The following is a 46,278-nucleotide window of genomic DNA, read 5'->3' as shown; positions in this document are numbered from 1 at the left end:
CTTTTGAAACCCCTTCCGGCAACGGAAAGGTCTTTACTGGAGGCAAAAGTCCCTCCTGTAAAGCGTAGAACCTCATGCGTCTATGCAGATCTGAGGAAACTCCATTCAGAAATGGAACGCTTAAAAGCAGCATAGATACAGGCAGATATACAGTGGATTACCTGTAATGTGGGAACATGCCATATCCGGCATGGGAAATGCGCATAACTGCGCACCTAAGTTACAGGCGTATCCGCCGATATTCAGTCTGACGCCTAAAGCGTCTGGAAGCACGTGACTTCAGTCATGTGAGGATAAAGTTTTTAATTCACGATTTGAATATGTATTAGAGTTTTTTTACACGTTTTAGAGGAAACCTGCTAATATTTAAGTGACACGAAACCTTACAGAAATGTAAGGTTTTTTCATATAATGTAACCTGTTTCGATGGCAGAAGCCGTAAAAAATCCTTATACTTACGGTATCAATTAAAAGAAAGGAGCCCCATTTATGGCTTTGCTTGAAGTTACAAATATCAAAAAAATATACAGTACACGTTTCGGGGAAACAAGGTACAGGCGCTTTCAAATGTTACATTTTCTGTAGAGGAAGGTGAGTTTGTCGCGATTATGGGGGAATCTGGTTCCGGTAAGACAACCTTGCTGAATATTCTTGCGTCTCTGGATCGTCCGACATCCGGAGAGGTTCTTCTGGAAGGAAAAAATATCGTATACCTTACAGAAAAAGAAATATCAGCATTCCGAAGGAAAAATCTTGGATTTGTTTTTCAGGATTTTAATCTGCTGGATACCTTCAGCCTGAGAGATAATATTTATCTTCCACTTGTTCTTACAGGAGAAGATTATCGTGAGATGGAACAGAAAATCCGCCCGATTGCGCAGGCTCTTAAGATCACAGAGCTTCTGGATAAATTTCCATATGAAGTTTCCGGTGGTCAGAAACAACGTGCTGCTGTTGCAAGGGCGTTGATCACGAATCCCAAACTGACTCTTGCGGATGAACCGACGGGCGCACTTGATTCAAAGGCGGCATCAGCACTTCTTTCCGTATTTGGTGAAATCAATGCAGAGGGACAGACAATCCTCATGGTCACACACAGTGCACAGGCAGCCAGCCATGCGTCCAGAGTTCTTTTCATCAAAGACGGAGAAGTTTTTCATCAGATATACAAAGGCAGTAAATCGCGTCAGGAAATGTATCAGATGATTGCGGATACGCTTACGATACTTACGACAGGTGGTGAGCAGCATGCATAAGGGAATTTTTTCCGGACTTGCAAAACAGAATATCCGAAACAACAAAAGCACATATATTCCATACATAATCACCTGTATTTTCTGTATTGCAATGATTTATATGATGGAATTTCTGCGTGACTGCCCGACACTGGATCAGGCAGTGCGTCAGGCGGATGAAGTGCGTATGATCGTGTTTACAGGAGAGATAGTCGTAGAGATCTTCTGTATTATTTTTCTGATCTACAGTAATAGTTTTCTGATGAAGAGAAGGCAGAAAGAGATAGGTCTTTATAATATTCTTGGACTGGAAAGAAATCACATTGGAATCGTAATGTTTCTTGAAACGATCATTACCTCAATAGGTTCATTTGCCGGCGGTATTGCAGCCGGAATTATTGGAAGTAAGCTGGCACTTCTTTTGCTGTTAAAGCTGCTTCATATCCCTTCAGTGCTTGGATTTTATATTTCAGTAAAGGGGATTTTTACCTGTCTGTTCATGTTTGGCATCGTATTTTTGATGATTCTGTTTCTTAACCTTGCGAAAATTCATTTAAGCCGTCCGGTAGAATTACTTCGCGGTAATAATACCGGAGAAAAAGAACCGGCAGCAAAATGGCTTATGGCATTGATTGGTTTTATCTGCCTTGGCGCAGGTTATTACCTTGCGGTTACGACTGAATCTCCAATCAAGGCAATTACGATATTTCTTCTTGCTGTTATTCTTGTTATGGCAGGGACTTATCTGCTTTTTACCGCAGGAAGTATTGTGATTCTGAAGTTTCTCCGACGCAGAAAGAGTTTTTATTACAGGACTGGAAATTTTATCAGCATATCGGGAATGCTTTATCGAATGAAGCAGAACGCAATCGGTCTGGCAAGTATCTGTATACTAAGTACAGGTGTTCTGCTTATGATTTCCATGACAGTTTCCATTTATTTCGGAATGAATGATATTATGCTGAATCGCTATCCGTATGATGTTGATATGTCTGTTACCAGCATAAGCGAAGATGAATGTCAGACCGCAATAGAGGCTTTTGAAAAAGCTATTGCGGATAATAAAGTTCCGGTAGAAAAGTCTGTGGAGGAAATCTATCTGGATATCGTATGCAGCAAAAACGGTGATCAGATTCTGATAAAACCAGCAAATACTATTCGAAATTCTGATTCGGTACTGGTACTTTCTCTTTTGAATCAGGCAGAATATGAAAGACTTACAGGAATTTCTGCAAATCTTAAGGATGGTGAAATTTTTGCATGGTATCCTTCAGCTGTGCAGAAAGATTCAGTTACTGTTGATGAGACAGAATTTACAGTGAAAAAATGGCTGGATAAGAATCCCCTGACCTGTGGCGAAGATGCAGTCAGTGATAATGCAGTGCTGGTTGTTACAGATGAAGATTTTAAGAAATTTGATGAGATGCGTACAGAAATGTATAAAGGCGTTTCTTCTGCTCCTGCGGGAGAGGATCTGACACTTCATCTTGGTCTGGATATTACCGGTTCGGAGACAGATAAGATTGATTTTGGAACCCCGGTAATGGAGGTTGTTAAAGACTTGAAGAAAAACGGAGGCCTGTCAGAAAACTCATGGATAACTTCCGGAATCCGCCAGCAGGAATATGAGTCCTATTATGCGGATAATGGTTCTCTTTTGTTTATCGGAATCCTTCTCGGTTCTCTTTTCCTTATGGGAACAGCTATGATTATTTATTATAAACAGATTTCTGAAGGATATGAAGATCAGAAACGATTTGAGATCATGCAGAAGGTTGGATTAAGCCGCCGGGAGGTCAGAAGTTCTGTCCGCAGACAGATTCTGATGGTATTTTTTCTCCCGCTGTTAATGGCAATGCTTCATATTACCATGGCATTTCCAATGATCCGAAGAATGCTCCTGCTCTTTGGAATGACAAATACGAAGCTGTTTATTGGATGTACGGCGGGAACAGTTCTGATTTTTGCTGTTGTGTATGGGTTGATTTATCTTATGACGGCGCGTTCTTACTATCATATTGTAGAACGCAAATAAATATCAGGGTCAGAAGATTCTTAGATTATTCGTGTTTATACGATGAGATTTTGGAAACTTCTGACCCTGATATGTTTATTTATATTTTATGATTAGATAGAATTTTTCAGTCAAAAAGAATGAGCGTATTAGAGTGTGTTTGAAAAATCATTCAGCATTCCTTTTTTTCTTAACCAGAGCATAAATCCAACACAGAGAATCAACTGTAATATAGAGGACATCGGTGTTGCCAGCCCGATATGGAACAGAGAGATATTCGGCTGGATACTCATAATGTAAGATACCGGCACTCTGACGCAGAATGCACCAAGAATTCCCTGTATCATAACTGAAGTAAACAGTAACGTTATCTGCACTTCAGCCTTATATTTCCACTGTCAGTCTGGATCACCAGATTTCCGCCCGTTCCTTTTTGTGTGTAAGAAAGATCACAGTCATCCTGGTCTTCCACCATCTTACCGGTCAGCGCATCATCTACATTGATATCTCCCATATCAGTATTCACCTGTATGTTCCATGTGCGCATCACGTCTTCTTTACCAATAAAACAAAGATCACCCATATCCGTTTTCACTTTCAGATTATTGAAATCGCAATTTTTAAAAAATACATCTCCTGAATCCGTCTGAACGGCTCCATTTTCGATTTCGCATCCATTCAGCAATATATTGCTCATATCCGATTTAATATCTGCAAGCTTCCATTTCTGACCTTCCGGCACGTAAATTGTTACCACATTTTCATCTGTAGTAAGTGTTCCTTCACCCAAAAGACCCGACAAAAATCCGATATCAACATGATAATAAGTCTTCCCATCATTGTTATTTTCCTGAATCCTTAATTTACCATCCTTTACCTGATAACTGATCGGATCCTTTTTCTGATCGGATGCCCGATAAGAAATATAACAGTACTGATCATCTGAACTGACTACTTGCAAATTCATATCTGTCATGGAGATGTCTGCTGAGTCGAAATCATCAAGCTTTGTTTTCTCAAGAACCATCTCATTATCGCTTTTTTTTGCAGCTCCATCCATTTTGTTTAAATCTGCTGATTTCACATATTTACTTCCACCGCTCGCAACACCGATGCCCGTCAAAGCTGCACCACATACACAGCATCCGACTCCTACTGCAAGCCATGCCTTTGCCCATCTTTTCATCGTTCTAACCTCTCTCTCTTTCTGCCTGTGATCCGGCGTACCAGCTTCGCAATCAGCATGCTGCTCCATTTACATAGATATACGCACAACAGTACACCAAGGATGCCAGCGCCCACAGCCAACAGCCCACTTCCTGTAAGCATTGCAAAACCGCTCATAGAAAACGGAACTGCCAGTATACCGCGGATAAGGATTTTCCCGCCAATAAGCACCAGACATGCCGTAAATAAAACTACACATAACAAAATTGCAAATACACACACAACTAATGCAAGAACGACTGCAGCAAACGCTGCCAGAAGCGGAGCTCCTACCGGTGCTGCAAATAATACCAATAGCGCTATCCATACCACATGTTTTCCGGAACCTTTCTGTTCTGCTCTGGTCTGTCCATCTGTTTCATAATTCTGATGATCTTCTATTTTCTTATTCAGAAGATTCGCCATCAGTTCTCTGGCAGCCTCCTTCGGCGTACCAAGTTCTTTCATCAGTTCTTCTGCTCCTTCCTCATCTGTCTCCTGAAAATACTCGGTAAAATATTCCATTGCATCTTCATAGTCCTGTCTCGGAAGCTTCCGCAGATATTTATGCAGCTGGTTTAAATATTCCTCTTTGCTCAACCTCTTATCCTCCCTTCAATAATCCCATCTACAGTGTCTTTGTAGATTTGCCATTCATTGCTCAGATATGCAATCTGTGCCTTGCCTTCTTCTGTAAGGGAATAGTATTTTCTCTTTCTTCCCTGATACTCCTGCGAATAGGTAGTCAGATATCCTGCAATTTGTAACTTCTTCAATATGGGATAGAGCGTAGATTCTTTAATGTCAGCAGCCTTCTTCACTGTCTGACTGATCTCATAGCCATAAGAATCCCTGCTTTCTACCACTGACAGTATCATATATTCAATCAATAATGCTGATACCGGAAAATACATAGAATCACCTCCTGGTATATATGTAAAATATTTATATATATAAATTTTACATATACTATACTTCGATGCTACCACAATGTCAATACATATATAAAATTTTTATATATATTTTTCGGAGCTCAATCGTTATGGTATCTCTGGACAATCTGCAATGGATTTCTGATATCAAACTATTCATTTGACTATCTTTTGGAGTGTGTTTGAACATATCGGTATTTCGTGGAGTCTGACTCCAATATGCATGACCTCATGTGGTCATAAAAATATGCGCATCAGCCGTAAAACTGATGCGCACATAAAAATTATTTTACTGTAACTGTAATCACTTTATATACACCATTCTGTGCATATACCCATATCTTACAGTTTCCCTTTCTCATAGCTTTGATTACACCATCAGATGTCACAGTTACTACTTTTGTATTACTGCTTTCATAGTAGAGCCTTGTTAAACTTATCAATATTATACTGTTCCATATTTACCAGAGCCAGATCCAGAGTGTCATCCTGTACCAGATTGCAGGCATGGACAGAGCCATATTCCTTCAGAACAACAGCAATTTCCGAATATCGCCGGTGAAATGCGGTGAGAAGCTCAGGGAAAAAGACGGTGCTCAGCATAGGCGGGATCCCAATACGAAGAGGAGGCTTCACTCTCGCCATACTGGAGTAATCTGCTTGAAGCTCGTTGCAGTATTGAAGAATGTAAGTGGCTTTGTTATAAAGCTCTTCGCCTTCTTCAGTAAGGATCAGTCTGTTTCCTTTTCTATAAAAAAGGCTGATGCCGAATTCAATTTCCAGGTCGCGGATAGCAACGGACACAGTGGGCTGCTTTTTTCTGTATACGAAATTCAAATAAATAGTAACTTTAATACTTTGCGTACAAATGATTATGCCACTGCTGAATCTCTTTTCTCTGCCTTGAAATAAAAAAATTATCCTGCAGGTATCTTTCTTGTCCTTCGCACACTGCTGAACTGTCTTGATTGCATTATTTTATGGAATTGCTATAGGCATTGAATTTTGGCAGGGAAAGATTATCTGAAAACTGAAAAATGAGTATAAAAAATAAATATAGGGCTGTTGCAATGACGGAAAATAAGGTATGATATCTGCAGAAGCATGATACATGTTTCCATAACTCGGGTGAAGTAAATGAAAAAGGCAATAATCTGTTGAGATATCTTCACCGGACAGACACAAAATCATTTGGAGAAAGTTATATGAAAAAGTTTAAGTTAAATGTACAGAGACATATCTGCATTTTATTATGCCTTATTTTATATATTACTGTGCTTCCCCTTCCTGTATCAGCAGAGGAAGCAAAATCCAAAACAGTCAGAGTAGGCTGGTATGAGGGAACTTATAATACCACAGAAGCAGACGGTCAGAGGAGAGGCTACAGCTACGAATACCAGCAGGCAGTAGCTGCGCATACCGGATGGAAATATGAATATGTGGAGGGAAGCTGGGCAGAACTGATGAGTATGCTGAAAAATGGACAGATCGATCTGCTGGGAGGCATTTCCTATACAGAGGAACGTTCCACTTCCATGCTTTTTTCAGAATTGCCTATGGGAGAGGATAAATATTACCTGTATGTGGATACTTCTAATACAGATATCTCCACTTCAGATCTGACTACATTAAATGGAAAAAGAATCGGTATGCTGCCGAATGCACTTCCTGCCGAAATGTTCCATGAGTGGGAGAAAAGTCATGGAGTGAACACGCAGCAGGTTGATATTACCGGTGCAGATGATATTCGTCAGAAATTGAAAAATCATGAAATTGACGGATTTGTTTTAAATGAATCTCCACAGTGGGAAAGAGACGATATTTCACCAGCTATTCTGATTGGTGGCTCCTATAACTATTTTGCAGTCAGCAAAAAACGCCCGGATCTGAAAGAAGAGCTGGATCAGGTAATGCAGAAGATAGAGAGGGAGAATCCTTTTTATAAAGACGATCTTTATAAAAGGTATCTCTCCGCAAATTCCCTTGAAACTCTTACGGATGAGGAGCAGAACTGGCTGGAACAGCATGGGGCGGTCCGGATTGGATATCTGAAAAATGATGTGGGTATCAGCCTTGTGGATACGGAGTCAGAGAAACCGGTAGGAATTATTAACGATTATATTAGTCTGGCTTCTGGCTGTCTGGGAGAAAAAAACATAGAATTTCAGTTGACAGGCTTTGATTCTCAGGAGGAAGAACTGCAGGCATTAAAGGATAGCAGGATTGATATGATTTTTCATATGAATCAGAATCCATATGAAGCTGAGCAAAACGATGTTATATTGTCAAATACTGTTTTTGAAGTCAATGTTGCAGTACTCACCGGTGTTAAGAAGTTTGATGAAAATAAAGAGAATACAGTAGCAGTGAGCAGGAATAACCTGCTGGGGAAGTGGTATATTTCTTTTAACTATCCTTTCTGGAAAATAAAGGAATATGACTCATCTGCTGAGGCCGATAAAGCAGTTCAAAGTGGAGAGGCAGACTGCTTTGTTGCGAAGGCAGGACAGTCATTAAAGACACTGGAGGACAGCAAAATGCGCAGTATTTTTCTTACGAAATCCGGCGCTTCCTGCTTTGCGGTCACCAGGGAAAACACAACATTAATGAATATCCTGAACAAAACCATTCAGACTCTGCCTGATTCCAGACTTTCCAGTCAGTTTTGCGTATATGAAAACGCACCTGGCAAGGTTACTCTGGCAGAATACATAAAGGATAATCTGTGGGTAGTTTCCATTTGGTTTGTAAGTGTGGTCTTGATTATTGTGTGGATTATAGTTTATCTGCTGATACAAGCGAGAAAAGCCCAGATTCAGGCAGAAAAGGCCAATGCCGCCAAATCAGATTTCCTTTTCAATATGTCTCACGATATCCGGACACCCATGAATGCCCTGCTGGGATACAGTGAGCTGATAAAAAGGGAACTGACTGATCCGAAACTTCTGGATTATCAGGAGAAGATGGAACAGTCCGGAAATCTGCTTCTGTCTATTATCAATAATGTGCTGGACATGGCCCGGATTGAAAGCGGTAAGGTGGAACTGGATGAAGATTATGTGAAAATCAGAGATATTTATCAGGGAATTTACAAAATTTTCCAGGCGGAAGCGGAGAAAAAATGTATTCACCTTAAGATGGAATACGATGTCAAGCATGAGCACGTAATCTGCGATGAGACGAAGAACAAGGAAATTTTCCTCAATCTGATCAGTAATGCGGTAAAATATACAGCTTCAGGGGGAAGAGTTACCATAAGGATCACAGAGCTTGACTGTGACAGGAAAGACTATGTGCGGATACGGACTCAGGTAATTGATACAGGTATCGGAATGAGCGAAGAATTCCTTCCATCTCTCTTTGAGGCTTTTGCCAGGGAACGAAATACAACAGACGGAAAGATTGCGGGAACAGGTCTGGGAATGCCGATCATAAAGAAGTATATTGATATGATGTACGGAACTATTGAAGTAGAAAGTAAGCAGGGAGAAGGAAGTAAATTTACAGTTACCCTGGAATACAGGATTGCTGATAAGAGTTACTATGAACGGGCTACGGAAAAATTTTCAGATATGGATGAAACCAGGATCAGCGGAAAACATATTTTGCTTGCAGAGGATAATGATCTGAATGCAGAAATCGCAGAGTTTATCCTGGAGGATATGGGACTTATAGTTGACCGTGTTGAGGATGGAGTTCAATGTGTGTCAAGGATAGAACAGAAACCGGCAGGCACCTATGACCTGATCCTTATGGATATCCAGATGCCGAACATGGACGGCTACAGGGCAACTGAGATGATCCGCGGACTGTCAGATAAAGACAAAGCCACTATTCCAATCATAGCCATGACAGCCAATGCCTTTGAGGAAGACAGAAAAAAGGCACTGGCAAAAGGAATGAACGGACATATTGCAAAGCCTGTTGATGCAGAAAAAGTTGAGAAGACTATTTGTTCGGTTTTAGGCAGCCAGAGTGAACAGTAACGCGACACGTTAAAGTACAGAACAGGTATTCGCTTGCTCTGTACTTTTTTTATATGGGATGATATACTGAAAATATAACCATATTAAACATATTTCAATTTTTGATAAGTGAAATTTGATTAAAACAGGAGAATATTATGGATCATTTTGAATTGCATTCCGAGTACAAGCCAACTGGAGATCAGCCTCAGGCAATTGAACGTCTGGTCAGAGGCTTTAAAGAAGGCAACCAGTTCGAAACTTTACTGGGTGTCACCGGTTCCGGCAAGACATTTACCATGGCGAACGTCATCGCCCAGCTAAACAAACCAACCCTCATCCTCGCCCACAACAAAACTCTCGCGGCGCAGCTTTACGGTGAGATGAAAGAATTCTTCCCTGAGAACGCAGTGGAATATTTTGTCTCCTATTATGACTACTATCAGCCGGAGGCTTATGTCCCGTCTTCAGACACCTATATTGCCAAAGACTCCTCCATCAATGACGAGATTGACAAACTCCGTCTCTCTGCCACAGCCGCGATGTCAGAGCGGAAAGACGTAGTGGTCATTTCCTCCGTTTCTTGTATCTACGGATTGGGTTCCCCTCAGGAATTCTTTGACATGATGATCTCTCTGCGTCCGGGAATGACCAAAGACCGGGATGAGGTAATCCGGGAACTGATCGACATTCAGTACACCAGAAATGAGATGGACTTCCACCGAAGCACCTTCCGTGTCCGTGGAGATACTTTGGAAATTTTTCCTGCCAACAGCTCCGATACAGCTGTGAGAGTAGAATTTTTCGGAGATGAGATCGACCGTATTTCAGAAATTGATGTACTGACAGGAGAAATCAAATGCCAGCGTTCTCATATCAGCATCTTCCCTGCATCCCACTATGTAGTGCCAGCAGAACAGATCCAGAGAGCAGCTGTAGCAATAGAAGAAGAATTAAAAGAACGTGTAGAGTATTTCAAAAGCGAAGACAAGCTTCTGGAAGCCCAGCGAATCTCAGAACGCACCAATTTCGACATTGAAATGATGAAAGAAACCGGATTCTGTTCAGGAATCGAAAATTATTCCAGACATCTGTCAGGATTAAAGCCCGGACAGCCGCCATACACACTGCTGGACTATTTTGGAGATGACTTCTTACTTATTATAGATGAATCTCATATCACAGTACCTCAGGTAGGAGGAATGTACGCCGGTGACCAGAGCAGGAAGCAGACACTGGTAGACTACGGATTCCGGCTTCCTTCAGCCAAAGATAACCGCCCCTTAAGCTTCGAGGAATTCGAATCCAAACTGGATCAGGTCATGTTTGTATCTGCCACTCCGGGACAATATGAGTATGATCATGAACTTCTCCGTGCAGAACAGATCATCCGTCCAACCGGACTTCTGGATCCGAAAGTAGAAGTCCGCCCTATTGAAGGCCAGATCGATGATCTGATCGGAGAAGTAAACAAAGAAGTGTCAAAGAAACACAAAATCCTGATTACCACTCTCACCAAACGAATGGCAGAAGACCTGACAGAATATATGAAAGAAGTAGGAATCAGAGTCCGTTATCTCCATTCCGATATCGATACCTTAGAACGTGCCCGCATTATCCGTGATATGCGTCTGGATGTCTTTGATGTACTGGTAGGAATCAACCTCCTTCGAGAAGGCCTGGACATCCCGGAGATCACCTTGGTAGCAATCCTGGATGCAGACAAAGAAGGTTTCCTCCGTTCCGAAACCTCCCTCATCCAGACCATCGGACGAGCTGCCCGAAACAGTGAAGGCCATGTAATCATGTACGCAGACAACATGACCGATTCCATGCACAAAGCCATCACCGAAACCAACCGCCGCCGAACCATCCAGGAAGCCTATAACAAAGAACACGGAATTACTCCGACTACTATCAAAAAAGCAGTCCGCGACCTTATAGCCGTATCCAAAGCAGTAGCTGAAACCGAAGTCCGACTCCAGAAAGACCCAGAGTCCATGACCCGCAAAGAACTCACCAAACTCATCGCCCAGGTAGAAAAACAAATGCGTGCCGCAGCCGCAGACCTCAACTTTGAACAGGCCGCCGAACTCCGCGATAAAATGATCGACCTGAAAAAGAACCTGGATACTTTAGACAAATAATGTTTCTTAATCCAGCCCATCAGAGTGTGAAATCCTGCGTCAGATATCTTCATTGCCTTTTGCACTCTGCTGAACTGCCTTAAATGCATTATTTACGAGGATTGCTATAGAAGAGGCGATTCGCCTCCAAGGCGAGAGCCCCGCCTATATGATCGTCCTGAACAGCCAGCGGGGAGAAATTATTAATATTGTGTGCATTTGCAGGATGCTTAGAGATACTTAGTCTGCAGAAATCTGCGTTATGAGCCGGCTGCATCACCTGTCTGAGCGGAGTCTGCGACGGAGCGAGTTTGATAAGCCGGCTCATGCCTTTAGCAGATTTCTGCAGACTTAGTATCTCTTAGCGTCCGAAACCGCACGCAATATTAATAATTTCTCCCCGCGTCCCTTTCTATAACATAATCTTAATAACCCCTATTGTTCATAAAATAACAAAAAATTCACAAAATAATATTGACAAACCAAATCAAGAGTGCTATCTTATGAGCATAAGGTGTTAGCACTCCTAAAACATGAGTGCTAACAAACCAAAAACAAAGGCAGTAAAGGAGTGGAACTTCATGGATCAGGAATTAGATGATCGTAAAAAGAAAATACTAAAAGCCATCATCAAAACCTACATGGAAACAGGCGAACCGGTGGGTTCCCGGACCATTTCCAAGTTTGCAGATTTAAATGTAAGCTCTGCCACCATCCGGAATGAGATGTCAGACCTGACAGATATGGGATATATCGTACAGCCCCACACCTCAGCCGGAAGAATTCCTTCTGATAAAGGTTATCGCCTCTACGTAGACGAGCTGATGAGAGAAAAGGAATCAGAGGTTCAGGAAATCAAAGATCTCATGATCGAGAAAACCGACAAACTGGATAAGATGTTGAAACAGGTAGCGAAGGTACTTGCCTCCAATACCAACTATGCAACAATGATCTCTGTTCCACAGTACAGCGGAAGCAAGATTAAATTCATCCAGCTTTCCCGTGTGACACCCCTTCAGCTTGTGGCAGTAGTAGTGAGTGATAACAATGTCATCCGAAACCAGATCATCAATCTGGATGAGGAGATGGACGATCAGACAATCCTGAAATTAAATCTTCTTCTTAACACCAACTTAAATGGGGTGCCCATTCAGGATATCAACCTGGGAATGATTGCCCGCCTGAAAGAACAGGCAGGTGTACATGGCTCTGTGGTTGGCACAGTCCTTGATGCAGTGGCAGACACCATCCAGGTAGACGAAGACGATATGCAGATATATACTTCAGGAGCAACCAACATTTTCAAGTATCCGGAGCTTGCAGACACAAGCAAAGCGAGCGAGCTGATTTCAGCATTTGAAGAGAAGCAGGATCTGGTAGACCTGGTGAAAGAGAGAATGTCTGATACAGAGAACACAGGAATTCAGGTGTACATTGGTGATGAGATGCCGGTGCAGACCATGAAAGACTGCAGTGTAGTCACAGCCACTTACGAACTTGGAAAAGGAATGCATGGTACCATCGGTATCATCGGTCCCAAGCGTATGGATTATGCAAACGTAGTTGACAGCCTGAAGGCTTTGAAAGTCCAGCTGGACGAACTGATTAAGAAAGAGAGTTAGAAAGGCGGTAATAGAGAGTGTCAGAAGAAACAAAGAACACAGCTCAGGAAGAAGAGACAACAGATACTCCGGTAACAGAAGAAACTGTTGAGAATGAACCTGAAGTTGTAGAGAACGGCGAAGCAGAAACAGAGGAAATCCCGGTAGAGGACGGAGACGAGGAAGCTTCCCAGGATGACAAGAAAGACAGCAAATCAAAAACTTCTTTCTTCGGCAAGAAGAAAAAAGAAAAAGATAAATTTGAACAGCAGATTGAAGAACTTACAGACAGGCTGAAACGAAACATGGCTGAATTCGATAACTTCCGTAAGAGAACGGAGAAAGAGAAATCCAGCATGTATATCATCGGAGCCAAGGACATAGTTGAGAAAATGCTTCCGGTTGTGGATAACTTCGAGAGAGGTCTTGCACAGGCACCTGAAGGAGATTCTTTTGCAGATGGCATGAAGATGATCTACAAACAGCTGATCACCACATTAGATGAGCTGGGCGTGAAACCGATTGAAGCAGTGGGTAAGGAATTTGATCCGAACTTCCACAACGCAGTAATGCATGTGGAGGATGAAGAAGCCGGTGAGAATATTGTGGTAGAAGAATTCCAGAAGGGTTACACCTACAAGGATTTCGTAGTCCGCCACAGTATGGTAAAAGTAGCCAACTAATTTACATGAAAATATAGAATATATCAAATCTAGTTGAAAATAAACAGGAGGAACAAGATTATGGGAAAAATCATTGGTATTGACTTAGGTACAACAAACAGCTGTGTAGCCGTAATGGAAGGCGGACAGCCAACAGTTATCGCTAATACAGAAGGCGCAAGAACAACACCATCAGTTGTCGCTTTCACAAAAACAGGAGAACGTCTTGTAGGTGAACCTGCAAAACGTCAGGCAGTAACAAACGCAGAGAGAACAATCTCTTCCATTAAAAGAGAGATGGGTACTGACTATCGTGTAACAATCGACGACAAGAAATATTCCCCACAGGAAATTTCCGCTATGATTCTTCAGAAACTGAAAAAAGATGCAGAAGGATACCTTGGTGAGAAAGTTACAGAAGCAGTTATCACAGTTCCTGCATATTTCAATGATGCTCAGCGTCAGGCAACAAAAGATGCCGGTAAAATCGCAGGTCTTGATGTAAAACGTATCATCAACGAGCCAACAGCAGCAGCTCTTGCATATGGTCTTGACAATGAAAAAGAACAGAAGATCATGGTATACGATTTAGGTGGCGGTACATTCGATGTATCTGTAATCGAAATCGGTGACGGCGTTATCGAAGTACTTTCCACAGCAGGTAACAACCGTCTTGGTGGTGATGACTTCGACCAGAAAGTTACAGATTACATGCTTGCAGAGTTTAAGAAAGCAGAAGGCGTAGACTTAAGCAATGATAAGATGGCACTTCAGAGATTAAAAGAAGCTGCAGAGAAAGCAAAGAAAGAGCTTTCTTCCGCAACAACTACAAACATCAATCTGCCATTCATCACAGCTACAGCAGAAGGCCCGAAACACTTCGATATGAACCTTACAAGAGCTAAATTCGATGAATTAACACATGACTTAGTAGAAATGACAGCAGAACCGGTACGTCGTGCACTTTCAGATGCAGGTATCACAGCATCTGAACTTGGCCAGGTACTTCTGGTTGGTGGATCTTCCCGTATCCCGGCTGTTCAGGATAAAGTAAGACAGTTAACAGGCAAAGAGCCAAGCAAGAACCTGAACCCGGATGAGTGTGTAGCACTTGGTGCTTCTATCCAGGGTGGTAAACTTGCAGGTGATGCAGGCGCAGGTGATATCCTTCTTCTGGATGTTACTCCACTGTCACTGTCCATCGAGACAATGGGTGGTATCGCAACAAGACTGATTGAGAGAAATACTACAATTCCTACAAGAAAGAGCCAGATTTTCTCAACAGCAGCAGACAACCAGACAGCAGTAGATATCAACGTTGTACAGGGTGAGCGTCAGTTTGCAAAAGACAACAAATCCCTTGGTCAGTTCCGTCTGGACGGAATCCCGCCAGCACGTCGTGGTGTTCCGCAGATTGAAGTTACATTTGATATCGATGCAAACGGTATCGTAAATGTATCTGCTAAGGATCTTGGAACAGGTAAAGAACAGCACATCACAATCACAGCTGGTTCTAACATGTCTGATTCCGATATCGACAAGGCAGTAAAAGAAGCTGCTGAGTTTGAAGCACAGGATAAGAAACGTAAAGAAGCAATCGATACAAGAAACAATGCTGATTCCATGGTATTCCAGGTTGAGAATGCACTGAAAGAAGCCGGAGACAAGATCGATGCTAATGATAAAGCTGCTGTAGAAGCAGACCTGAACGCACTGAAAGATTTACTGTCTCAGACTGCAAATGCAGAAGAGATGACAGATTCTCAGGTAGCAGATATCAAAGCTGCTCAGGAGAAGATGATGGAAAGTGCTCAGAAGCTTTTCGCTAAAATGTATGAGCAGACACAGCAGGCAGGCGGCCAGGCAGGACCGGACATGAATATGGGCGGCGGTGCAGCAGGCAGCACAGATGCAGGAAACAACGATGATGTTGTAGATGCTGATTACAAAGAAGTATAATGTGACATTTCTGTAAAAGCAGAGATTTGCAACGGAAATATCAATAATAACTGTTCAGTGGGAGAGTCTCTCTCACTGAATAGTTGTGTTATAAATAAAACGGGTATAGGATTAAAATCATGGCTGATAAGAGAGATTATTATGAAGTCTTAGGCGTGGACAAAAGCGCCGATGACGCAACACTTAAAAAAGCATATCGTAAGCTGGCCAAGAAGTATCACCCGGATGTAAATCCAGGAGATAAAGAGGCTGAGGCGAAATTTAAAGAGGCAACAGAGGCTTACACCATCTTAAGCGATCCGGAGAAGAGAAAACAGTATGACCAGTTTGGCCATGCGGCTTTTGAAAACGGTGGCGGAGGTGCCGGCGGCGGCTTCGGAGGTTTTGATTTTAACGGTGCTGATATGGGTGATATCTTCGGCGATATTTTCGGCGATTTATTTGGTGGCGGCAGCAGAAGCAGACGTGCCAATAATGGTCCGATGAAGGGAGCTAATCTCCGCGCACGCGTAAATATTACTTTTGAAGAAGCTGTCTTTGGCTGTGAGAAGGAACTGGAGATCGTACTGAAAGACGAGTGTACCACCTGTCATGGAACAGGTGCGAAGCCGGGTACTTCACCGGTAACCTGTCCGAAATGTCATGGAGAAGGTCAGGTTGTTTATACACAGCAGTCCATGTTTGGAATGGTGCGTAATGTACAGACTTGTCCGGATTGTCATGGATCAGGTAAGATCATCAAGGATAAATGTACTTCCTGCCGCGGAACCGGATATACGTCTTCAAGAAAGAAGATTCAGGTATCTGTACCTGCAGGTATTGACAATGGTCAGAGCATCCGCATCCGTGAGAAGGGTGAACCGGGTACAAACGGAGGTCCGAGAGGCGATCTGCTTGTAGAAGTAAATGTTGCACGTCATCCGATCTTCCAGAGACAGGATATGAATATCTTCTCTACTGCGCCTCTTACATACGCGCAGGCAGCACTGGGCGGTACTGTACGTATCAACACAGTGGATGGAGAGGTTGAATATGAAGTGAAACCCGGAACTCAGACAGACACAAGGATCCGTCTGAAGGGAAAAGGTGTACCGTCTCTGAGAAACAAGAATGTACGTGGCGATCATTATGTGACTTTCGTTGTGCAGGTTCCTACAAACCTCAACGAAGAAGCAAAAGAAGCACTGCGCAAATTCGATGAGGCGTGTGGTAACCGTCCGAAATCAAAAGATTCTGATGATTTTGAAAAACCGGAAAAGAAGAAAAAGAGTTTCATGGATAAATTAAAAGAGACTTTTGAGGATTAATTATAAAAGAAAATTAAAGAAAAGAGGTTTACCCTCTTTTCTTTTTTTGTATAGTCGTGTATATTGAAGAGTAACGGTAAAAATCAGATGAACAGACAGGAATAAAAGTTTCCTGAGAAATGGAGAGATATTTGACAAAAACAGAGAAGATCGCAGCTTTTCGGGAGAAGTATCTCCCTGTATGGGTAATTTTGCCGCTGATAAGCATTTTTGTATTAAACTGTCTTATTTACTGGGGAAGCGGAGTACTGACAGCAGACAGATATCATTTTGATTTTACCATGTCACTGGACAGGACAGTGCCGTTAATACCACAGTTTATCTGGATTTATATTCTGGCATTTCCTTTTTGGGCAGTGAATTATATTCTGGCTGCACAGAGAGGAAAAGATGGATTTTATCGGTTTGTGGCAACTGATCTGACTGTTCATATTACATGTTTTATTATTTTTCTGGTTTTGCCAACTACCAATGTCAGACCTGAGATTGCAGGAACTACATGGTCCCAGCAGATGCTTAAGTTTGTTTATCTCATGGATGGTGGAAACAGTCCGTCTAACTTATTTCCGTCAATCCATTGTTATGTAAGCTGGCTGAGCTGGCGCGGAGTCAGTAAATCAGAGAATATTCCAAAATGGTATCAGCATTTTTCACTGATTTTTGCAATACTGATCATTATTTCTACCCAGGTGCTTAAACAGCATTATCTGGTGGATGCCATTGCCGGAGTTGCACTGGTAGAATTGGCGTGGAGATTTTACAGCAAAGGAAACCGCCACGAGATATTCAGACATTTTTTTGAAAAAATAAGTGAAGCATGCAGTCGGTGGGCAAATAAGAATTGACTGGATGTGGTGAGATGCTGCATTATGGGAATAGCTGCAGAGTAACAGAGAATGGGTCAGACATATTTTTGGATGATAATAGTTAATTATATAACATAAAGAAATGGAGACAATTACATGAAGTGGAACCGTTTTACAGTAAAAACGAAAACAGAAGCAGAAGATATCGTTATCAGCACACTTGCAGAAGTCGGCATTGAAGGCGTGGAAATTCAGGACAAACAGCCTCTGACTGAGGAAGACAAGGCTCAGATGTTTGTAGATATTATGCCGGAAGGACCAGCAGATGACGGCATTGCCTATCTGAATTTTTATCTGGAAGAAGATGCAGACAAAGAAGCAATCCTGAAAGATGTTCGTGAAGCATTAGATGACCTGAAGAATTTTATGGACATCGGGGAAGCTACCATTGAAGAATCTCAGACAGAGGACAAGGACTGGATTAATAACTGGAAACAGTATTTCCACCAGTTCTATGTAGATGATATCCTTATCGTACCGTCATGGGAAGAAGTAAAAGCAGAGGATAAAGACAAGATGATCCTCCACATTGATCCGGGTACAGCCTTCGGTACAGGTATGCATGAGACTACTCAGCTTGTGATTCGCCAGTTAAAGAAATATGTAACACCGGATACAGAGATGCTTGACGTAGGAACCGGAAGCGGTATCCTTGGTATCGTTGCCCTGAAACTTGGTGCGAAACATGTACTGGGAACAGACCTTGATCCATGTGCAGTTCCTGCAGTTGCAGAGAATAAAGAAGCAAACCAGATCGTGGATGAAACTTTTGATATGGTGATCGGAAACATCATTGACGATAAAGCGATTCAGGATCAGGCAGGATATGAAAAATATGATATCGTAACAGCAAATATCCTTGCAGATGTTCTGATCCCTCTGACACCGGTAATTGTAAACCAGATGAAAAAAGGCGCTTACTACATTACTTCCGGTATTCTTGATGTGAAAGAAGAAGTTGTAGTGGAGGCAGTAAAAGCAGCAGGCCTGACGGTCGTAGAAGTAACACATCAGGGCGAGTGGGTTTCCGTAACAGCAAGAAAGGACTGATCTTATGCAGCGTTTTTTTGTGGAGCCTTATCAGATTGAGGAAGAGGCACACCGTATCCACATCAATGGGACGGATGTAAATCATATTAAAAACGTTCTCCGCATGAAATGTGGGGAGGATGTGTGGATCAGTGACGGAGGAGATAAAGAATACCACTGCCAGATTGAAGAACTGGGAGAGGATGAGGTTCTGCTGCATATCCTCTATGCACAGGAGCCGGAATATGAGCTGCCAAATAAGCTTTATCTTTTCCAGGGACTGCCGAAAGCAGACAAGATGGAACTGATCATCCAGAAAGCAGTAGAGTTGGGAGCTTTTTCTATAATCCCGGTAGAGACAAAGAGATGTGTGGTGAAACTGGATGTTAAGAAGGCAGCAAAGAAGGTGGTTCGCTGGCAGCAGATCGCAGAGAGTGCAGCAAAGCAGTCCAAGCGAATGCTGATCCCGGAAATCCATGAAGTAATGACCTACAAACAGGCACTGGAATTTGCGAAACAGTTAGATGTAAAACTGATCCCGTACGAACTTGCCAAAGGAATGAAAGAAACCAGAGAAATCCTCAGCGAGATTAAGCCTGGACAGTCTGTCGGTATCTTTATCGGACCGGAGGGTGGATTCGAGGAAGAAGAGGTAGCAAAGGCACTGGAAGCAGGTGCCCATGCGATTACACTTGGAAGACGAATCCTCAGAACTGAGACAGCAGGACTTGCGATTCTTTCAGTTCTGATGTTCCAGTTGGAAAATGAATAACAGAAACAAGAGAGAACAAAAATGGAAGCATATTTTGATAATTCAGCCACGACCCGTTGCTTTGAAGAAGTAAAGGACATCGTGGTAAAAACAATGATGGAAGATTTTGGAAATCCATCTGCCATGCACCAGAAAGGTGTAGACGCAGAAGGGTATGTCAAAGAATCTGCCAGAACGTTGGCACAGATACTGAAAGTAACAGAAAAAGAAATCCTGTTCACTTCCGGCGGAACAGAGTCAAACAACCTGGCTCTGATCGGTGGTGCGCTTGCCAACAAACGAAGCGGTAATCACATTATCACAACTGCAGTAGAGCATGCTGCAGTCAGCCAGCCGGTAGCTTTTCTGCAGGAACAGGGATTTGAAGTGACCATTCTTCCTGTAGACGGGCATGGAGTAGTAAAACTTGACGCATTGGAGAAAGCATTAAGGCCGGATACCATTCTCGTATCTACAATGATGGTAAATAATGAGACCGGTGCGGTTATGCCTGTAGAGAAAATCGGTGCCATGATCCAGGAAAAGTGTCCGAAGGCGCTGTATCATGTAGATGCGATCCAGGCATTCGGTAAATATCGTATTTATCCGAAGAAATGGAATATCCATCTTCTGTCTGTCAGCTCACATAAGATCCATGGACCAAAAGGAGTTGGATTCCTGTACATCAATAGCAAGGCAAAAGTGCAGCCTCTCATTCTTGGCGGCGGCCAGCAGAACGGCATGCGTTCCGGAACAGACAACGTACCGGGAATCGCAGGACTTGGTGTTGCAGCGAAGATGATGTACCAGAACTTTGACGAGAAAGCAGAGCATCTCTATCAGTTAAAAGAACGTATGGCAGAGGGACTTTCTAAGATGAATGATGTAGTGATCAATGGAATGCCTGTCAGAGAGGGTGCACCTCATATTTTAAGCGTCAGCTTTCTGGGAATCAGAAGCGAGGTACTGCTTCACACATTAGAGGACAGAAATATTTATGTATCAGCAGGAAGCGCATGCTCCAGTCACAAGAGAAAACCAAGTGCAACACTTTCAGCAATGGGAATGAGTAACGCACAGATTGAGAATACCGTACGTATCAGCTTTTCAGAGGAGAATACTTTCGAAGAAGTTGATTACTGCCTGGAAGTTCTGAACGAAGTACTTCCAATGCTGAAACGCTATGCGCGCAGATAATTATTATAGCAATTCCATAAAATAAGAGAAGGAGAAACAAATGATATTTCACGCATTTTTGATAAAATACGCAGAAATCGCTATCAAGGGTAAGAACAGATACATGTTCGAGGATGCCCTTGTAAAGCAGATGAACATCGCCCTTTCCAAAGTAGAAGGTGAGTTTGAAGTAAAGAAAGAACAGGGAAGAATCTATGTATTCTGCCCGGAGCAGTATGACTATGATGAAACTGTAGAAGCCTTGCAGCATGTATTCGGTATTGTTGGAATCTGCCCTGTAGTGATCTACGAAGATCAGGGATTCGAGCAGATGGCAAAGGACGTAGTTTCTTATATGAAAAACTGTCATCCAAACTACAGCGGAAGCTTTAAAGTATATACAAGAAGAGCAAAGAAATCCTATCCGATCACATCCATGGAAGTCAGCGCAGAACTGGGCGGCCGCATTCTGGATGAATTCCCGGATGCAAGTGTAGATGTACATGAACCGGATCTGACTCTCTCTGTGGAAATCAGAGACAAGATTTATGTATATTCCCAGACTATCAAGGGCGCAGGCGGAATGCCGATCGGCACAAACGGAAAAGCCATGCTTCTTCTTTCAGGCGGCATCGACAGCCCGGTAGCAGGATACATGATCGCAAAACGTGGCGTTAAAATTGACGCTGTATATTTCCACGCTCCGCCATACACCAGCGAGAGAGCAAAACAGAAAGTTGTAGATCTGGCAAAACAGGTAGCAAAATACAGTGGACCAATCCGCCTTCATGTAGTGAACTTCACAGATATCCAGCTCTATATTTACGACCAGTGTCCGCACGATGAGCTGACTATCATTATGCGTCGTTACATGATGCGTATTGCAGAGCATTTCGCAAAAGAAAGCAGATGTCTCGGTCTGATCACTGGAGAGAGCATCGGTCAGGTTGCCAGCCAGACCCTGCAGAGCCTTGCAGCAACAAACGAAGTCTGCACACTCCCTGTATACCGTCCGGTTATCGGATTCGACAAACAGGAAATCGTAGAAAGATCCTGGGAAATCGGAACCTATGAAACATCCATTCAGCCATTCGAAGACTGTTGTACTATTTTCGTGGCAAAACATCCGGTTACCAAACCAAACCTGAACGTGATCCACCGTTCTGAAACAAAACTGGAAGAAAAAATTGACGAACTCATGAAGACAGCGCTGGAGACTGTTGAGATTATTGAGATTGATTAATATCGATTACAAACATTCGGAATCTGCTGACGCTACTTCCTTATGTTTGAACTTGAAACTCTGGTATACAAAAAAAGAGGAACTGGTAAACAGTTCCTCAATGACTGCGAAAAAATTATTCTGTAACGTATTTGCCTACGATTGCCATAACGGTATCAAGAGCAGCGCCATCAGCGTGGACGTTTAAATCAATTGGTTTGGATAAATCAAGGCTGAAAATACCCATGATAGATTTTGCGTCGATTACATATCTTCCGGATACTAAATCGAAATCGCAGTCGAATTTGCTGATTTCATTAACGAACGCTTTCACTTTATCGATAGAGTTCAGTGAAATTTTAACTGTTTTCATTATGAGAACCTCCCTTAATAATAGTTATTTGCTGACCTGATTATCTGTCAGCTTACAGTTTTCATCTTAACGGCAGAGACCATAAAAGTCAAGGTGAAAACGGATAAAATTTCCAGAAAGATTTAGTGAAAATGTAGAACAGTGCTAAAATATCAGACTGTTTTGTAGAAAATGAACAATAACTAAAGCGAAAACAAAATCTATTCTGTAAGCATATAAGTTTTCGAAATGTCAGCATGTATACAAAGTCCAGACTACAGAAAATGAGTATGCAGGTATAGAATTATAAAAACAGAAAAATCAATTAGGAGGAAAGAATGGGAAAAAAAGTTGCACTTCACAACTTAGGATGTAAAGTAAACGCCTATGAAGTAGAAGCCATGCAGCAGCTTCTGGAAGAAGCGGGCTACGAGATCGTACCTTTTGAACCGGGGGCTGATGTATATTTGATTAATACCTGTACAGTAACCAACATTGCAGACCGTAAATCCAGACAGATGCTGCACAAAGCAAAGAAAATGAACCCGGATGCTATCGTGATCGCAGCCGGATGTTATGTACAGACAGATGAAGGGAAACTGGATAAAGATGAGGCTGTAGACCTGATCCTTGGAAACAATCAGAAGGGAAATATTGTCCAGGTACTCGAGGAATATGAGCAACAGCACACCAAACAGAAACATGTGCTCAAGATCAACCAGACAAAAGAATATGAAGAACTGGCAATTGATCATACAGCAGAGCATGTACGCGCATATATCAAAGTTCAGGACGGCTGTAATCAATTCTGTACTTACTGTATCATTCCTTATGCAAGAGGTCGTGTCAGAAGCCGTAAGATCGCGCATGTAATGGATGAGGTTCATGCACTTGCAGCAAAAGGATACAAGGAAGTCGTTCTGACAGGAATTCATTTAAGCTCTTATGGTGTAGATTTCCCGGCAGAAGAGAAAGAAACACTGCTTTCCCTGATCCGGGCAGTACATGAGGTAGAAGGAATCGAACGAATCCGTCTGGGCTCCCTGGAACCGGGAATCATCACAGAAGAATTTGTGCAGAGCATTGCCGCATTGCCGAAAATGTGTCCGCATTTCCATCTGTCCCTGCAGAGCGGATGTGATACCACACTGGAGCGAATGAATCGCAGATACAGAAGCGCAGAATATGCAGAGAAATGCGGGCTTCTGAGAAAATATCTGGGAAATCCTGCACTTACCACAGATGTGATCGTTGGTTTTCCGATGGAAACAGAAGAAGATTTTCAGGATTCCTATGATTTCGTAGAGAGCATTCATTTTTATGAAACTCATATTTTCAAATATTCCCGCCGCCATGGAACAAAGGCTGCAGCCATGTCCGGACAGCTCACTGAAGCACAGAAAGCGGTCAGAAGTGACAAGATGCTTGCTTTAAATGAACAGCATGCGAGAGAATATGAGAAATCCATGCTCGGCGGTGAACTGAAAGTACTTCTTGAGGAAGAAGTAGAGATTAACGGAGAGCAGTGGTATATCGGCCACAGTATGGAATATATTAAAACAGCAGTGAAAAAACAGGACAACTACAGTGTGAATGACATCATTACTGTAAAAGCTGAAGAGTTCCTGGAAGAACATACATTAACAGGTGAGGTTCTGGGAGTAGAATAGTTACAGTTCACACACCACTATCCCGCGAGGTGTTTTGGCATGAATATGCCAAAATCCCGAGACATACAAGCCAAAATTCCATTGCCGCAGGCAATCTGGAATGAATTTTGGCTATGTTACTGAGAACGGAGTGAACAGTAACGTGTGTGAACAGTAACGAATAATCATCAATAAATTTGCGGTTGCACAATACGTGAAATTATATTAAAATATAGAAGAAAATATGTGTATTGTATACGAAATTTGCAATACATAGCAAAGCAGAATTACTAAGAAGGCTTTGCGACAATAAATCAGGTAAGGACGTGAATAAAATGGCAGAGAACAATCTGGGTAATACCCAATATTTCAGAACAAAACCAGACCAGGAGCTTCAGGTAAAAGAAGTTCTGGATCTCGTTTACACAGCAATGGATGAGAAAGGATACAATCCGGTCAATCAGATCGTTGGATATATTATGTCCGGAGATCCTACTTATATTACCAGTCACAAGGGCGCAAGAAGCATGATCATGAAAGTAGAGCGCGATGAACTGGTAGAGGAACTTTTAAACGAGTATATTAAGAACAAATCCTGGGAACGCTGATATGAGGATTCTGGGATTAGATTATGGATCAAAAACAGTCGGTGTAGCCATTAGTGATCCGCTGGGGATCACCGCTCAGGGTGTAGAGACGATCTGGCGTAAACAGGAGAACCACCTGCGCCAGACACTTGCTCGTATTGAAGAACTTGTTTCGGAATATCACGTGGAGAAGATCGTGCTTGGATATCCGAAGAACATGAACAATACGATTGGAGAACGTGCCCAAAAATCACTGGAATTTAAAGAAATGCTGGAGAGACGTACAGGTCTTGAAGTGATCATGTGGGACGAGCGTCTGACAACAGTAGAAGCCAATCGTACTTTAATGGAAGCCAGTGTGCGCAGAGAGAACCGCAAGCAGTATCTGGATCAGCTGGCTGCTGTTTTTATTTTGCAGGGATATCTGGATTCCCTGTCCTGTTAGGAGATTAATAAGATGGAGAAAATTAAATTTCAGCTTGAGGACGGAACAGAAGCGGAGTTTTATGTAGAGGAGCAGACCAGGATCGGAGGAGTTGCATATCTTCTGGTATCTGATTCTCAGGATGATGAGGCGACAGCCTATATTTTTAAAGACGTGTCAGAGGATGACAGTCAGGAAGCCTGCTATGAAATGGTCGAGGACGAGGATGAGATGCAGGCTGTTTTTAAAGTATTTGAACAAATGTTAGATGACGTAGACCTTGAAATGTAGCATGGAGGTGTAGTATTTGAGTAACGAAAATAACAACCAGTTTAATAATGAAGCGCGTGAAAATCATGACGGACAGTTCGGACATGGTCAGAAGAGGCCATACAACAGACCGAAGAATTATAAATATAAACCACAGCACAGAAATTCTTATGGAAGAAAACCAATGCAGGACCGCAAGGCTCCGGCAGATAAAGAGAAGAACGGAATACAGGTACCATTTAAGGCTGCGATAAAGAATTCTTCCCGCAGACCGAAGAAACCAACATCTAAATTAAAGATCATTCCTCTGGGTGGTCTGGAACAGATTGGAATGAATATCACAGCATTTGAATATGAAGACAGCATTGTTGTGGTAGACTGTGGTCTTGCTTTCCCGGAAGATGATATGCTCGGAATTGACCTTGTCATTCCGGATGTCACCTATTTAAAAGAGAATATTTCCAAAGTAAAAGGCTTTGTGATCACTCATGGACATGAGGACCATATCGGTGCGCTGCCGTATGTACTCAAAGATGTAAATGTCCCTGTTTATTCCACGAAGCTGACCATTGCCCTTATTGCAAATAAGCTGAAAGAGCATAATATGACCAATACTACCAAGTTAAAGGAAGTAAGGCATGGACAGGTCATTAATCTTGGTGATTTTTCAATTGAATTTATCAAGACAAACCATAGTATCCAGGATGCATCTGCACTTGCAATCTATTCTCCGGCAGGCATCGTAGTGCATACCGGCGACTTTAAAGTAGATTATACTCCTGTATTCGGAGATGCCATTGATCTGCAGCGTTTTGCAGAGATTGGAAGAAAGGGAGTACTGGCACTGATGTGTGACAGTACTAATGCAGAGAGAACCGGATTTACCATGTCTGAACGTTCTGTGGGACATGTGTTTGATAATCTTTTCAATGAATATAAGACAAACAGAATCATTATTGCCACTTTTGCATCCAATGTAGACCGCGTACAGCAGATCATTAACACAGCTTATCGTTTCGGACGCAAGGTTGCAGTAGAGGGCCGCAGTATGGTAAATGTTATCACAACTGCAGCAGAGCTTGGATACCTTCGCATTCCGGATCAGACTCTGATTGAGATCGATCAGGTTAAGAATTACCCGGATGAACAGGTAGTGCTGATCACAACAGGAAGTCAGGGTGAATCCATGGCAGCTCTTTCCCGTATGGCTGCAAACATCCATAAGAAAATAGTGATCAAACCGAATGATACTATTATTTTCAGTTCCAATCCGATTCCGGGAAATGAGAAAGCGGTATCCAAGGTTATCAATGAGCTTTCCATGAAGGGTGCGAAGGTTATCTTCCAGGATGTCCATGTTTCCGGACATGCCTGCCAGGAAGAAATCAAGCTGATCTATTCTCTGGTAAAACCGAAATATGCAATCCCTGTTCATGGTGAATACAGACATCTGACCGCACAGAAAAATGTAGTTGAGGAACTTGGAATCCCCAAAGAGAATATCTTTGTCCTTGCATCCGGAAATATTCTGGAGCTTGACAGCCAGAGTGCACAGGTAACAGGCACTGTACACACAGGAGCAATCCTGGTAGACGGACTTGGTGTAGGAGATGTAGGAAATATCGTTCTTCGTGACCGTCAGCATCTTGCAGAAGATGGAATTATGATCGTTGTGGTTACGTTGGAACGCCACAGCAATGTGATTCTTGCAGGACCGGACATTGTTTCCAGAGGCTTCGTATATGTGAGGGAATCTGAGGATCTGATGGATGGTGCAAGAGAAGTGGTAGAGAATGCACTGGATTCCTGTCTGGAACGTAATATTACGGACTGGGGCAAGATTAAGACAGTTGTGAAGGATGCGCTCAGTGAATTTTTATGGAAACGTACCAAGAGAAGTCCTATGATCCTGCCTATTATCATGGAGGCATAAAATGGAACCAAATACAATAGAGGAAAGTATTAAAGGGCTTCTGGAGGCTATAAAGGAGAGCCCTGAATATCTGGAATTTCAGAAGCAGAGTGATATCCTGAAAAAGAAGCCCGAACTGAAGGCACGTGTGGATACATTCAGGGCAGATAATTATAAAGTCCAGAATGAATGTGATTCCGATAATCTGTTTGAAGTTGTAGAGCAGATGGGAAAAGAATCCGCAGAGCTGCGCAGACACCCGGAAGTGAATGCGTATCTGGATGCGGAGCTTGCTTTGTGTAAAATGATGCAGAGAATCTGTATAAAACTGGGAGAAGGTATTGATATAGATGTCCCGGGAATGTGAGCAGATAAACTGTAAAACAGTTATCCTGCTGTGAGCAGATAACTGAGCGGATGACTTTATCCGCCTGACATACAGAAAGGAAATAGCTTATGAGTGATACCAGAGAACGTGCAGGTGCAGCAGGTGTTGTTGTTGCAGGAACGTTTTTTAAGATCGTACTTTATATATGTGTGATAGTTTTACTTTTCTGGGTAGGAAAGGCTTCTTATCAGTTTGGACATGATGTCTTTAATCAGCAGGCCATGAGTCCCGGAGAAGGACAGGAAGTTACAGTGGTGATCAAGGAAGATACTTCCTTGTACAAGATTGCCAAAACTCTTCAGAAAAAAGGCCTGGTCAAGAGTGCAACGGTATTTTATGTTCAGGAGAGACTGTCTACTTATCATGGAAAGCTTCAGGCCGGAACGTATCTGTTAAGTACAGCATATACACCTAATCGTATCATGGGAATTCTGGCAGGTGATGATGAACAGGAAGGGGTAAGTGATTCGTGATAGTTGACGAGCGGATGCGTACCTATATTAATTCACTGGATATGGGAAATACACCGTTTCTTGAAGAATTGGAGCAGTATGCCATCAGGGAACGGGTGCCGATCATCCGGAGAGAAATGCAGAGCTTTATAAAAATGTTTCTGGCTGTAAACCGGCCGAAGCGTATTCTGGAGGTGGGGACAGCCATTGGCTTCTCCACACTTCTTATGTGTGAATATGGTCCTGAGGATCTTGAAATCGTAACGATCGAGAATTATAAGAAGAGAATTCCCATCGCAAAAGAGAATTTCAGGAGAGCCGGACGGGAAGCGCAGATTACTCTGCTTGAGGGAGACGCAGGACAGATATTAAAAGAACTGGAAGATTCGTTTGACATGATTTTTATGGATGCTGCAAAGGGACAGTATATCAACTGGCTTCCGGATGTGATGCGTCTTATGAAAAATGGCGGTGTTCTCATCTCTGACAATGTGCTTCAGGAGGGAGATATCATAGAGTCCCATTATCTGGTAGAGCGCAGAAACAGAACCATATATAAGAGAATGCGTGAGTATCTGTATGAACTGAAACATAATCCATCCCTGATAACTTCGATCATTCCCCTGGGAGACGGAGTTACAGTCAGTGTGAAACAGGAGTGAACAATATGAGAAAAATAGAATTGCTGGTTCCGGCGAGCAGTCTTGAGGTGTTGAAGATTGCTGTTATTTTCGGAGCAGATGCAGTATATATCGGTGGAGAAGCCTTTGGACTTCGTGCCAAAGCAAAGAACTTTTCCCATGAAGATATGAAGGAAGGAATCGCTTTTGCCCATGAACATGGAGTGAAAGTTTATGTGACTGTAAATATTCTGGCCCATAATTATGATCTGCCGGGTGTGAGGGAATATCTAACAGAACTGAAAGAACTGAAGCCGGATGCACTGATCATTGCAGACCCGGGAATCTATATGTATGCAAAGGAAATATGCCCGGAAATCGAACGTCATATCAGTACACAGGCAAACAATACTAACTATGAGACATATCGTTTCTGGTACAATCTGGGAGCAAAGCGTGTGGTAACAGCCAGAGAGCTTTCGCTTGCGGAGATTAAAGAGATCAGAGAGCATATTCCGGAGGATATGGAGATTGAAACATTCATCCATGGTGCTATGTGCATTTCTTATTCCGGAAGATGTCTGCTCAGTAATTATCTGGCAGGACGTGATGCCAACCAGGGAGCCTGTACCCATCCCTGCCGCTGGAAATATTCCATTGTTGAGGAGAAACGTCCGGGAGAATATATGCCGGTATTTGAAAATGAAAGAGGAACCTATATCTTTAATTCCAAGGATCTCTGCATGATCGAGCATATGGACGATATCATTAACAGCGGAATCGACAGTCTGAAGATAGAAGGCCGTATGAAAACCGCTCTCTATGTCGCAACAGTTGCCAGAACTTACCGCAAGGCAATAGACGACTATATGGAGAGCCCTGAGAAATATCAGGCAAATATGCCATGGTACCAGGAACAGATTTCCAACTGTACCTACAGACAGTTTACAACCGGATTCTTCTATGGAAAACCGGATGAGAATACACAGATTTATGATAATAATACTTATCAGAAGGAATATACGTATCTGGGATTTGCTGAGGCAGTGGATGAACGGGGTTATGCGCAGATCACTCAGAGAAATAAATTCTCTGTAGGTGAGACAATTGAAATTATGAAACCGGACGGACAGAATGTAGCTGTCACTGTGAAGGGAATTTATGATGAGGAAGGCAATTCCATGGAGAGTGCGCCTCATGCACAGCAGAAGCTGTTTATCGACCTGGGAACCGAAATCCAGGTTTACGATCTGTTAAGAAGAGCAGAGTGATTAATAAACGCAGCCAACGTTAAATTTGTTGGCTGCGTTTACTGCATTTGCGGGAAAAGGCCTCGAAGCTTTTGCAGAGCAGTTTTTTCGATTCTGGAGACATAAGAGCGGCTGATACACAGTTTTCGGGCAATTTCCCGCTGAGTTTCTTCCTCCATGCCAAAGAGCCCATATCTGCAGCAGATCACCTGATATTCCTTATCTGACAGGACTTTTTTCAGAGAGCGTAGAAGATAGTCGGTATTTTCGCGGATATAGCAGTCTTCTACAATATCTACAGGTGCACTCTCGATCACATCTAACAGATTAATCTCATTTCCTTCTTTATCTGTTCCTATGGGTTCATATAGGGACACTTCTTTTGAATGCTTTTTCTTAGCACGAAAATACATCAGCAGTTCATTTTCTATACATCTGGCAGCATAGGTGGATAACCGGGAAGCCTTCTGGGGATTAAAGGTTGTGACAGCCTTGATCAGTCCGATGGTTCCAATAGAGATCAGATCATCTGTATCCTCACCGGTTCCCTGATATTTTTTGACCACATGTGCTACCAGCCGCAGATTATGCTCGATCAGGATATTCTTTGCCTGAGAATCACCCTCCTGATATTTTTGAAGATAATATTTTTCCTGGGATATGGACAAAGGTTTTTGAAAGGCCTTCAAATCGCTACCTCGAAGGGGATTTCTATATAGTTTATGTCCGGGACAGGGTGTTGGTGCTTTTCCAGAAAATTTTGAGTCTTTTTACAATTATTTTACCTGTTCTGTACAATTGTGTGATGGCAGAGTGTTTTTTCTCTGATATGCTTAATAAAGCTGGTGATGAACAAGAATATGATTTTCGATGCTGATGGACAGGCTGCACAGACCGAATTGAAAGAGATGCTTGCAAAAAGAGTATCTCTTTTTGTGTTGATTTTTGCAGCGGATGTTTCAAATCTGCATTGAGAAATCAGAATGACTACAGTATAATGGATGAAGAATTTAACCGAATAAACTGCTCAGCAGTTATCAGGTGTAGAACTACGCAGTGAAGTGGATGATTTTATCTGCTTAAATACAATATAACAGGAGAAGCACATGAAAATATATTTAGCCCCGCTTGAGGGAATTACAGGATATACATACAGAAGGGCACTTTACAATTGCTTTGGAGGGTTTGACAAATATTTTATTCCTTTTATTCTTCCAAACCAGAAAGGACATCTCAGCACCAGAGAAAAGAAAGACATTATGCCTGAGAATAATGAGGGGATGTATGCTGTTCCCCAGATTTTGACAAAGAATGCAGAGGATTTTATCCAGACAGCGGAAACACTGCAGGAATACGGTTATAATGAAGTAAATCTGAACCTTGGCTGTCCGTCAAAGACTGTTGTGACAAAAGGCAGAGGTGCGGGATTTCTGGACAGACCGGATGAACTGGACAAATTCCTGGATGAGATTTTCCGTAAATGTGATATGAAGATTTCCATCAAGACCCGTCTGGGTATGGATGATCCGGAAGAATTTGAGGATCTGCTGACAATTTATAATAAATATCCGCTGGAGGAGTTAATTGTTCACGCAAGAGTGCAGAAAGACTATTACAAAAATAAGCCCCGTCTGGAAACATTTGGAGAGGCTGTGGAGCACTCAAAGAGCCCGGTTTGCTATAACGGAGATATTGCTACAGCAGAAGACTGTACCAGATTACAGGAAATGTTTCCGACCCTGGACTGCATTATGACAGGCAGAGGAACACTGAAGAATCCGGCACTTGCCAGAGAAATCCGTGGCGGTGCACCTGCGTCAAAGGAAGAAATCCGCAGATTTCATGATATGATGTACAATGAATATTGTGAAGACCTGTCCGGAGACAGAAATATCCTGTTCCGTATGAAAGAATTATGGTCTTATCTGGCACCTATGTTTACAAACAATAAAAAATATGCCAAAAAGATTAAGAAGGCTGAGAAATGTGTGGTATATGAAAATGCAGTCAGAGAATTATTTGGCTGTGAACAGTTAATTGGAGAAGTGGAAAATGCGGATATGGAAAAAAATACTGGATCATTATAACAGCTGGAAACTGGGGCATAAGCTGCTATGTGCATTTACACTGGCATCTATCATTCCGTTGCTCCTGATACAGATTTTTGCATTTCAGGTAAACCGTAAACAGATGACGGAGAAGATTGATGAGCTGATGGTCAGTAACCTGATGCAGATTGCGGAACGTGTAAACCTAAACATGGAAGTATATACAAACCTGTTATATCAGATATATAAAGATGAGCAGGTGATCGACAGCGTGACAGCACTGACTGACGATCAGGAAACACATAAGGCAGTAGCGTACAACCAGATTGTAAAAAGAATGAAACAATACCGCAACAGCGATGCGGGGATCCGCTGCCTGAGTATTATATGTCCGGATGGATTAGCTGTAACATATGATTTTGAAACAGATTCTTCTCTGAATACAATCTGGAATAATTATTCAGATATGAGGCAGGCACCACCCTACTGTGAGGCTGTAGATGCACCGGGAATGGTACTGTCTGATACGATGAGATTTGAAGAAGGGGAAAATCCCGGACATTTTTTCCATATTTCCAAAAGACTGTTTGACTTTGATGATCTGGAAAAAGGAAGTATTGCTACTGTTGTTATGTCGGTGGATCAGAGTATACTAAGCTCTATCTGCGGAAACGGCACAAAGCGGGATAACAGTATTAATTTTATTATGAATCAGAAGCAGGAAATAATTTCTTATCCGGATGAAGACTTCACAGGTATTTCCATAAATCCGGATCTGAGTACAGAAGAATTTGTAAAGGTTTCCGGATATCTGAAAAATAAGAAAATAGCACTGAATCAATATGAAGATGCAGATACAGGATGGATCTTCTGCAATGCGTATGACAGAGATTATATGCTCCGGGACGTGACCAGAACACAGGGAATGCAGCTTGGGATTACGGTATTGCTTTTAAGCTTTGCTCTTGTTCTGATTATCTATACAATACGAAATATGGATGCATCCGTAAAATCGGTTGTGCAGGGAATGCAGGAAGTAAAGAAGGGAAATCTGGATGTTCTGGTTCCGGTTCAGTCTTTTGATGAGATTGGTACGATCACGGATAACTTTAATGAAATGACAGTGAAAGTACGGGAATTGATCCGGGAAGTGACAGAAGCACAGGAGAATCAGAAGAATGCGGAAATTCGTGCTCTGGAAGCCCAGATTAATCCACATTTCCTGTATAATACTCTTGATTCCATTAACTGGATGGCAATTGAGAAAGAGGAATATGAAATCAGTAAAATGATCCGAAATCTGGGAGTGATACTCAGATACAGTGTAAATAAGAGCAACCAGATTGTAACCATAAGAGAACTGGCAGACTGGCTGGAAAAATATATCAGTCTGCAGCAGATGCGCTTTAATGATGCATTTGCCTATCGCCTGAATATAGACGAGGAGACTTACGACAGGAAGGTTTATAAGCTGCTGCTTCAGCCCTTTGTAGAAAATGCAATCATTCATGGGTTTAAGGAAATGGAAAGCGGCGGACTTCTTCAGATTGATATTATGCCGGCTCAGCACGATCCGGGAATTGTTATCATTATAGAAGATAATGGAAAGGGAATGCCACAGGACATGTTGAAATGTTATAATGACAGAGAAGAAGCCATTAAGGATGAAGGAAGAAGCATCGGTCTTCATAATGCTTTTTCCAGAATGAATATGTATTACGGTGAGAAAGCGTCCTGGAATGTCAGCAGTATGGAAGGTATGGGAACTGTGATCACCCTGCGTATTCCTGTCCTATAGCAGTCCTTGTAAATAATACATTTAAGACAGTTTCATATAAAATACAGTATTTAAGGAAAAGAGAAAATGAGAATATTAATCGTAGAAGATGAAATAAAAATCCGTATGGGAATTTCCAGACTGATTACTTTACATACACAGCATACAGTAGTAGGAGAAGCAAAAAACGGAAAAGAAGGACTGGAGATGATCAACCGCTATCATCCGCAGCTTGTAATATCCGATATCCGTATGCCGGTGATGGATGGTCTTGAGATGCTTCAGGAGTCAGTGAAGCAGGGAAACCATTGCCATTTTGTAATTCTCAGTGGTTACTCGGAATTTGAATATGCGCAGAAAGCACTCAGATATGGTGTAGATGATTATTTGCTCAAACCGTTGGCTCCTGAAGATGTTACAGAACTTCTGGACAAAATCCAGCAGAAAGTGGATGAGGAAGAAGCAAAAAACATTCAGACAACAGAAGGACTGCTCAGAGAAATCCTGACAGGTGGACGTATTGACATTACAGATATTTGCCGGGAACTTCAGGAAAAACATATTTTTACAGAAAATCAGCCAGTTTTTGTTGTGGCAGGATATACGGGAAATACCAGTCCGAAATATTCTCAGGCATTAACCGGACAGTGGGAGAAAATGAAAGAGACTTATCCTGACATGAGGCTTTTTTATGTTACATTGGAAAATACGCAGGAAATGTTTTTGTTAATTCAGGGAGAAATCACAGAAGAGGAGCTTGAAAGAAAGCTGAATCGGAGAGTATACCAGAATATAACAGAAGAAGATCAGCCAGTATGGACATTTGCTGTCTCAGATCAGCCTGAGGAAATACAGAATATTGTTGAAAAACTGAGAAAGTGCTATTTGTACGGAATTCGTCTTGGCTATCGTACGATTATCACAGAAGAAAAAACAGAAATGATTGCAGAAGAAGAATTTCAATATCCGATACATCTGGAAAATCAGATGCAGACAGCCTTGTGTGAGACAGCCATAGAGCATTTGCGAAAAGAAACGGACTTTTTTATCAACTATACGAAAGAGATGAAATGCAGTCCACGGTATATCAGAAAAACCTATAAAAAAATGCTGGCATTTCTGGAACATATCTGTCATGAAGTAAATCCGGAAGCCTATAAGCTGCTACAGAACCAGGATCTGGAGAGAGCAGCGTCTGAAATGGTGACTCTGGGTGAACTGGAAGCAGTTTTCAGAAGGGCAGTGGAGATTATTATTGAATCTAAGGATAGGAAAGAAGATATCCGTAATTATGCAATCCGCCGTGCAATCAATTTTATTCGGGAACATTACAGTGAAAATATTTCCCTGGATATGCTGGCAGAACGTCTGGAAATCACACCGGAATATTTAAGCACATTGTTTAATAAAGAGGTAGGAATTAATTTTTCAACGTTTTTAAAACAGTTCAGGATCAGTCAGGCGAAGAGACTTCTGAAAGGTACGGACGAGAAGATTTATGCGATCGCACAGCAGGTTGGATACAATGATCCGAAATATTTTAACAGAGTATTTAAAGAAGAGGTTGGCATGTCTCCCGGTGATTACAGACAGAAAAATTAGGACAGACATTTTGCCTGAATGATTTTCAGACACGCCCGAGTGAGCGGAGGATAAAGAGAAGGACAGTAAGAGGATGAAAGATATATGGAAAAAAGTCAGCATATTTTTTCTGGCAATGTTAATCGTGTCGTTTAGCGGCTGTTATAACGCATCAAAAGAAAAAAAGGAAAAAACTGTGGCAGAGCAAAAAGAAAATCTGGTGATCTGGGCTTATTATGAAACACAGGCTCAGAGAAATGGATTGAATGAACTGGTAAAGAATTTTAACCAGTCTCAGAATGAATATGAAGTAGAATGGGAATATGTGCCTATGACAGGTTTTGTAAAAGGTCTGTCTTCGGCTTATACAGAGAATAAGCTTCCGGATATGGCAATCATGGACAATCCGGATACACCGTCCCTGATCCGGCTGGGAATGTTCGAAGATATCACAGAACAGGTAAAGAACTGGAATCTGGAAGAGGAATATTATCAGTCAATCCTTAATACAGTGAAATATGAGGAACGGTATTATGGACTTCCTCTGAATTGTAACAGTACAGCATTGTTTTACAATAAACATATATTGGAAGAGGCAGGTGTCACGCCTCCGTCTGACTGGCAGGAGTTAAAAGAAGCAGCGGAGAAACTCACCACAAAAGACAGAAGCGGATTTCTCATGTGTGGTATGGAAGGAGAGCAGGGAGCATTTCAGATTCTTCCATGGATTTTATCAGCAGGCGGTACTGTAGATGCAATTGACGGACTGCCATGGACAGAAACCTTTGAGTTTTTTTCAGAACTTCTGAAAAGCGGAAGTATGTCAGCAAACTGCATCAATCTGACACAGACAGATGTGGCAAGAGAATTTAATGAGGGAAAAACAGCTATGATGCAGAATGGTCCCTGGGTTTTGCCGATGCTGAAAGAGGCAGGTACAGACTATGGAATTGTATCACTGCCTGAGAACGGTTCACCTGCGGCAGTGCTGGGCGGAGAGAATATAACTATTATTAAAGGTAAAAATGCAGAAGGATCTCTGGTGTTTTTGAACTATTGTATGGAAAATGAAGAGCTTTTTAAGTTCTGCAAGTCTGCAAGTATCCTTCCTGCGAAGATCAGTGCTGCAAAGGAAATGGCAGCAGAAGATGAAGATATGAAAGTCTTTGAGGAGCAGATGAATTATGCAGTTTCCAGAACTTCTGTTCCGCAATGGGAAACAATTGCACAGAAGCTGACTGACAGGATGTATAGCCTGGTACAGGAGAATTAATCTATCAGTACAGAGAATATTATAGCGATTCCATAAAATAATGCACTAAAATAAAATAGTCCACCTTTCTTAAATTATTAGAATTAACCAGAAGGACAATCTCCCATATAATGAGTTCAACAGCAAAAGAGCTGAAACAAATCATTATATGGGAGGTTTTTTTATGAAGATGAAAAAAGTGTTAGCAGCGGCGTTATCCCTGGCATGTGCAAGTACTTTATTTGCAGCGACAGCAGTAACCGCATCTGCAGCAGACAAAAAGGAAGTTGTGATCTGGGATTATTTCGAAACAGATGCACAGAAACAGATGATGCAGTCATTAATTGACGAATTTAATGCATCACAGGATGAGTACGAAGCATCTCATGTATATGTACCATTTGCAGATTACGAGAAACAGCTTACACTGGGTATCGCATCAGGAGAACTTCCGGATCTGGTTATCCTTGATGGCTGTGGTATGGCATCCTTCATTCAGTTAGGATTGTTTGGTGATATCTCCGATGCAGATATTAACTGGGACGAGTACATGGAAGGACCGATGGAATCCACAATGCTGGACGGAAAACATTATGGAATCCCATTTGCAACAAACTGTACCGCTCTGTTCTACAACAAAGATCTGTTTGATGCAGCAGGAATTGATTATCCGGATGAAAATACTACATGGGATGAATTCCACGAAATGGCAAAAGCTCTGACAAAAGACGGAGTATCCGGATTCGGAAATGCAGCAACAAACACAGATGAAGGTACATTCCAGTGCTTACAGTGGCTTTACACAGCAGGCGGATCTTATACAGACATTGAAGATGGTGTAGATGCTTACAAATTAATGCAGGAAATGATCGAAGACGGTTCCTGGACAAAAGAATGTGTAAACTGGACTCAATCAGACGTAAACAATAACTTTATGGCAGGAAACCTTGCAATGCAGCAGAACGGACCATGGCAGATTCCCGGAATCGAAGCAAATGCTCCTGATTTAAACTACGGTGTAACTGTTCTTCCTAAGAAAGATGCAGATTCCGAACAGGCAACATCTATCCTTGGCGGTGAAAACATGGGTGTTGTAAATAAAGATGATACTTCAGGCGCTGAAGCATTCCTGAAATATTATGATCAGACTGATGTTATGGTTGACGCTATGAAACAGTACGGTTCCTATCCTCCAAAAACAGAGGCAGCAAAAGATTCCTACTGGACAGATGATCCAATCCAGAAAGCGTTCCTTACACAGATCGATACATCCATTCCAAGAGGACCAAGCGCTGCATGGCCATCCTACTCAAGTGCGATCCAGACTGGTTTCCAGGAAGTTATGACATCAGCCAAAACTCCGGAACAGGCAGCCAAAGATACACAGGCAGCAGTAGACGCAGTGAAATAATATTAAATGAAATATAATGGAAAGAATGCCTCGCTTTGTGAGGCGGGGCGTTCCTTTCTGAAACTGGACAATATCCATGAATTTGCTCATACATATATCCATATATGGCTTATTCATGGATGTTGTTCAGAATTTTCAGACAGTATTTTAACTACCACTTTAAGGGGGCAGAAGAATGAAAAAACAAAGAAAGTTAAACGGCGGGGCAAAGATGGGATTTCTGTTCGCCCTTCCCGCAGCGATTTATATGATGGTTTTTATAGGCTATCCTATGATCCAGAACCTGATCTTAAGTTTTAAGAATGTAGATGTTTATTCTTTCGCACAGCCGGACAATCAGGTATTTGTCGGATTACAGAACTATATCGAGTTATTTACCAGTGGTAACTCTATCCTGACTAAATCAATTGCAAATACATTGATTTTTACAGTTGGTTCTATTTTCTTCCAGTTTATCATTGGTTTTGCACTGGCATTGTTATTCAATAAGAAATTTGCCGGATGTTCTTTCTTCAGAGGTATGACAATGATCTCCTGGCTGCTTCCGGTAACAGTCGCAGGACTTCTTTTCAAATTCATGTTCGCAAGTTCTGGCGGTATTATCAACCAGTTCCTTGTATCTCTACATATCATCGACCAGCCAATGGAATGGCTTTTACATCCAAAGTCTGCAATGGTAGCTATCATTGTAGCAAACATCTGGATTGGTATTCCGTTTAATATGATGCTCCTGATCACAGGACTTACCACAATCCCGGCAGAAGTTTATGAAAGTTGCAGCCTGGATGGTGCAAACAAGATCCAGACATTAGTTATGGTAACAATTCCGATGATCAAACCGGCGATTATGTCTGTTCTGACATTAGGATTCGTATATACATTCAAAGTATTCGACCTTGTATGGGTTATGACGAAAGGCGGACCGATCAATTCTACGGAACTGGTTTCCACTTATGCATACAGGCTTTCCTTTGAGGAATTCCAGTTCAGTAAAGGCGCGGCAGCAGCTAATATTCTGTTCCTGATCCTGCTGGTAGTCGGAGTCTTTTATATTAAATTAATCAATGAAGAGGAGGAGATCATGTAATGGGTAAAAAACAGAAAAAAGGTCAGATTGGCGCTTTTATATGCGGATTCATTATCTTTGTGATTTTTATATTTCCTCTGTACTGGATGGTAGTTACAGCATTAAAAACACAGGTGGAAATCTTTGAGATTCCCACACCATTATGGCCGAGAAATCTCTCTCTTGATGCATTTAAAGCACAGCTTTCCGCATCCAGTGATACACTCCGTGGATTCAAAAACAGTGCGATCATTGCTGTTGGAGCAACTATTATTTCCACTGTTTTATCCATACCTGCATCTTATGGTCTGGCAAGATTCCGCTTCCGTGCAAAAAAAGTCATGATCCTGTTCTTCCTGATCACACAGATGCTTCCATCTACTCTGGTACTGACATCATTATATATCATGTTCTCAAAAGTCGGACTGTTAAATACATACTGGGCACCAATCCTGGCAGATGCTACACTTGGTATTCCTTTCAGTATTATCATTCTGAGAACCTATTTCCTGTCCATACCGAAGGAGCTGGATGAGGCGGCAAATATTGACGGCTGTGGATACTGGAAATCCTTCTTCTTGATCATGCTTCCGATTGCAAAGCCGGGTGTAGTGGTTGCAGCAGTATTCTCATTCGTATATGCATGGGGCGACCTGATTTATGGTATTACATTCATTACAAACCCGAACATGAGACCAATCACTTCCAGTATTTATAATTATGTACAGCAGTATCAGACACTGTGGAACTCCACAATGGCATTTGGTATCATTGCAATTTCTCCTGTTGTATTAATCTTTATCTTTATGCAAAGATACATTGTCAGTGGATTGACAAACGGAGCTGTAAAAGCGTAAAAAACAAAAAATAATAAGTATATGAATGCAAATTGGAGCGTGTCTGAAAAATATTTAAAATAACTGACATGCTCTAATTTGCTATCAAAAACAGTAAAAGGAGACATAAAATATGAGAGCAAATTCATTGGACTTAAAAAAAGTTTCCATTCATGATTCATTCTGGTCCAAACACGTTGACCTTGTAAGAAATGCGATCATCCCGTATCAGTGGGAAGCAATGAATGACAGAATCCCGGATGCAGAATCCAGCCACTGTCTGGAGAACTTTAAAATCGCAGCAGGAAGAGCGAAAGGTGATTTTTACGGAGCAGTTTTCCAGGACACAGACGTTGCAAAATGGCTGGAAGCAGTAGGATTTTCCCTTGCCTGCTATCCGGATGAAGTACTGGAAAAAACAGCAGATGAAGTAATCGACCTGATCGCAGATGCACAGTGTGAGGACGGATACATCAATACCTATTTTACAATCAAAGAGCCTGACAAACGCTGGACAGATCTCTGCGAGGGACACGAATTATATACAGCCGGACATCTGATGGAAGCAGCAGTTGCCTACTATGAAGGAACCGGAAAGAGAAAATTTCTGGACTGTATATGTAAATTTGCAGATCTGATTTGCGACACTTTCGGAACAGAAGAAGGCAAGATCCACGGATATCCGGGACATGAGGAAGTAGAAATAGGACTGATCAAACTTGCACGTGTAACAGGAAATAAGAAATATATGGATCAGGCAAAATATTTCGTAGATGCCAGAGGTGTTGGCGAAAATTATTTTATGAAAGAAATGAGTCGCCCGGACTACAAGATGATCTTCCCTGAATTTGCAGATTATACACCTGCATATTCTCAGTCACATAAACCAGTCAGAGAGCAGACAACAGCAGAAGGACATGCAGTACGTGCCGTTTATCTGTATTGTGCAATGGCAGATCTGGCAGAGGATTATCAGGATGAAGGACTTCTGAAGGCCTGCAAAACCTTATGGAATAATATTGTAGAGAAACGTATGTATCTTACAGGTGGAATCGGTTCTTCCGGACATCTGGAACGTTTTACAGTAGATTATGATTTGCCGAACGAATACAACTATTCTGAAAGCTGTGCATCCATCGGACTTGCCCTGTTTGGTCTGAGAATGGCCCAGATCACAGGAGAAAGCCAGTACATGGATGTGGCAGAACGTGCATTATATAATACGGTTCTTGCAGGAATTGCGCTGGACGGAAAGAGTTTCTTCTATGTGAATCCTCTGGAGGTATGGCCGCCTGCATGCATGGAAGGAACCTCCAAGAAACATGTAAAACCAATCCGCCAGAAGTGGTTTGGAGTAGCATGCTGCCCTCCAAATATTGCTAGAACACTGGCATCTCTTGGTCAGTATGTCTATTCACAGAGACCTGAAAAAAGAGAATTATATGTGAATCTCTTCGTATCCAATGAGACAGAACTTGACTGGAATGAAGACAAGATTTCCGTGAAACTTCAGACAGAATTTCCATGGGTAAATACCTACAGTCTGGAAGTAAAGAATGTGCCGGCAGGCGGAATGAATCTGATGCTTCGTGTACCGGACTATGCACAGGATTATCAGGTAAAAGCAGACGGAAAATTATATGAAGAAAACAAAGAACCGGAAAAAGGCTACCGTAGAGTTCATGTAGAAAAAGACACTAAAATTGAGGTAAGCTTTGCTGCACCTGCCAAATTTGTCTATGCAAACCCACAGGTACGTGCAGATTCCGGAAAAGCAGCAATCGTACGCGGACCACTGGTATACTGTCTGGAAGAAATCGACAATTTCCAAAATCTCCCGGCAATTTTTGTAGATACAGATGCACCTCTGAGAGAAGAAAAATCTGATCTCTTCGGCGGAATCATAACAGTGAAAGCAAAAGGAAAGAAAATTGTAGAATCTTCCGTTTCCGACAGCCTTTACAGCGGACAGAAACCACAACTGGAAGATGCAGAACTTACAGCAATCCCATATCCTTACTGGAATAACAGAGGTGAAGGCGAAATGCTTGTGTGGATGAAGGAACTCAGACCATAGAAATGAAACAGATACCCCTTAAGTAGATGAAAAATATCTATTTAAGGGGTATTCTTAATTTATATCGCAAATCATTTGCAAATTATTTGCAAATTTATATCTTGACTAGGATTTAAAAAAGTGTAAAATATTATTTCGATAAAAAGTAACTGATTAGTATCTTTAAGGTTGTAATATTTTTTATTAAGAAGGAGAAAAAAGAATCCTATGAAATCTCATGTATTTCAGATGAAATATTTCTTAGCAGGCATCTATATTATCTGTGTTATATTTACCTGCTTTAACGCCAGGTTTTATCATACGCCTCTGGCGAAGATATCTTCAGTAACAGAAAAGGAAACAATGAGCAGAAAAGGAACCAGGGATGCAGAAGAGTATTATTATACTCAGAAAATTACAGCGCGTATATTAAACGGTACCCATAAAGGGGAAGAGATTTCTATTTCTAATGAATATACATCGTCTCAGGTTCAGAATCAGAAATATCACAAAGGAGACACGGTCCTTTTAAGCGGTTCAAGGGAAAATCCAGGGAAATCCATACGTTCCATAAAGCGTGATGGTTATCTGGCATTGTTGGCAGGTGGTCTGTTTTTTCTTCTGATCTGTATTACAGGAAAACAGGGATTCTATACGATCATATCGCTGATATTGAACACAATTATATTCGCGTTTGGATTTCAGGCTTTTATGAAAGGGGAAAATATCTTAAATATCTGCAATGTAATTGCTTTTCTTTTTTCGATAACAACTCTGATCTGTCTGAATGGGATCCACAGAAAAACATGGGCTTCTGTTATTTCAACCATATGCGTACTGTTTCTGATCATGGCATTATTTGAATTTTCTATTCAGTTTTTTGGAGATTTGGATTATTCTAATCTGGAATATCTGGGGAGTATGAGTAATTCCGCTGATATATTCTGGACAGATATTATGCTGACAGGACTTGGAGCTATCATGGATGTAGCTGTAACTATTAGTGCTGCAACAGGGGAAATTGTCCGGAAAAATCCAGATGTTTCTCTGAGAAAATTAATACATTCAGGACGGGAAATCGGATATGATATTATGGGAACCATGATAAATGTGTTGCTTTTTGTTCTGGCAAGCGGCATGATTCCTATGTTTATCCTGAAAATGAACAATGAGATCAGGTTTATAACGATCATACGATATCATATTCCATATGATATCTGTCGTTTTCTGATTGAAAGTATAGGAATTGTACTGGCAATCCCTGTATCTGTTTTTATTTCTTCTATTATCATGAAACTACCATCTCTGAAAAGGAGCGACAAAAAATGATAATTTTTCTTGCACTGGTATTGATTATTTTAATGATTCTGATTGGTGGGGAGCGCGGAGCAGTTTCTCTTATGACACTGGCCGGTAATATTGTAATTCTGTTTATTTCGATTCTTCTGATGTCCATTGGTTTCCCGGCTCTGTTTCTGATATTGGCTGCAGGGGCAGGAGTCTGCTATAATTCCCTGTTTTACCAGAATGGAAACAATCCAAAGACACGGGCGGCTTTTCTGGCTACCTTGCTTGTAATGCTGCTTTTATTTATTCCGATTTATCTTATTATATGGAGATCAGGAAGCTATGGACTGAATGAGCTTCAGCTTTCAGAAGATGATTTTATGTATTATTACAGTACGGATATCCATATTAATATGCTTCATGTGGCAGTTTTTGTAACTGTTTTCAGTACTCTTGGAGCGGTTATTGATACTGCTTTATCTGTAACTTCTTCTGTATATGAAGTCTGGACACATAAAAACAGCCTGACAGCGAAAGAACTTACTTCTTCCGGCTATCAGGTTGGAAAAGAAATTATAGGAACAACTGTAAATACGCTGCTTTTTGCTTATCTTGGAGGCTCTATTCTGTTATTTGCCTATGTTCAGACACAGCAATATAACCTGGAAATTATTCTCAATTCCAAATTTCTTTTTCAGGATGTTGCAATCATGCTGTCTGGGGCGATTGCCTGCCTTTTTACAGTACCGGTATCCATCAGATGTGTGATTCGCCAGATCCATCATGCTGCATCTGAAACAGATCACAGCTGATCGGATTTGTTTTCACAGTCTTTGCAGATTCCATGAAGTATATCTCCGCTGCACTGCAGACGGAATCCATGATCCCGGAACAGATGCGCAAAGAGAACATTAGAAGGATTGGAATTAATTCTGTTCTTTTTTTGTCCATATATTATCCTGTAAAATGGGTCGTATCTGGAGCAGTATCTTTTGATGTATTATCTATTATCAGCAGTATATAGTATCGCTTCTTGACTTACATTTCTTTTGTGATGCTGTATATAAAAGGACTAACTGTCTGTGGGGAGCAGTCATACTACATATAATCTATAATGCAGTAGGAGCAATGATTATAATTCAATGAAGTAATTTTTATGAGGTAATTTTATGTGTGAAAATGAAAAAAAGAAATATCATTCCATTGAGATGACCACAGGATCTCTCTGGAAAAATATACTTCTCTTCAGCCTTCCTCTTATGGGATCACAGGTACTGGAGGTTCTTTTTAACTTAAGCGATGTTGCCGTTGTTGGACGGTTTGCAGATTATATGGCACTAGGTGCCGTCGGCTCCACAACTTTGCTGGTTACTCTGTTTACCGGAATCCTTATCGGAATGGGTGCCGGTGTCAATGTCCGCGTAGCTCACGAACTGGGTGCCGGTAATAAAAAAGGCACAGAAGAAACAATCCATACTTCTCTTCTTTTGTGCGCAATCACAGGTCTGCTCGTCTGCGCCATCTGTCTTCTGTTTTCCGGGCGGATGCTGTCCATGATGAACACGAAGCCGGAACTTATTGATCAGGCTATTTTATATATGAAGATCTATTCCCTGGGAATGCCTGCAATGGCCGTATACAATTTCGGAAACGGCGTATTAAGTGCCATAGGCGATACGAAACGACCATTGATCTACCTTTCCATCGCAGGTGTGGTCAACGTTCTTCTGAATCTGTTTTTTGTTATTGTCTGTCATATGGCAGCCGCAGGCGTTGCAACAGCCAGCGCAATTTCTCTGTATATTTCTGCTTCTCTGGTGATGATCCATCTCCTCAGAAGAACCGATGACTGCAAAGTATCTCTGCGTAAGATCTGCCTGCACCCCAAGGCCTGCAAAGCAGTTCTCATGCTTGGTATCCCTACAGGTCTTCAGAACGGAATCTTTGCTATTGCAAACCTGTTTGTGCAGACTGGTGTCAACTCTTTTGATGCAGTGATGGTTTCCGGAAATGCAGCTGCCGCAAATGCTGACTCCCTGATCTATAATGTCATGTTTTCTTTTTATACTGCATGTGCAAGCTTTATCGGTCAGAACTGGGGTGCCGGTAATAAAAAACGAATGCTGAAATCTTATAGAGTCAGCCTTACATATGCCTTCATTTTCGGTGCAATCCTGGGTGGACTACTCCTTGTGTTTGGCTCACAGTTTCTTTCTTTGTTCGCTACGGAACCAACAGTTATTGATGCTGGTATGCAGAGGATTCGTATTATGGCATTCAGCTATGCGTTTAGCTGTTTTATGGATGGCAGTATCGCCGCATCCCGAGGCATCGGAAAAAGTATTCCGCCTACCATTATCGTTATCCTGGGCTCCTGCGTATTTCGTATTGTCTGGATTTATACAGTATTTGCACATTTCCAGACGATTTCATCACTGTATCTTTTGTATATCTTCTCATGGGGAATTACAGGACTTGCAGAAACTCTGTTTTTTGTTGTAAGTTTTAACAAAATATGGGTTGAAAAATAGTCACAGCCACTCTGTGATTTATATGTCAGGTGGATTCCACAATTGACTGGAAAGAAAATCAGCTTACAAAACGGGTGAAATTTCAATCGGAATTGACCGAGCTGAAAGCGAGGGATACTTCTTGTCCGAGGGGCAAGAAGGTGGAACTAAAAATAATTAGAACAATCGGAATTTGGAGGAGATTCTTATTTATGAAAAAAGGGATAAACAAATCAATCTTATTTTACATTGCATCAGTTCTGTTTTTCATAGCGTCAGCTATTGGCTTTACGAGTGGAAATGAAAGTTCTATGGCTATAGTATGGTTATGTCTTGGTTCTTCATTTCTTTGCTTGGGTTCGACTCATAAGAAAAAGGAAAACAATACAGATGATAAATAATTTCCTGCTTGTATTGTTGGAAAATCGTTAAGGAAAGAATCGAAGGTGGTGCAAACGAAAAAGCAGTATGGAGACTTTTCATTAACTGCCCTTTCGTT

General features: G+C 41.7%; 40 protein-coding genes and 1 pseudogene. 34 read left to right on the top strand and 7 right to left on the bottom strand.

The features are described from left to right. The first annotated feature begins 489 nt into the window (after positions 1-489). Both I4V44_RS13870 and I4V44_RS13865 read left to right on the top strand, forming a co-directional pair. Positions 490-1,256, top strand: a pseudogene (locus tag I4V44_RS13870) (ABC transporter ATP-binding protein). Then, positions 1,249-3,270, top strand: coding sequence for an FtsX-like permease family protein (locus I4V44_RS13865; protein WP_118409616.1), 2,022 nt, complete (start codon positions 1,249-1,251; stop codon positions 3,268-3,270). Before I4V44_RS13870 ends, I4V44_RS13865 begins: the two are co-directional and overlap by 8 nt. 346 nt (positions 3,271-3,616) lie before the next feature. Here the strand turns inward: I4V44_RS13865 and I4V44_RS13855 are convergent, their stop codons facing one another. The 5 genes from I4V44_RS13855 to I4V44_RS13835 all read right to left on the bottom strand — a co-directional run bounded on the left by I4V44_RS13855 (position 3,617) and on the right by I4V44_RS13835 (position 6,191). Next, complete coding sequence (locus I4V44_RS13855) at positions 3,617-4,435, bottom strand: DUF4097 family beta strand repeat-containing protein (RefSeq protein ID WP_182466108.1); 819 nt, start codon at positions 4,433-4,435, stop codon at positions 3,617-3,619. Beyond that, positions 4,432-5,055 carry a DUF1700 domain-containing protein gene (locus tag I4V44_RS13850; protein ID WP_118409619.1) on the bottom strand — a complete coding sequence of 208 codons (624 nt, stop codon included), beginning with the start codon at positions 5,053-5,055 and terminating at the stop codon, positions 4,432-4,434. The genes I4V44_RS13855 and I4V44_RS13850 overlap by 4 nt, the downstream gene beginning before the upstream one ends. Continuing rightward, on the bottom strand, positions 5,052-5,369 hold the full coding sequence (locus I4V44_RS13845) for a PadR family transcriptional regulator (protein WP_055153994.1): 318 nt from the start codon (positions 5,367-5,369) through the stop codon (positions 5,052-5,054). The genes I4V44_RS13850 and I4V44_RS13845 overlap by 4 nt, the downstream gene beginning before the upstream one ends. Positions 5,370-5,671: 302 nt before the next feature. Next, a complete protein-coding gene (locus I4V44_RS18590; protein WP_173684801.1) occupies positions 5,672-5,776 on the bottom strand; it encodes a hypothetical protein in 105 nt (34 codons plus the stop codon). 25 nt (positions 5,777-5,801) lie between these two features. After that, positions 5,802-6,191, bottom strand: a complete 390-nt coding sequence (locus I4V44_RS13835; protein WP_243099549.1) for a LysR family transcriptional regulator — start codon at positions 6,189-6,191, stop codon at positions 5,802-5,804. A gap of 401 nt (positions 6,192-6,592) precedes the next feature. Here I4V44_RS13835 and I4V44_RS13830 point away from each other — a divergent pair, with 401 nt between their 5' ends. The 11 genes from I4V44_RS13830 (at position 6,593) to thiI (ending at position 22,072) form a co-directional block, all read left to right on the top strand. Next, entirely contained in the window at positions 6,593-9,373 is a 2,781-nt protein-coding gene (locus I4V44_RS13830; protein WP_196002858.1) for an ATP-binding protein, read from the top strand. 137 nt (positions 9,374-9,510) lie between these two features. After that, the gene (uvrB, locus tag I4V44_RS13825) at positions 9,511-11,499 is read left to right on the top strand and encodes an excinuclease ABC subunit UvrB (protein WP_118566243.1); all 1,989 of its coding nucleotides are present in this window, start codon (positions 9,511-9,513) and stop codon (positions 11,497-11,499) included. A gap of 560 nt (positions 11,500-12,059) precedes the next feature. Continuing rightward, positions 12,060-13,100 carry a heat-inducible transcriptional repressor HrcA gene (hrcA, locus tag I4V44_RS13820; protein ID WP_026649526.1) on the top strand — a complete coding sequence of 347 codons (1,041 nt, stop codon included), beginning with the start codon at positions 12,060-12,062 and terminating at the stop codon, positions 13,098-13,100. A gap of 17 nt (positions 13,101-13,117) precedes the next feature. Continuing rightward, positions 13,118-13,762, top strand: coding sequence for a nucleotide exchange factor GrpE (grpE, locus tag I4V44_RS13815; RefSeq protein ID WP_022381213.1), 645 nt, complete (start codon positions 13,118-13,120; stop codon positions 13,760-13,762). Between the two features lie 60 nt (positions 13,763-13,822). Then, complete coding sequence (gene dnaK / locus I4V44_RS13810) at positions 13,823-15,700, top strand: molecular chaperone DnaK (protein ID WP_008707391.1); 1,878 nt, start codon at positions 13,823-13,825, stop codon at positions 15,698-15,700. A 119-nt stretch (positions 15,701-15,819) separates the two neighbouring features. Then, positions 15,820-17,007, top strand: a complete 1,188-nt coding sequence (gene dnaJ / locus I4V44_RS13805; RefSeq protein WP_022381214.1) for a molecular chaperone DnaJ — start codon at positions 15,820-15,822, stop codon at positions 17,005-17,007. Positions 17,008-17,138: 131 nt separating this feature from the next. After that, positions 17,139-17,852 (top strand): phosphatase PAP2 family protein, encoded by a 714-nt coding sequence (locus I4V44_RS13800; RefSeq protein ID WP_243104620.1) that lies wholly within the window; start codon positions 17,139-17,141, stop codon positions 17,850-17,852. 117 nt (positions 17,853-17,969) lie between these two features. Beyond that, the gene (gene prmA, locus I4V44_RS13795) at positions 17,970-18,923 is read left to right on the top strand and encodes a 50S ribosomal protein L11 methyltransferase (RefSeq protein ID WP_022381215.1); all 954 of its coding nucleotides are present in this window, start codon (positions 17,970-17,972) and stop codon (positions 18,921-18,923) included. A 4-nt stretch (positions 18,924-18,927) separates the two neighbouring features. Beyond that, positions 18,928-19,674, top strand: coding sequence for a 16S rRNA (uracil(1498)-N(3))-methyltransferase (locus tag I4V44_RS13790; protein WP_118338578.1), 747 nt, complete (start codon positions 18,928-18,930; stop codon positions 19,672-19,674). A 21-nt stretch (positions 19,675-19,695) separates the two neighbouring features. Then, positions 19,696-20,850: a cysteine desulfurase family protein gene (locus I4V44_RS13785; RefSeq protein WP_008707399.1), complete on the top strand. Its 1,155-nt coding sequence runs from the start codon at positions 19,696-19,698 to the stop codon at positions 20,848-20,850. A gap of 40 nt (positions 20,851-20,890) precedes the next feature. Then, the gene (thiI, locus tag I4V44_RS13780; RefSeq protein ID WP_022381217.1) at positions 20,891-22,072 is read left to right on the top strand and encodes a tRNA uracil 4-sulfurtransferase ThiI; all 1,182 of its coding nucleotides are present in this window, start codon (positions 20,891-20,893) and stop codon (positions 22,070-22,072) included. 115 nt (positions 22,073-22,187) lie between these two features. On the opposite strand, the gene I4V44_RS13775 is transcribed toward thiI, so the two are convergent. Further along, positions 22,188-22,424, bottom strand: a complete 237-nt coding sequence (locus I4V44_RS13775; protein ID WP_022381218.1) for an HPr family phosphocarrier protein — start codon at positions 22,422-22,424, stop codon at positions 22,188-22,190. Positions 22,425-22,741: 317 nt separating this feature from the next. On the opposite strand from I4V44_RS13775, the gene mtaB reads away from it, so the two are divergent. The 9 genes from mtaB to I4V44_RS13730 all read left to right on the top strand — a co-directional run bounded on the left by mtaB (position 22,742) and on the right by I4V44_RS13730 (position 29,976). Further along, positions 22,742-24,073 (top strand): tRNA (N(6)-L-threonylcarbamoyladenosine(37)-C(2))-methylthiotransferase MtaB, encoded by a 1,332-nt coding sequence (gene mtaB / locus I4V44_RS13770; RefSeq protein ID WP_118566245.1) that lies wholly within the window; start codon positions 22,742-22,744, stop codon positions 24,071-24,073. 314 nt (positions 24,074-24,387) lie between these two features. Then, positions 24,388-24,660: an IreB family regulatory phosphoprotein gene (locus I4V44_RS13765; RefSeq protein ID WP_020994102.1), complete on the top strand. Its 273-nt coding sequence runs from the start codon at positions 24,388-24,390 to the stop codon at positions 24,658-24,660. A gap of 1 nt (position 24,661) precedes the next feature. After that, a complete protein-coding gene (gene ruvX / locus I4V44_RS13760; protein ID WP_118329990.1) occupies positions 24,662-25,084 on the top strand; it encodes a Holliday junction resolvase RuvX in 423 nt (140 codons plus the stop codon). 12 nt (positions 25,085-25,096) lie between these two features. After that, positions 25,097-25,354: a DUF1292 domain-containing protein gene (locus I4V44_RS13755; RefSeq protein WP_008707416.1), complete on the top strand. Its 258-nt coding sequence runs from the start codon at positions 25,097-25,099 to the stop codon at positions 25,352-25,354. A 163-nt stretch (positions 25,355-25,517) separates the two neighbouring features. After that, entirely contained in the window at positions 25,518-27,266 is a 1,749-nt protein-coding gene (locus I4V44_RS13750; RefSeq protein WP_008707417.1) for a ribonuclease J, read from the top strand. Between the two features lies 1 nt (position 27,267). Continuing rightward, positions 27,268-27,612: a YlbF family regulator gene (locus I4V44_RS13745; RefSeq protein WP_055060451.1), complete on the top strand. Its 345-nt coding sequence runs from the start codon at positions 27,268-27,270 to the stop codon at positions 27,610-27,612. Between the two features lie 89 nt (positions 27,613-27,701). After that, a complete protein-coding gene (locus I4V44_RS13740; protein WP_008707419.1) occupies positions 27,702-28,106 on the top strand; it encodes an endolytic transglycosylase MltG in 405 nt (134 codons plus the stop codon). Then, positions 28,103-28,747, top strand: a complete 645-nt coding sequence (locus I4V44_RS13735; protein ID WP_118338574.1) for an O-methyltransferase — start codon at positions 28,103-28,105, stop codon at positions 28,745-28,747. The genes I4V44_RS13740 and I4V44_RS13735 overlap by 4 nt, the downstream gene beginning before the upstream one ends. 5 nt (positions 28,748-28,752) lie before the next feature. Next, complete coding sequence (locus I4V44_RS13730; protein WP_020994100.1) at positions 28,753-29,976, top strand: peptidase U32 family protein; 1,224 nt, start codon at positions 28,753-28,755, stop codon at positions 29,974-29,976. A gap of 38 nt (positions 29,977-30,014) precedes the next feature. Here I4V44_RS13730 and sigK read toward each other — a convergent pair whose 3' ends face one another. After that, positions 30,015-30,644: an RNA polymerase sporulation sigma factor SigK gene (gene sigK, locus I4V44_RS13725; RefSeq protein WP_022381225.1), complete on the bottom strand. Its 630-nt coding sequence runs from the start codon at positions 30,642-30,644 to the stop codon at positions 30,015-30,017. Positions 30,645-31,061: 417 nt separating this feature from the next. On the opposite strand from sigK, the gene I4V44_RS13720 reads away from it, so the two are divergent. From I4V44_RS13720 to I4V44_RS13665, 12 genes are all read left to right on the top strand, one after another. Next, a complete protein-coding gene (locus tag I4V44_RS13720) occupies positions 31,062-32,042 on the top strand; it encodes a tRNA dihydrouridine synthase (protein WP_196002857.1) in 981 nt (326 codons plus the stop codon). Next, on the top strand, positions 32,008-33,801 hold the full coding sequence (locus I4V44_RS13715; protein WP_118409630.1) for a sensor histidine kinase: 1,794 nt from the start codon (positions 32,008-32,010) through the stop codon (positions 33,799-33,801). The genes I4V44_RS13720 and I4V44_RS13715 overlap by 35 nt, the downstream gene beginning before the upstream one ends. A gap of 66 nt (positions 33,802-33,867) precedes the next feature. Continuing rightward, positions 33,868-35,382, top strand: a complete 1,515-nt coding sequence (locus tag I4V44_RS13710; protein WP_118409631.1) for a response regulator — start codon at positions 33,868-33,870, stop codon at positions 35,380-35,382. Between the two features lie 73 nt (positions 35,383-35,455). After that, the gene (locus tag I4V44_RS13705) at positions 35,456-36,634 is read left to right on the top strand and encodes a sugar ABC transporter substrate-binding protein (RefSeq protein WP_243280281.1); all 1,179 of its coding nucleotides are present in this window, start codon (positions 35,456-35,458) and stop codon (positions 36,632-36,634) included. Between the two features lie 163 nt (positions 36,635-36,797). Beyond that, on the top strand, positions 36,798-38,024 hold the full coding sequence (locus I4V44_RS13700; RefSeq protein ID WP_019162408.1) for an ABC transporter substrate-binding protein: 1,227 nt from the start codon (positions 36,798-36,800) through the stop codon (positions 38,022-38,024). A 175-nt stretch (positions 38,025-38,199) separates the two neighbouring features. Further along, complete coding sequence (locus I4V44_RS13695) at positions 38,200-39,111, top strand: carbohydrate ABC transporter permease (protein WP_019162407.1); 912 nt, start codon at positions 38,200-38,202, stop codon at positions 39,109-39,111. Continuing rightward, positions 39,111-39,947, top strand: a complete 837-nt coding sequence (locus I4V44_RS13690) for a carbohydrate ABC transporter permease (RefSeq protein WP_019162406.1) — start codon at positions 39,111-39,113, stop codon at positions 39,945-39,947. The genes I4V44_RS13695 and I4V44_RS13690 overlap by 1 nt, the downstream gene beginning before the upstream one ends. Positions 39,948-40,059: 112 nt before the next feature. Continuing rightward, positions 40,060-42,003, top strand: a complete 1,944-nt coding sequence (locus I4V44_RS13685) for a glycoside hydrolase family 127 protein (RefSeq protein ID WP_118409632.1) — start codon at positions 40,060-40,062, stop codon at positions 42,001-42,003. 207 nt (positions 42,004-42,210) lie between these two features. After that, a complete protein-coding gene (locus I4V44_RS13680) occupies positions 42,211-43,311 on the top strand; it encodes a YibE/F family protein (protein ID WP_118329983.1) in 1,101 nt (366 codons plus the stop codon). Continuing rightward, a complete protein-coding gene (locus I4V44_RS13675) occupies positions 43,308-44,081 on the top strand; it encodes a YibE/F family protein (RefSeq protein ID WP_118409633.1) in 774 nt (257 codons plus the stop codon). Before I4V44_RS13680 ends, I4V44_RS13675 begins: the two co-directional genes overlap by 4 nt. 357 nt (positions 44,082-44,438) lie before the next feature. Beyond that, positions 44,439-45,800 carry an MATE family efflux transporter gene (locus I4V44_RS13670; protein WP_118409634.1) on the top strand — a complete coding sequence of 454 codons (1,362 nt, stop codon included), beginning with the start codon at positions 44,439-44,441 and terminating at the stop codon, positions 45,798-45,800. Positions 45,801-45,991: 191 nt separating this feature from the next. Then, positions 45,992-46,180: a hypothetical protein gene (locus tag I4V44_RS13665; RefSeq protein ID WP_005342828.1), complete on the top strand. Its 189-nt coding sequence runs from the start codon at positions 45,992-45,994 to the stop codon at positions 46,178-46,180. Positions 46,181-46,278 lie beyond the last annotated feature (98 nt).

Source organism: Blautia sp. 1001283B150304_161114_C9, from assembly GCF_015668165.1.
In the GTDB taxonomy this organism is placed as follows: domain Bacteria; phylum Bacillota; class Clostridia; order Lachnospirales; family Lachnospiraceae; genus Blautia_A; species Blautia_A wexlerae.
The sequence above is the reverse complement of the archived record's forward strand: the minus strand, read 5'-3'. Positions and strand labels throughout refer to the sequence as shown.

Bases quoted from the DNA above. Each gene is read 5' to 3' on its own strand.
- I4V44_RS13865 (WP_118409616.1), top strand. From the start codon at position 1,249: ATGCATAAGGGAATTTTTTCCGGACTTGCAAAACAGAATATCCGAAAC.
- I4V44_RS13855 (WP_182466108.1), bottom strand. From the start codon at position 4,435: ATGAAAAGATGGGCAAAGGCATGGCTTGCAGTAGGAGTCGGATGCTGT.
- I4V44_RS13845 (WP_055153994.1), bottom strand. From the start codon at position 5,369: ATGTATTTTCCGGTATCAGCATTATTGATTGAATATATGATACTGTCA.
- I4V44_RS13830 (WP_196002858.1), top strand. From the start codon at position 6,593: ATGAAAAAGTTTAAGTTAAATGTACAGAGACATATCTGCATTTTATTA.
- uvrB (WP_118566243.1), top strand. From the start codon at position 9,511: ATGGATCATTTTGAATTGCATTCCGAGTACAAGCCAACTGGAGATCAG.
- hrcA (WP_026649526.1), top strand. From the start codon at position 12,060: ATGGATCAGGAATTAGATGATCGTAAAAAGAAAATACTAAAAGCCATC.
- dnaK (WP_008707391.1), top strand. From the start codon at position 13,823: ATGGGAAAAATCATTGGTATTGACTTAGGTACAACAAACAGCTGTGTA.
- dnaJ (WP_022381214.1), top strand. From the start codon at position 15,820: ATGGCTGATAAGAGAGATTATTATGAAGTCTTAGGCGTGGACAAAAGC.
- prmA (WP_022381215.1), top strand. From the start codon at position 17,970: ATGAAGTGGAACCGTTTTACAGTAAAAACGAAAACAGAAGCAGAAGAT.
- I4V44_RS13790 (WP_118338578.1), top strand. From the start codon at position 18,928: ATGCAGCGTTTTTTTGTGGAGCCTTATCAGATTGAGGAAGAGGCACAC.
- I4V44_RS13785 (WP_008707399.1), top strand. From the start codon at position 19,696: ATGGAAGCATATTTTGATAATTCAGCCACGACCCGTTGCTTTGAAGAA.
- thiI (WP_022381217.1), top strand. From the start codon at position 20,891: ATGATATTTCACGCATTTTTGATAAAATACGCAGAAATCGCTATCAAG.
- I4V44_RS13775 (WP_022381218.1), bottom strand. From the start codon at position 22,424: ATGAAAACAGTTAAAATTTCACTGAACTCTATCGATAAAGTGAAAGCG.
- mtaB (WP_118566245.1), top strand. From the start codon at position 22,742: ATGGGAAAAAAAGTTGCACTTCACAACTTAGGATGTAAAGTAAACGCC.
- I4V44_RS13765 (WP_020994102.1), top strand. From the start codon at position 24,388: ATGGCAGAGAACAATCTGGGTAATACCCAATATTTCAGAACAAAACCA.
- ruvX (WP_118329990.1), top strand. From the start codon at position 24,662: ATGAGGATTCTGGGATTAGATTATGGATCAAAAACAGTCGGTGTAGCC.
- I4V44_RS13755 (WP_008707416.1), top strand. From the start codon at position 25,097: ATGGAGAAAATTAAATTTCAGCTTGAGGACGGAACAGAAGCGGAGTTT.
- I4V44_RS13750 (WP_008707417.1), top strand. From the start codon at position 25,518: ATGCAGGACCGCAAGGCTCCGGCAGATAAAGAGAAGAACGGAATACAG.
- I4V44_RS13745 (WP_055060451.1), top strand. From the start codon at position 27,268: ATGGAACCAAATACAATAGAGGAAAGTATTAAAGGGCTTCTGGAGGCT.
- I4V44_RS13740 (WP_008707419.1), top strand. From the start codon at position 27,702: ATGAGTGATACCAGAGAACGTGCAGGTGCAGCAGGTGTTGTTGTTGCA.
- I4V44_RS13730 (WP_020994100.1), top strand. From the start codon at position 28,753: ATGAGAAAAATAGAATTGCTGGTTCCGGCGAGCAGTCTTGAGGTGTTG.
- I4V44_RS13720 (WP_196002857.1), top strand. From the start codon at position 31,062: ATGAAAATATATTTAGCCCCGCTTGAGGGAATTACAGGATATACATAC.
- I4V44_RS13715 (WP_118409630.1), top strand. From the start codon at position 32,008: ATGCGGATATGGAAAAAAATACTGGATCATTATAACAGCTGGAAACTG.
- I4V44_RS13710 (WP_118409631.1), top strand. From the start codon at position 33,868: ATGAGAATATTAATCGTAGAAGATGAAATAAAAATCCGTATGGGAATT.
- I4V44_RS13705 (WP_243280281.1), top strand. From the start codon at position 35,456: ATGAAAGATATATGGAAAAAAGTCAGCATATTTTTTCTGGCAATGTTA.
- I4V44_RS13700 (WP_019162408.1), top strand. From the start codon at position 36,798: ATGAAGATGAAAAAAGTGTTAGCAGCGGCGTTATCCCTGGCATGTGCA.
- I4V44_RS13695 (WP_019162407.1), top strand. From the start codon at position 38,200: ATGAAAAAACAAAGAAAGTTAAACGGCGGGGCAAAGATGGGATTTCTG.
- I4V44_RS13690 (WP_019162406.1), top strand. From the start codon at position 39,111: ATGGGTAAAAAACAGAAAAAAGGTCAGATTGGCGCTTTTATATGCGGA.
- I4V44_RS13685 (WP_118409632.1), top strand. From the start codon at position 40,060: ATGAGAGCAAATTCATTGGACTTAAAAAAAGTTTCCATTCATGATTCA.
- I4V44_RS13680 (WP_118329983.1), top strand. From the start codon at position 42,211: ATGAAATCTCATGTATTTCAGATGAAATATTTCTTAGCAGGCATCTAT.
- I4V44_RS13675 (WP_118409633.1), top strand. From the start codon at position 43,308: ATGATAATTTTTCTTGCACTGGTATTGATTATTTTAATGATTCTGATT.
- I4V44_RS13670 (WP_118409634.1), top strand. From the start codon at position 44,439: ATGTGTGAAAATGAAAAAAAGAAATATCATTCCATTGAGATGACCACA.
- I4V44_RS13665 (WP_005342828.1), top strand. From the start codon at position 45,992: ATGAAAAAAGGGATAAACAAATCAATCTTATTTTACATTGCATCAGTT.